This window comes from Streptomyces sp. NPDC102462 (assembly GCF_044765425.1).
Taxonomy (GTDB): Bacteria; Actinomycetota; Actinomycetes; order Streptomycetales; family Streptomycetaceae; genus Streptomyces.
This window is the reverse complement of record NZ_JBIWKB010000011.1, coordinates 1-56,700: the sequence shown is the minus strand read 5'-3', so window position 1 is coordinate 56,700 and position 56,700 is coordinate 1. Positions and strand designations below refer to the sequence as shown.

Annotated in this window: 48 protein-coding genes, 1 tRNA gene, 2 pseudogenes and 1 riboswitch (1 of these 52 only partly in view); of the genes and pseudogenes, 30 read left to right on the top strand and 21 right to left on the bottom strand. The window is 72.4% G+C overall.

The features are described 5' to 3' along the window. The 11 genes from ACIRFL_RS12550 to ACIRFL_RS12500 form a co-directional block, all read left to right on the top strand. On the top strand, window positions 1-387 hold the final stretch of the coding sequence (locus ACIRFL_RS12550) for a glycoside hydrolase domain-containing protein (protein ID WP_404027096.1). 441 nt of this gene lie to the left of the window's left edge; the window shows 387 of its 828 coding nt (coding positions 442-828); the start codon falls outside the window, past its left edge; the stop codon is at window positions 385-387. A gap of 141 nt (window positions 388-528) precedes the next feature. After that, window positions 529-1,179, top strand: a complete 651-nt coding sequence (locus ACIRFL_RS12545; protein ID WP_404027094.1) for a SurA N-terminal domain-containing protein — start codon at window positions 529-531, stop codon at window positions 1,177-1,179. 348 nt (window positions 1,180-1,527) lie between these two features. Beyond that, window positions 1,528-2,532 carry a nucleoside triphosphate pyrophosphohydrolase gene (locus ACIRFL_RS12540; protein WP_404027092.1) on the top strand — a complete coding sequence of 335 codons (1,005 nt, stop codon included), beginning with the start codon at window positions 1,528-1,530 and terminating at the stop codon, window positions 2,530-2,532. Between the two features lie 215 nt (window positions 2,533-2,747). Beyond that, window positions 2,748-4,802, top strand: a complete 2,055-nt coding sequence (locus ACIRFL_RS12535) for a hypothetical protein (RefSeq protein WP_404027090.1) — start codon at window positions 2,748-2,750, stop codon at window positions 4,800-4,802. Further along, window positions 4,799-6,127: a cytochrome P450 gene (locus ACIRFL_RS12530; protein WP_404027088.1), complete on the top strand. Its 1,329-nt coding sequence runs from the start codon at window positions 4,799-4,801 to the stop codon at window positions 6,125-6,127. The genes ACIRFL_RS12535 and ACIRFL_RS12530 overlap by 4 nt, the downstream gene beginning before the upstream one ends. Window positions 6,128-6,272: 145 nt before the next feature. Then, the gene (locus ACIRFL_RS12525; RefSeq protein WP_404027086.1) at window positions 6,273-7,307 is read left to right on the top strand and encodes a transglycosylase family protein; all 1,035 of its coding nucleotides are present in this window, start codon (window positions 6,273-6,275) and stop codon (window positions 7,305-7,307) included. Between the two features lie 182 nt (window positions 7,308-7,489). Continuing rightward, window positions 7,490-7,657: riboswitch (cyclic di-AMP (ydaO/yuaA leader) on the top strand. A gap of 3 nt (window positions 7,658-7,660) precedes the next feature. Further along, the gene (locus ACIRFL_RS12520) at window positions 7,661-8,416 is read left to right on the top strand and encodes a transglycosylase family protein (protein ID WP_404027085.1); all 756 of its coding nucleotides are present in this window, start codon (window positions 7,661-7,663) and stop codon (window positions 8,414-8,416) included. Between the two features lie 818 nt (window positions 8,417-9,234). After that, on the top strand, window positions 9,235-10,521 hold the full coding sequence (gene eno / locus ACIRFL_RS12515; protein WP_388707772.1) for a phosphopyruvate hydratase: 1,287 nt from the start codon (window positions 9,235-9,237) through the stop codon (window positions 10,519-10,521). A gap of 111 nt (window positions 10,522-10,632) precedes the next feature. Next, window positions 10,633-11,109 carry a septum formation initiator family protein gene (locus ACIRFL_RS12510; protein WP_404027081.1) on the top strand — a complete coding sequence of 159 codons (477 nt, stop codon included), beginning with the start codon at window positions 10,633-10,635 and terminating at the stop codon, window positions 11,107-11,109. Between the two features lie 29 nt (window positions 11,110-11,138). Next, the gene (locus ACIRFL_RS12505; RefSeq protein WP_404027079.1) at window positions 11,139-11,693 is read left to right on the top strand and encodes a DUF501 domain-containing protein; all 555 of its coding nucleotides are present in this window, start codon (window positions 11,139-11,141) and stop codon (window positions 11,691-11,693) included. Then, window positions 11,690-12,655 carry an exopolyphosphatase gene (locus tag ACIRFL_RS12500; RefSeq protein WP_404027076.1) on the top strand — a complete coding sequence of 322 codons (966 nt, stop codon included), beginning with the start codon at window positions 11,690-11,692 and terminating at the stop codon, window positions 12,653-12,655. The genes ACIRFL_RS12505 and ACIRFL_RS12500 overlap by 4 nt, the downstream gene beginning before the upstream one ends. Window positions 12,656-12,659: 4 nt before the next feature. On the opposite strand, the gene ACIRFL_RS12495 is transcribed toward ACIRFL_RS12500, so the two are convergent. Further along, window positions 12,660-12,929: a type II toxin-antitoxin system RelE/ParE family toxin gene (locus ACIRFL_RS12495; protein WP_404027072.1), complete on the bottom strand. Its 270-nt coding sequence runs from the start codon at window positions 12,927-12,929 to the stop codon at window positions 12,660-12,662. Further along, window positions 12,926-13,198 (bottom strand): type II toxin-antitoxin system Phd/YefM family antitoxin, encoded by a 273-nt coding sequence (locus tag ACIRFL_RS12490; protein WP_404027069.1) that lies wholly within the window; start codon window positions 13,196-13,198, stop codon window positions 12,926-12,928. Before ACIRFL_RS12490 ends, ACIRFL_RS12495 begins: the two co-directional genes overlap by 4 nt. A 472-nt stretch (window positions 13,199-13,670) precedes the next feature. On the opposite strand from ACIRFL_RS12490, the gene ACIRFL_RS12485 reads away from it, so the two are divergent. From ACIRFL_RS12485 to fxsT, 4 genes are all read left to right on the top strand, one after another. Continuing rightward, window positions 13,671-15,062 carry an NAD(P)/FAD-dependent oxidoreductase gene (locus ACIRFL_RS12485; RefSeq protein WP_404027067.1) on the top strand — a complete coding sequence of 464 codons (1,392 nt, stop codon included), beginning with the start codon at window positions 13,671-13,673 and terminating at the stop codon, window positions 15,060-15,062. A gap of 205 nt (window positions 15,063-15,267) precedes the next feature. Further along, on the top strand, window positions 15,268-16,896 hold the full coding sequence (locus tag ACIRFL_RS12480; RefSeq protein ID WP_404027065.1) for a hypothetical protein: 1,629 nt from the start codon (window positions 15,268-15,270) through the stop codon (window positions 16,894-16,896). Window positions 16,897-16,943: 47 nt separating this feature from the next. Next, entirely contained in the window at window positions 16,944-17,903 is a 960-nt protein-coding gene (locus tag ACIRFL_RS12475) for an AAA family ATPase (RefSeq protein ID WP_404027063.1), read from the top strand. A 448-nt stretch (window positions 17,904-18,351) separates the two neighbouring features. Further along, entirely contained in the window at window positions 18,352-22,233 is a 3,882-nt protein-coding gene (fxsT, locus tag ACIRFL_RS12470) for an FxSxx-COOH system tetratricopeptide repeat protein (protein WP_404027061.1), read from the top strand. A 634-nt stretch (window positions 22,234-22,867) separates the two neighbouring features. Here fxsT and ACIRFL_RS12465 read toward each other — a convergent pair. Both ACIRFL_RS12465 and ACIRFL_RS12460 read right to left on the bottom strand, forming a co-directional pair. Further along, window positions 22,868-24,799 carry an aKG-HExxH-type peptide beta-hydroxylase gene (locus ACIRFL_RS12465; RefSeq protein ID WP_404027059.1) on the bottom strand — a complete coding sequence of 644 codons (1,932 nt, stop codon included), beginning with the start codon at window positions 24,797-24,799 and terminating at the stop codon, window positions 22,868-22,870. 7 nt (window positions 24,800-24,806) lie between these two features. Continuing rightward, complete coding sequence (locus tag ACIRFL_RS12460; RefSeq protein ID WP_404027058.1) at window positions 24,807-24,992, bottom strand: hypothetical protein; 186 nt, start codon at window positions 24,990-24,992, stop codon at window positions 24,807-24,809. Between the two features lie 282 nt (window positions 24,993-25,274). On the opposite strand from ACIRFL_RS12460, the gene ACIRFL_RS12455 reads away from it, so the two are divergent. After that, entirely contained in the window at window positions 25,275-26,564 is a 1,290-nt protein-coding gene (locus ACIRFL_RS12455) for a class I SAM-dependent methyltransferase (protein ID WP_404027055.1), read from the top strand. Window positions 26,565-26,842: 278 nt separating this feature from the next. On the opposite strand, the gene ACIRFL_RS12450 is transcribed toward ACIRFL_RS12455, so the two are convergent. Next, window positions 26,843-29,368, bottom strand: coding sequence for an ABC transporter permease (locus ACIRFL_RS12450; RefSeq protein ID WP_404027052.1), 2,526 nt, complete (start codon window positions 29,366-29,368; stop codon window positions 26,843-26,845). Between the two features lie 33 nt (window positions 29,369-29,401). Continuing rightward, window positions 29,402-30,175: an ABC transporter ATP-binding protein gene (locus ACIRFL_RS12445; protein WP_404027050.1), complete on the bottom strand. Its 774-nt coding sequence runs from the start codon at window positions 30,173-30,175 to the stop codon at window positions 29,402-29,404. A gap of 520 nt (window positions 30,176-30,695) precedes the next feature. Here ACIRFL_RS12445 and ACIRFL_RS12440 point away from each other — a divergent pair. Further along, window positions 30,696-30,778 (top strand) — tRNA-Leu (locus ACIRFL_RS12440). 865 nt (window positions 30,779-31,643) lie between these two features. Here the strand turns inward: ACIRFL_RS12440 and ACIRFL_RS12435 are convergent. Next, window positions 31,644-32,654 (bottom strand): NAD(P)-dependent alcohol dehydrogenase, encoded by a 1,011-nt coding sequence (locus ACIRFL_RS12435; RefSeq protein ID WP_404027047.1) that lies wholly within the window; start codon window positions 32,652-32,654, stop codon window positions 31,644-31,646. Between the two features lie 98 nt (window positions 32,655-32,752). Here ACIRFL_RS12435 and ACIRFL_RS12430 point away from each other — a divergent pair, with 98 nt between their 5' ends. After that, window positions 32,753-33,337, top strand: a complete 585-nt coding sequence (locus ACIRFL_RS12430) for a TetR family transcriptional regulator (protein ID WP_404027045.1) — start codon at window positions 32,753-32,755, stop codon at window positions 33,335-33,337. Between the two features lie 279 nt (window positions 33,338-33,616). Here ACIRFL_RS12430 and ACIRFL_RS12425 read toward each other — a convergent pair whose 3' ends face one another. Beyond that, a complete protein-coding gene (locus ACIRFL_RS12425) occupies window positions 33,617-33,979 on the bottom strand; it encodes a DUF1304 domain-containing protein (RefSeq protein ID WP_404027043.1) in 363 nt (120 codons plus the stop codon). Between the two features lie 540 nt (window positions 33,980-34,519). Here ACIRFL_RS12425 and ACIRFL_RS12420 point away from each other — a divergent pair. The 4 genes and pseudogenes from ACIRFL_RS12420 to ACIRFL_RS12405 form a co-directional block, all read left to right on the top strand. Continuing rightward, window positions 34,520-35,764 (top strand): helix-turn-helix domain-containing protein, encoded by a 1,245-nt coding sequence (locus ACIRFL_RS12420; RefSeq protein ID WP_404027040.1) that lies wholly within the window; start codon window positions 34,520-34,522, stop codon window positions 35,762-35,764. 1,559 nt (window positions 35,765-37,323) lie between these two features. Beyond that, window positions 37,324-37,497 (top strand): hypothetical protein, encoded by a 174-nt coding sequence (locus ACIRFL_RS12415; protein WP_404027037.1) that lies wholly within the window; start codon window positions 37,324-37,326, stop codon window positions 37,495-37,497. A gap of 162 nt (window positions 37,498-37,659) precedes the next feature. Next, window positions 37,660-37,971: a putative ATP-grasp-modified RiPP gene (gene tgmA, locus ACIRFL_RS12410; RefSeq protein WP_404027330.1), complete on the top strand. Its 312-nt coding sequence runs from the start codon at window positions 37,660-37,662 to the stop codon at window positions 37,969-37,971. Next, window positions 37,968-38,459 (top strand): annotated as a pseudogene (locus tag ACIRFL_RS12405) (MvdC/MvdD family ATP grasp protein); the annotation flags it as partial. The gene tgmA and the pseudogene ACIRFL_RS12405, both read left to right, overlap by 4 nt. Here ACIRFL_RS12405 and ACIRFL_RS12400 read toward each other — a convergent pair. The 6 genes from ACIRFL_RS12400 to ACIRFL_RS12375 form a co-directional block, all read right to left on the bottom strand. Continuing rightward, window positions 38,443-39,069, bottom strand: a complete 627-nt coding sequence (locus ACIRFL_RS12400; RefSeq protein WP_404027035.1) for an SCO6880 family protein — start codon at window positions 39,067-39,069, stop codon at window positions 38,443-38,445. The pseudogene ACIRFL_RS12405 and the gene ACIRFL_RS12400 overlap by 17 nt on opposite strands. 151 nt (window positions 39,070-39,220) lie before the next feature. Continuing rightward, a complete protein-coding gene (locus ACIRFL_RS12395) occupies window positions 39,221-40,483 on the bottom strand; it encodes a hypothetical protein (RefSeq protein ID WP_404027033.1) in 1,263 nt (420 codons plus the stop codon). 1 nt (window position 40,484) lies between these two features. Next, window positions 40,485-41,231 carry a hypothetical protein gene (locus ACIRFL_RS12390; protein ID WP_404027031.1) on the bottom strand — a complete coding sequence of 249 codons (747 nt, stop codon included), beginning with the start codon at window positions 41,229-41,231 and terminating at the stop codon, window positions 40,485-40,487. A gap of 16 nt (window positions 41,232-41,247) precedes the next feature. After that, complete coding sequence (locus tag ACIRFL_RS12385) at window positions 41,248-41,538, bottom strand: hypothetical protein (RefSeq protein ID WP_404027030.1); 291 nt, start codon at window positions 41,536-41,538, stop codon at window positions 41,248-41,250. Window positions 41,539-41,644: 106 nt separating this feature from the next. Then, window positions 41,645-41,929, bottom strand: a complete 285-nt coding sequence (locus ACIRFL_RS12380) for a hypothetical protein (RefSeq protein ID WP_404027028.1) — start codon at window positions 41,927-41,929, stop codon at window positions 41,645-41,647. Continuing rightward, window positions 41,926-42,282: a hypothetical protein gene (locus tag ACIRFL_RS12375; RefSeq protein WP_404027025.1), complete on the bottom strand. Its 357-nt coding sequence runs from the start codon at window positions 42,280-42,282 to the stop codon at window positions 41,926-41,928. The genes ACIRFL_RS12380 and ACIRFL_RS12375 overlap by 4 nt, the downstream gene beginning before the upstream one ends. A gap of 967 nt (window positions 42,283-43,249) precedes the next feature. Here ACIRFL_RS12375 and ACIRFL_RS12370 point away from each other — a divergent pair. The 3 genes from ACIRFL_RS12370 to ACIRFL_RS12360 all read left to right on the top strand — a co-directional run bounded on the left by ACIRFL_RS12370 (window position 43,250) and on the right by ACIRFL_RS12360 (window position 45,415). Continuing rightward, the gene (locus tag ACIRFL_RS12370) at window positions 43,250-43,738 is read left to right on the top strand and encodes a hypothetical protein (protein WP_404027023.1); all 489 of its coding nucleotides are present in this window, start codon (window positions 43,250-43,252) and stop codon (window positions 43,736-43,738) included. Next, window positions 43,717-44,682 carry a hypothetical protein gene (locus ACIRFL_RS12365; RefSeq protein WP_404027021.1) on the top strand — a complete coding sequence of 322 codons (966 nt, stop codon included), beginning with the start codon at window positions 43,717-43,719 and terminating at the stop codon, window positions 44,680-44,682. Before ACIRFL_RS12370 ends, ACIRFL_RS12365 begins: the two co-directional genes overlap by 22 nt. A 187-nt stretch (window positions 44,683-44,869) precedes the next feature. Beyond that, window positions 44,870-45,415, top strand: coding sequence for a sigma-70 family RNA polymerase sigma factor (locus ACIRFL_RS12360; RefSeq protein WP_404027018.1), 546 nt, complete (start codon window positions 44,870-44,872; stop codon window positions 45,413-45,415). 20 nt (window positions 45,416-45,435) lie between these two features. Here ACIRFL_RS12360 and ACIRFL_RS12355 read toward each other — a convergent pair whose 3' ends face one another. Both ACIRFL_RS12355 and ACIRFL_RS12350 read right to left on the bottom strand, forming a co-directional pair. Further along, window positions 45,436-45,948 (bottom strand): DUF3592 domain-containing protein, encoded by a 513-nt coding sequence (locus tag ACIRFL_RS12355; protein ID WP_404027017.1) that lies wholly within the window; start codon window positions 45,946-45,948, stop codon window positions 45,436-45,438. A gap of 173 nt (window positions 45,949-46,121) precedes the next feature. Continuing rightward, window positions 46,122-47,291: an MFS transporter gene (locus ACIRFL_RS12350; protein ID WP_404027327.1), complete on the bottom strand. Its 1,170-nt coding sequence runs from the start codon at window positions 47,289-47,291 to the stop codon at window positions 46,122-46,124. A gap of 176 nt (window positions 47,292-47,467) precedes the next feature. Between ACIRFL_RS12350 and ACIRFL_RS12345 the strand changes: the two genes are divergently transcribed. Together ACIRFL_RS12345 and ACIRFL_RS12340 are read left to right on the top strand one after the other, a co-directional pair. After that, window positions 47,468-48,067, top strand: a complete 600-nt coding sequence (locus tag ACIRFL_RS12345; protein ID WP_404027014.1) for a CGNR zinc finger domain-containing protein — start codon at window positions 47,468-47,470, stop codon at window positions 48,065-48,067. Between the two features lie 223 nt (window positions 48,068-48,290). Continuing rightward, window positions 48,291-49,157 carry a Bax inhibitor-1/YccA family protein gene (locus ACIRFL_RS12340; protein ID WP_404027011.1) on the top strand — a complete coding sequence of 289 codons (867 nt, stop codon included), beginning with the start codon at window positions 48,291-48,293 and terminating at the stop codon, window positions 49,155-49,157. A gap of 67 nt (window positions 49,158-49,224) precedes the next feature. Here the strand turns inward: ACIRFL_RS12340 and ACIRFL_RS12335 are convergent, their stop codons facing one another. After that, a complete protein-coding gene (locus ACIRFL_RS12335) occupies window positions 49,225-49,455 on the bottom strand; it encodes a DUF4287 domain-containing protein (RefSeq protein WP_121890605.1) in 231 nt (76 codons plus the stop codon). Window positions 49,456-49,554: 99 nt separating this feature from the next. On the opposite strand from ACIRFL_RS12335, the gene ACIRFL_RS12330 reads away from it, so the two are divergent. Beyond that, entirely contained in the window at window positions 49,555-49,866 is a 312-nt protein-coding gene (locus ACIRFL_RS12330; protein WP_404027008.1) for a hypothetical protein, read from the top strand. 66 nt (window positions 49,867-49,932) lie between these two features. On the opposite strand, the gene ACIRFL_RS12325 is transcribed toward ACIRFL_RS12330, so the two are convergent. Further along, window positions 49,933-50,727, bottom strand: coding sequence for a hypothetical protein (locus ACIRFL_RS12325; RefSeq protein ID WP_404027006.1), 795 nt, complete (start codon window positions 50,725-50,727; stop codon window positions 49,933-49,935). A 285-nt stretch (window positions 50,728-51,012) separates the two neighbouring features. Then, the gene (locus ACIRFL_RS12320) at window positions 51,013-52,233 is read right to left on the bottom strand and encodes an acetyl-CoA C-acetyltransferase (RefSeq protein ID WP_404027005.1); all 1,221 of its coding nucleotides are present in this window, start codon (window positions 52,231-52,233) and stop codon (window positions 51,013-51,015) included. A gap of 202 nt (window positions 52,234-52,435) precedes the next feature. On the opposite strand from ACIRFL_RS12320, the pseudogene ACIRFL_RS12315 reads away from it, so the two are divergent. Continuing rightward, a pseudogene (locus ACIRFL_RS12315) lies at window positions 52,436-52,627 on the top strand (cysteine--tRNA ligase); the annotation flags it as partial. A 391-nt stretch (window positions 52,628-53,018) separates the two neighbouring features. Here the strand turns inward: ACIRFL_RS12315 and ACIRFL_RS12310 are convergent. After that, window positions 53,019-54,044, bottom strand: coding sequence for an SGNH/GDSL hydrolase family protein (locus tag ACIRFL_RS12310; protein WP_404027002.1), 1,026 nt, complete (start codon window positions 54,042-54,044; stop codon window positions 53,019-53,021). 161 nt (window positions 54,045-54,205) lie between these two features. Here ACIRFL_RS12310 and ACIRFL_RS12305 point away from each other — a divergent pair, with 161 nt between their 5' ends. Further along, window positions 54,206-55,597, top strand: coding sequence for a cystathionine beta-synthase (locus tag ACIRFL_RS12305; RefSeq protein WP_404027000.1), 1,392 nt, complete (start codon window positions 54,206-54,208; stop codon window positions 55,595-55,597). A gap of 514 nt (window positions 55,598-56,111) precedes the next feature. Here ACIRFL_RS12305 and ACIRFL_RS12300 read toward each other — a convergent pair. Further along, window positions 56,112-56,558, bottom strand: coding sequence for a hypothetical protein (locus ACIRFL_RS12300; RefSeq protein WP_404026998.1), 447 nt, complete (start codon window positions 56,556-56,558; stop codon window positions 56,112-56,114). Window positions 56,559-56,700: the final 142 nt, after the last annotated feature.

Genomic DNA, 56,700 nt, shown 5'->3' with positions numbered 1-56,700 from the left:
ATGAAGGCCGGCAGCCCGATCTACCTGGACATGGAGGCGTACGACGTCACGAACAAGGCGTGCAACAACGCCGTCCTGACGTATGTGCGCTCCTTCACGAAGACGCTGCGCGGCAAGACGTACCGCGGCGGCATGTACGGCTTCACCAGTTCCAGCGCCAAGGCGATCGCCACCGCGACCGACAAGACGGACCTGCCGGGCAACCTCTGGTACGCGCTGTGGGACAAGAAGAACACCACGACCACGGACTGGCCGTGGGGCGCGACGCAGTTCACCAACCACAGCCGTGGCCACCAGTACATGGTGAACAGCAAGGAGACGCGGAACGGTTACACGATCACCGTGGACCGGGACGCCTGGGACGCACCGGTGGCCATCGTCGGCTGACATCGCCGCGGCGGGGACGGGCCGGTGCCCGAAGAGCAGGTGAATCGTTGGTCCGATGGGTTGGCCAGAGGCTGCCCACTGCCTACCATCGATCACCGCAAGACCTTGTGCACCGTCGCACAATCTCCTCGGGAGGTTTCCTTGCACCGCCGCCGTCGCACCGCGCTCGTCCTGTCCGCCGTGATCGCCGCCGCGGCACCCCTGCTCACCGCCTGCGGAGGCGAGGCGCATCCGGGCGCGGCGGCCGTCGTGGGCGGTCAGCGGATCACGGTCGCCCAGCTGGAGAACCGGGTGAACGAGGTGCGCCGGGCGCAGCGGGCGGTGGTGCCGGACGAGAGCCAGTACCAGCAGGTACTCGCCTCCACCAGCAGCCTCACCCGCGACACCCTGCACAACATGGTCCTCGACCGGGTGCTGCACCGGGCCGCGCGGGACGCGGGCGTCACCGTGAGCCCCAAGGAGCTCCAGCAGATGCGCACCGGCCTGGAGCAGCAGGCGGGCGGCGCGAAGGTGCTGGAGACGACGTGGCTCCAGCGGTACGGGGTCGCGCCGAACCGGCTCGACGACAACCTCCGGGTCCAGCTGGAGGCCCAGAAGCTCGCCCAGAAGCTCGGCACCGACACCTCGGCGCCCGCCTTCTGGAAGGCCATGTCCGCCGCCTCCGCGGACCTCCAGATCGACCTCAACCCGCGCTACGGCACCTGGGACGTGGAGAAGAGCAGCCGCGTCGACGCGAAGACGCCCTGGGTACGGGAGATCACGGCGACCGGCACCCCCCAGCAGACGACCTGATGCCGTAGACGCGGGCCGGCGGTCGGTGGTGGGTCGGGCGATGGTCTGATGCCGCGGGTGCGGGCCGGCCGCTGGTGGTGGCTTGGGCGTGGTCTGATGCCGCAAGTGCGGGATGACCGCTGATGATGGGCCCGGCGTGGCCTGATCGTGGATGCGGGCCGGCCGCCAGTGGTGGGTCGGTGTGGTCTGATGCCGCTGGTCAGGGGCCGGGGCCGCGGCGCGGGCGGGCCGGGACACCGGTGCCGGGCCGGGCCGCGATCCGCCCATGGTGGTCATACGATCGCATCGGCCGACCCTGCCTGTGGACAACTCGCGGGGCGGTCGGCGGGTGTGCGTTACGTTCGATGCGTGAACACCACCAGCCTCGAAGCCGCCGCACCGGAACCGGGCCCTGACGCCGCCCCGGGCCGCGTCGTCCTGCTCACCACCAGCCACCGCGTCGCGCCCGGCCTGCTGTCCTGGCCCGCCTGGCAGGCGCTGCGCGCCGCCGACCAGGTGCTGTGCGCGGACGGCGCGCACCCGCAGCTGCCCTATCTGCGGGAGGCCGGCATATCCGTCCAGGAGGCGTCCCCGAGCGCCCCGGAGCTGGTCGACGCCTGCGCCGGCGGGCACACGGTGGTGGTCGTGGCGACCGGTGAGGGCGAACCGGCCCTCACCGACGGACTGGCCCGCCTCGCCGGCTCCGGCCGCGTCCGGATGCCCGCGCTGGAACTGCTCCCCGCGTCCTACGACCTGCCGGGCGCCCGGCTCCTCGACCTCGTCCAGGTCATGGACCGCATCCGCGCCGAGTGCCCCTGGTCGTCCCGCCAGACCCACCAGGGCCTGGCGAAGTACGGCATCGAGGAGGCGTACGAACTGGTCGAGGCGATCGAGGCCGGCGACCGCGACGAACTCCGGGAGGAGTTGGGTGACGTCCTGCTCCAGGTCGTCTTCCACTCCCGCATCGCCGAGGAGGACACCGACGCACCGTTCTCCATCGACGACGTGGCCGGCGGCATCGTCGCCAAACTGATCCACCGGCACCCGCATGTCTTCGGCGACGAGACGGCCGAGACCCCGGAGGACGTCAAGGAGCACTGGCTGCGCACGAAGGCGGAGGAGAAGCGGCGCGCCTCCGTGACCGACGGCGTCCCGCTCGGCCAGCCCGGGCTCGCCCTCGCCGCCAAGCTCGCCTCCCGTGTGCGTACGGCCGGGCTGGAGGTGCCGCTGCCGCGGGGCGAGGGCATCGGATACGAACTGCTGGCGCTGGCGGCGCGGGCCGAGGCGGAGGGCGTCGACCCCGAGGCGGCGCTGCGGGCGGCGGCCCGGGCCTTCCGGGACGCGGTGCGCACGGCGGAGGGGGTGGACGCCTAGGTATCCCCGGCATCGCTCGGGTCAACGGGGCACCGCCCGGGACCGGTTCGGGGGCCGCCCGGCGGATCGATCGCTGAGAAGGCCCGGTGAAGTACGCTGCGGGGCGCGATCAGCCACCACGGTGCCGCGGACGACCGACGGCACATCGCGGCGCATCCAGCGGAGCGCTTAGTACCGTGGGTCACACGGGTGGCCGCTATGCGTGGGAGCGTTGCATGGAGCGGGAGTTGGAATGGCTCGTGGGCAAGCTCCAGGAGATGCCCGACGCACAGCGGGAGTTACGGTTCCCGGGGTATGCGAGTCCGGAGTCGATGCGCAGCTATCTGCTCGCACTGCGGGAGCAGAGTCCGGAGGCGTACCGGCAGTTCGTCGACCGGATGAGGACCACCGGCCGCCCCACGGACGCCCCTGAACGGTGGTTCCCGCCCTACCCCGACTCCCCGCACCCCGCCCCCTCGCACCCCGATTCCCCGTACGCCGACTTCGACAGCCCCGACTTCGACAGCCCCGGGTCCGACAGCCCGGCCGATGCCGCCGCCCAAGGCACCGACCCGTACGGCTCCGACACCGACACCCGACACAACTCCCTTGTCAGCGAGGCCCTTTCCAGTTCCCTTCCCAGCGCTCCAGAGTCCGTCGACGGCCGCGCCGCCGACCTCCGCGCCGCCGACCCCCTCGCTGTCGACGCCCGCGCCGCCGACCCCCTCGCTGACCCTGGTCCCGCCGACACCCGCTCCGGCCGTGCCGGCCAGGCCCCCGCCCCCTCCGACGCCCTCCGCCACGACCACCCCCGCCCGCCGGCTCCCGCGGCCTCGGCGCCCGCCGGAGTCGACGTTCCCGCTCCCGCCCCGCTCGCCGACCACGTCGACTTCCGTGACGCCACCTTCCACGCGGATGTCATCGGCGTGCAGCACCACCACTATCCGGCCGTGCCGATGCCCACGCCGGTGCAGTGGAGCCCCGTGGACGAGGTGGACCCCCTGGAGTTCGGGGTGCAGCCGACCCGGCTCGTCCCCGGGCTGCCGGAAGTACCGCCGTACGTCCCCCGGGACTGCGACGGACAGCTGCGGGACCTGCTGCTGGAGGGCGGCGGGCTGGTCGTGGTCCTGGGCGAGCGGTCCGTCGGCAAGTCGTACACCGCGTGGAACGCCGTGCGGTCGCTGGCGGAACAGGGGTATCTGCTCTACGCCCCCGATCCGCAGGAGGATCTGCGCGCGCTGCCCACCGGGCCGAAGGGCGACGCGGGCAAGCGGGTCCTGTGGCTCGACGAACTCAGCGACCACCTCGGCGGCAGAAGCGGACTGGACCGGCGGCTGCTGGGACGCTTCGCCCACCGGGGCGTGGTGGTGCTGGGCACGATGGAGCCGGAGGAGTACTACCGGCGCCGGTCCGGGACCGGGCCGGGCGAGGGCGTGCTGACGCGGGCGCGCACCGTCGCGCTGGCCCGCGAGTGGAGCGAGTCGGAGCTGGCGCGGCTGGCCGGGCACACCGACGACCCGCGCGCCTACCCGGCCTATATGTGGAGCGGGCGGGAGGGCGCCGCCTCCTACTTCGCGATCGGGCACCTGCTGTTCGACGAGTGGCAGCGCGCCGGCACACAGGCCGAGCATCCGCGCGGGCGGCTGCTGGTGCGGGTGGCCGTCGACCTGGCGCGCTGCGGTGTCACGGAGGCCGTGTCGGTGGAGCTGCTGCTGCGGGCGGCGGGCTGCTATCCGGCCGAGGGGGTCGAACGGGAACCCTTGGAGGCCGCGCTGGCCTGGGCCACGGCACCGATGTTCGGGATATCGGGGCTGCTCGTGGAGGGGGAGACCGGCGGCACCTGGCGGGCGTACGGGGCGCTCGTCGCGGAGGCGCTGCGGACGGGGGACCTGCCGCCCGTTCCGGACGGGGTGTGGTGGACCCTGCTGGGCGACCGGGAGGTCGACCGGGCGGCCGTCCTGGACGCGGCGAAGGCAGCGCTGCGTGCGCGGGTCGAGGGCGGCGACGTCCCGGTGATGGTGCGGTTCGCGGCGCTGACCGAGGGCGAGGAGCAGGAGGGCTGGTACCGGAGGGCCGCGGACCTCGGTGACGACCGCGCGGCCCTGCTGCTGGCGACGCTGCTGCTGCGCCGCGGCGAGGACGGCCGGGCGATCCCGTACCTGGAGATGGCGGCGCGGCGGGGCGTGGCGGAGGCGGCCCGGCAGCTCGCCGTGATCTACGAGGTCCGCGCCCGGTACTGGCGGGACCGGAGCCTGGTCCGCCCCGCGCCGCCCGATACGGTCGGGGAGTGACCGACCAGCCCCACCCGCCGAAGCACGCCCCCGCCGCGCCCGACCTCTTCACCTGGGAGTTCGCCGCGGACCCCTACCCGGCCTACGCCTGGCTGCGCGAGCACGCCCCGGTGCGCCGGACGGAGTTGCCGAGCGGGGTCGAGGCCTGGCTGGTCACCCGTTACGCCGACGCCAAGCAGGCCCTGGCCGATCCGCGGCTGTCGAAGAACCCGGCGCATCACGACGAGCCCGAGCACGCCCGTGGCAGGACCGGCATCCCGGGGGAGCGCAAGGCCGAGCTGATGACGCATCTGCTGAACATCGACCCGCCGGACCACACCCGGTTGCGCCGGCTGGTCAGCAAGGCGTTCACGCCACGGCGGGTCGCCGAGTTCGCCCCGCGCGTGCAGCAGCTCACCGACCGGCTCATCGACGGGTTCGCGGACCGGGGCAGTGCCGACCTCATCCACGAGTTCGCCTTCCCGCTGCCCATCTACGCGATCTGTGACCTGCTCGGCGTACCGCGCGAGGACCAGGACGACTTCCGGGACTGGGCGGGGATGATGATCCGGCACGGCGGCGGGCCGAGGGGCGGCGTGGCCCGGTCGGTGAAGAAGATGCGCGGCTATCTGGCCGAGCTGATCCACCGTAAGCGCGCGGCGCTGCCCGCCGAGCCCGCCCCCGGCGAGGACCTCATCTCCGGGCTCATCCGCGCCTCCGACCAGGGCGAGCACCTGACCGAGAACGAGGCCGCCGCGATGGCCTTCATCCTGCTGTTCGCCGGGTTCGAGACGACCGTCAACCTGATCGGCAACGGCACGTACGCGCTGCTCACCCACCCCGAGCAGCGTCACCGTCTGCAACGCTCCCTCGCGGCCGGGGAACGGGACCTGCTGGCGAGTGGCGTGGAGGAGCTGCTGCGCTACGACGGCCCGGTCGAGCTGGCCACCTGGCGGTTCGCCACCGAGCCGGTCGGCATCGGCGGGCAGCGGATCGCGGCCGGCGACCCCGTTCTCGTCGTCCTCGCGGCGGCGGACCGGGATCCGGAGCGGTTCGCCGACCCGGACGTGCTCGATCTCGGCCGGCGTGACAATCAGCACCTCGGCTACGGCCACGGCATCCACTACTGCCTGGGCGCGCCGCTCGCCCGGCTGGAGGGCCGGTCCGCCCTCGCCACCCTCCTCACCCGCCTGCCCGACCTGCGACTTGCGGTGGATCCTGCCGATCTGCGGTGGCGCGGCGGGCTCATCATGCGTGGACTGCGTACTTTGCCCGTTGAGTTCACGCCCGTCCGGGAAGAGAACGGAATGGGGGATTCCGAAGCCCCTTGCCCCGACGGAAGATGACAGACCCTCAAGTTTGTGATCTTCACGTGATCTGCGCGGCATGAACTTGTGACAGGCGATCGTGTGCCGATACGTTCACCCATCGGTGCGGCATTCCGGCGTGGCCTGCCGCGCCGGTCAGTGCTGTCGCGCGAAAGGCTTCCGCATGCTCTCCGGGAACGGTCGTCACCGTCGCCCCCGTCAGGCTCCGGCCTTCGTCGTCGCGGCCGGAGTGACCGGCTCCGCGATCGCCATTCCGCTGCTCGGCGCCACCGGCGCGAGCGCCGCCGACGGCACCACATGGGACCGGGTCGCCGAGTGCGAGAGCGGCGGCTCGTGGAGCGCCAGCACCGGCAACGGGTACTTCGGCGGGCTGCAGATCTCGCAGCAGGACTGGGACAGTCACGGCGGTCTTGAGTATGCGACGACCCCCGACCAGGCCAGCCGTTCACAGCAGATAGCCGTCGCCGAGAAGATCCTCGCCGACCGGGGCACCACCCCGTGGGCGACCTGCGCCCTGCTGTCCGGGCTCACCTCGACATCGGGTTCCGTCGGCGTCGACACCGGCGTGACGGACGGCGGTTCCTCCGGCTCGAAGGGCTCCACCAAGTCCTCCGGGCCGTCAGATGCACAGAAATCGCTGGATTCCACCGATTCGCCGGGAGAATCCGGCTCCTCCGACTCGTCTGACTCGTCCTCATCCTCCGGCCCGGCGGCTTCCGGCGCGGAGACCTCGCCGTCCGCCTCGCCCTCGCCGAGCGAAAGCGCCGGCCGCGATGCGGGGGACGGCCGTACGGCCCCCGCCGAGCCCGGCGGGTCGGGCCCGTCCGAGCCCGGCGCCTCGCCCGAGGGCGGCTCACCCACGGAGGAACCCGAGTCCGCGGCCTCGGACAATTCCTGGCGCAGCGGAGGCTCCTGGAGCCTCGTCGACACCGGATCCCTCGGCGGCGGTCGCCACCGGGGCGACAGCGCGGACGAGAACGGGGCGAGCGGTACGGCTGACCAGGGGTCAGGCCCGTCCGGGCGGCACGCCTACACCGTCCGCGTCGGCGACACCCTCGCCTCCATCGCCGACTCCCTTGACGTGGACGGCGGCTGGCGCGCGCTCTACGCCGCCAACGAGAAGGCCATCGGTGCCGACCCGAACCACATCGCCGCCGGTCAGACCCTGGACGTCGGGGGCGAAACGGGCGAAAAGTAGCGGGAGCTGACGTCCTGTTTCGTGGGCGATATCCGGTTTGCTCAAAGTGTGGGATGAGTCTCAGAAGCCCTGATCGTCTTTGAAATTCCGGCGATCGCGTGCCTACGGTCATGACCGCTCGCCACCGCGAGCCCCGGCTGCCGCAACGCCGAGTCCTGCCAGCGGCCGTACGGGAACAGTCGTCGCGTCAAGCGCCGTAGGCAGGAGCGGGGGACCCAAGGTAAGTGCCGCGCCGGTCGGTTGACCGAAGCGGCTCGGGGTGAAGCCACGCCTCCACACGGAGACGTGGCCGGGCAACTCAACCGGCCCGAACCCGACAGCTCACCTCGCAGGCGTCGGTGAGGGGAACCTCCATGCTGTTCTTCGGCAAGGGCAAGCACCGTCGTCCGTCCATCACCCGAGTCGTGGCGCTCGCCGGTGTCACCGGCGCGGCCGTCGCCGCGCCGCTGATGGCGGCCGGCAACGCCTCCGCGGCCACCGCCTCCGAGTGGGACACCGTCGCCCAGTGCGAGTCCGGCGGCAACTGGTCCATCAACACCGGCAACGGCTACTACGGCGGCCTGCAGTTCTCGGCCTCCACCTGGGCCGCGTACGGCGGCACGCAGTACGCGGGCACCGCCGACAGGGCCAGCAAGTCGCAGCAGATAGCGATCGCCGAGAAGGTCCTCGCGGGCCAGGGCAAGGGCGCCTGGCCGGTCTGCGGCAAGGGCCTGTCCGGTGCCGTCTACGGCGGTGGCTCCGCGTCCGGCGGCAACACCGGCTCCTCGAACACCACCACGGGCAGCGGCACCTCGAACTCCGGCAGCGGCACCGGCTCCTCGAACGCCGGCACCGGCTCCTCGAACAGTGGCGCCGACCGCTCCACCGAGCGGCAGTCCGCCTCCCGTTCCGCCGACCGTCCGGCCGCCGGCAAGACGGTCACCACCCCGACCGGCAAGACGGTCAAGAAGGGTGACGGCGAGTACAAGGTCGTCACGGGCGACACCCTCAGCTCGATCGCCGAGCGGCACGGGGTGAAGGGCGGCTGGCAGAAGCTGTTCCAGCTGAACCAGGACATCGTCGCGAACGCCGACCTCATCTACCCGGGCCAGCTGCTGCACCTGAAGTGACAGCAGGCCGGCAGCCCGGCCACAGCCCCGGCACAGCGGCGCCCCCACCCTGGGGGCGCCCCGTGCCCGCCCCGTCCCCACGGAACCCCCGCCCCGACGCGTCTTCCCCCGTACGCGCCGGGGCGGGCCCTTTCCCCAAGCTCCCCTGACTCCGCCGCCCCGCTGCCAGGCCCCCTCGCGGCCCCGCCCCGGTTTCCCGGCCCGCGTCTACGGCAGCTGCGCGCCAGCCTCCGCTCCCCGGCCCCCTTCCCCACCTCTGCGGCCCCGCCCCGCCTGTTTCCCCGGCCGCCCACCTCTTCGGCCCGCCCCGCCAAGACCGCTCCAGCGCCGCCCGCCCGGCGCTGCCCCAGGGGCCGCTTGCAGCGCCGTGTTCAGTGCCGCCCCCCCCATGGCTGTTCAGCGCCGTCCCTCCGGTGCCGCCCGGCCGTCCTTGTCCAGCGCTTCCCGCCGAGAGGCCGACTCTCGCGGTTCCCCTGGAGCCCGCGAGGCTGTTCGAGGCAGCCGCCCCTCCGCAGGGCCCTCGGGCGCCCACAGTCCCGCGCGCCTCACTTCCCCCTGCCTTCCCCTCGCCTTCTCCCCGTCTTCTCCCGGCCGCCCCCTCCCCGCCGCTTCCCGTCCCCCGTCGCGTCCGTCTCCTCCCGTGACGCGCCCGCGATTTCCGCACCGCCCTTTGTTCCGGTTGGAAACAATGTGTACCGTCAGCCTGTCGTCACCCTGTCCACGGGGCGGTCGGCGACCGGCCGGGGGCCCCGGGCCGGTTAGGCTCTAGTCGCAAGGCGCACAGCCCCGCACTTCCAGCGTCACATCCCAAGAAGGAGATGCTCGTGCCGTCCATCGACGTCGTCGTAGCCCGGGAAATCCTGGACTCCCGAGGCAATCCCACGGTCGAGGTCGAGGTCGGCCTCGACGACGGCAGCACGGGTCGTGCCGCCGTCCCGTCCGGCGCCTCCACCGGCGCCTTCGAGGCCATCGAGCTGCGCGACGGTGACCCCAACCGCTACCAGGGCAAGGGCGTCGAGAAGGCCGTCCTCGCCGTCATCGAGCAGATCGGCCCGGAGCTGGTCGGCTACGACGCCACCGAGCAGCGCCTGATCGACCAGGCCATGTTCGACCTGGACGCCACCGACAACAAGGGCTCGCTCGGCGCCAACGCCATCCTGGGCGTCTCCCTCGCCGTCGCCCACGCCGCCTCCGAGGCCAGCGACCTCCCCCTCTTCCGCTACCTGGGCGGCCCGAACGCGCACCTGCTGCCGGTGCCGATGATGAACATCCTGAACGGCGGCTCGCACGCCGACTCCAACGTGGACATCCAGGAGTTCATGATCGCCCCGATCGGCGCGGAGTCCTTCTCCGAGGCGCTGCGCTGGGGCGCCGAGGTCTACCACACCCTCAAGTCCGTCCTGAAGTCCAAGGGCCTGTCCACCGGCCTCGGCGACGAGGGCGGCTTCGCCCCGAACCTGGGCTCCAACCGCGAGGCCCTCGACCTCATCCTCGAAGCGATCAAGCAGGCCGGCTACGTGCCCGGCGAGCAGATCGCCCTGGCGCTCGACGTCGCCGCCTCCGAGTTCTACAAGGAGGGCAAGTACGTCTTCGAGGGCAAGGAGCGCTCCGCCGCCGAGATGACGGAGTACTACGAGGAACTGGTCGCGGCCTACCCGCTCGTCTCCATCGAGGACCCGCTGTTCGAGGACGACTGGGCCGGCTGGAAGGTCATCACCGACAAGCTCGGCGACAAGGTCCAGCTCGTCGGCGACGACCTGTTCGTCACCAACCCCGAGCGGCTGGCCCGCGGCATCGAGGAGGGCAGCGCCAACGCCCTGCTGGTCAAGGTCAACCAGATCGGCTCCCTGACCGAGACCCTGGACGCCGTCGAGCTGGCCCAGCGCAACGGCTTCAAGTGCATGATGTCCCACCGCTCCGGCGAGACCGAGGATGTCACCATCGCCGACCTGGCCGTCGCCACCAACTGCGGCCAGATCAAGACCGGCGCCCCGGCCCGCTCCGAGCGCGTCGCCAAGTACAACCAGCTGCTGCGCATCGAGGAGATCCTCGACGACGCCGCGGTGTACGCGGGCCGCAGCGCGTTCCCGCGTTTCAAGGGCTGATCCGGTAAGGGCCAGGGCTCAGCCAGTCGTACGTACGTCCCCGTACCCGGTCCCGTACCGTGTCCGGGGACGTACGCGCGTATGACGCACGCAGGCAAGGGGAGGCGGGAGATGGCCGCGAAGGACCGGGACCGGTTCTCCACCGCGACCAGGCTGCGGCTGCTCGGGGAGCAGACGGCGGCCCGGGTCTACCGCTCCCAGACCCGCCGCCAGGCCCGCCGCTCCCGGCTCACCGGCCGGGCCGCGCTGCTCGCCCTGGTCCTGTGCACGATGGTGGTGGCGCTCGCCTACCCGATGCGCCAGTACGTCTCCCAGCGGGCCGAGATCTCCGACCTGGAGCGGCAGCAGCGGCAGGCCAGGGAGCGGGTCGAGCAACTGCGCGACCTCAAGGCGCGCTGGCAGGACGACGCGTACGCGCAAGCGCAGATCCGGCAGCGGCTGCACTATGTGCTGCCCGGCGAGACCGGCTACGTCGTGATCGACCCGGACGCGGCCAAGCAGGCCCGCGCCGACCAGGGGGCCGCCCACCGTCCCTGGTACGCCAACGTCTGGGACGGGGTCGACCGGTCCGACGCCGCCGACCAGTGAACCGACAGAAAGACACCCTGAACACAGTCATGGAAACGCCTCCGCCGCGCACTGCGCGCACCGAGCCCACCGACGCGGACGTCGCGGCCTTCGAGCAGCAGCTCGGCCGGCCGCCCCGGGGGCTGCGCGCGATCGCCCACCGCTGCCCGTGCGGGCAGCCGGACGTCGTGGAGACGGCCCCACGGCTGCCGGACGGCACCCCCTTCCCGACGCTGTACTACCTGACGTGCCCGCGCGCCTCCTCGGCGATCGGCACCCTGGAGGCGAACGGCGTCATGAAGGAGATGACGGGCCGTCTGGCCACCGACCCCGAGCTGGCCGCCGCCTACCGTGCCGCGCACGAGGACTACATCCGGCGCCGGGACGCGATCGAGGAGCTGACCGGCTTCCCGAGCGCGGGCGGCATGCCGGACCGGGTGAAGTGCCTGCACGTCCTGGTCGCCCACGCGCTGGCCGCGGGGCCCGGGGTGAACCCGCTGGGCGACGAGGCGATCGCCCTGCTGCCCGAGTGGTGGCGCAAGGGGCCGTGCGTGACGGTCCCCGCGAAGGACACCGACCACATCCCGGAGGGGGACGACCAGTGACCCGCGTGGCCGCCGTCGACTGCGGTACGAACTCGATCCGGCTGCTCGTCGCCGACGTCGAAGTCTCCGAGGGTGCCCCGGGCGCGGGGACGGCGGGCCGGCTCGTCGACCTGGACCGGCGGATGACCATCGTGCGGCTCGGCCAGGGCGTCGACCGCACGGGCCGGCTCGCCCCCGAGGCCCTGGAGCGGACGTTCGCCGCCTGCCGGGAGTACGCGGCGGCCATCAAGGAGCACGGCGCCGAGCGGCTGCGGTTCGTGGCCACGTCCGCCTCCCGGGACGCGGAGAACCGGGACGAGTTCGTGCGGGGTGTGCTGGACATCCTGGGCGTGGAGCCCGAGGTGATCACCGGGGACCAGGAGGCGGAGTTCTCCTTCACGGGGGCCACCGCGGAACTGACGGGCCGCACCGACCTCGCCCGGCCCTACCTGGTGGTGGACATCGGCGGCGGCTCGACGGAGTTCGTGGTCGGCGACGAGCGGGTGCGTGCCGCGCGCTCCGTCGACGTGGGCTGTGTGCGGATGACCGAGCGGCACCTGGTGCGCGACGGCGTGGTGAGCGACCCGCCCACCGAGGCGCAGATCGCCGCCATGCGGGCCGACATCGAGGCGGCGCTCGACCTCGCCGAGGAGACGGTCCCGCTGCGCGAGGCGCGCACGCTCGTGGGGCTCGCGGGGTCCGTGACCACCGTGGCGGCGATCGCGCAGGACCTGCCCGCCTACGACTCCGCCCGCATCCACCACTCCCGGATCTCCCGCGACAGGGTCGCCGAGATCACCGGGTGGCTGCTGCGCTCCACGCACGCGGAGCGGGCCGCGATCCCGTCCATGCACCCCGGACGCGTCGACGTCATCGGCGCGGGCGCCCTGATCCTCCTGACCCTCATGGACCGCACCGACACCCCCGAGATCATCGTGAGCGAACACGACATCCTCGACGGCATCGCCTGGTCCTTGGCCTGACCGCCTACAGGTTGCGGTACACGTCCCGCCGGTCGCCCACCTTGACGACGAGGATGACGAGTTCACCGTCGTTGATCTGGTAGGCGACCCGGTAGCTTCCGACCCGCAGCCGGTAAAGCCCCGATGGGCCGGTCAGTTTCTTGACGTCGGCGTTCTCGCGGTACGGGTCGTCGCCGAGCGCGGTCAGCGCGGTCAGGATGCGCATGGCGTCGGGTCGGCTGATGGCCCGGAGTTGTCGCTGCGCCGCCGTGGTGAACCGGAAGGCGTACTTCACGCCGCCTCGCCGCCGTGCTCGGTGAACAGATCCGCCAGCAGTTCCGCCATCGTCATGGTGGGGCCGCCCTCGGCCAGGACCGCTTCCGCTTCGCGCGCCAACATCACGTCGGCCGCCTCCTCCAGCGCTTCGAAGTCCGTGATCGGAACCACGGCCGCCACCGGCGTGCCGTTGCGCGTGATGACCGTCGGGATGCCTTCCTCGGCCCGGTTGATGTGGTCCGCGAGATGCGCGCGGGCCTCTCGTATGGTCACGGTGTTCTCAGCCATGACGCCAGTGTACGCATTCGCGTGTACACGGGGCTTGGTGGCCCACTTTTCGTTCGTCGGGTGTACTCCGGTGAGCGGTGTGGGTGGCGTTTGAGCGGGTCGGGGGTGGGGTGGTGGGGGCGTGGGCGACACGCCGCCGGGAAAGTTCGTGAAGTTCTTCACAAGGAATTGCCGCCCGGTGGCGGGCCGAATGGGGCCGGTCGGCCCTGTGCGGGGCTCAACAAGCCTGGGAGCATGCCCGGGAGAGCGATCCGAAGGGGTCGCGCGGCGGTGCCGAAAGGGGGTCGGCCATGCCCTCCGCGGGCCCGGACGGGCAGCTCACGCGGCATTGACAACGGTCGGTATCGGACACGGGGTCCCCCGTGCCGTCATGACCTGGCTCACGCGGGCCGCGCAGTTTAGCACAGGGGCCGTCGGAGCTTGTGAAGGGGCGCACGAGCCACCCCCCAGGGGCGGGTGGATACTCGATGCCATGAGCACCACGGAGCGTCCCAGGATCCTCGTAGTAGGCGGTGGGTACGTAGGCCTGTACGCGGCTCGGCGCATCCTCAAGAAGATGCGCTACGGCGAAGCGACCGTCACGGTCGTCGACCCCCGGTCGTACATGACCTACCAGCCCTTCCTTCCCGAAGCCGCCGCCGGCAGCATCTCCCCTCGCCATGTCGTCGTCCCCCTGCGACGCGTGCTGCCGAAGGCGGAGGTGCTCACCGGCCGGGTCACCACCATCGACCAGGACCGCAAGGTCGCCACCGTCGCCCCGCTGGTCGGCGAGGCGTACGAGCTGCCCTTCGACTACCTGGTGGTCGCGCTCGGCGCGGTCTCCCGCACCTTCCCGATCCCCGGCCTCGCCGAGCAGGGCATCGGCATGAAGGGCATCGAGGAGTCCATCGGCCTGCGCAACCACGTCCTCGAACAGCTCGACAAGGCCGACTCCACGACCGACGAGGACATCCGCCGCAAGGCGCTCACCTTCGTCTTCGTCGGCGGCGGCTTCGCGGGCGCGGAGACCATCGGCGAGGTCGAGGACATGGCCCGGGACGCGGCCAAGTACTACACCAACGTCTCCCGCGAGGACATGCGGTTCATCCTCGTCGACGCCGCCGACAAGATCCTCCCCGAGGTCGGCCCCAAGCTCGGCCAGTACGGCAAGGAGCACCTGGAGAGCCGCGGCGTGGAGATCTACCTCTCCACCTCCATGGACTCCTGCGTCGACGGCCACGTGGTGCTCAAGAACGGCCTGGAGGTCGACTCCAACACCGTCGTGTGGACCGCCGGCGTCAAGCCGAACCCGGCCCTGGCCCGCTTCGGCCTGCCCCTCGGCCCGCGCGGCCACGTGGACACCGCGCCCACGCTCCAGGTGCAGGGCACCGACTACATCTGGGCCGCCGGCGACAACGCCCAGGTGCCCGACCTGGTCGGCCGCAAGGCCGGCAACCCGAACGCCTGGTGCCCGCCCAACGCCCAGCACGCGCTGCGCCAGGCCAAGGTGCTCGGCGACAACGTCGTCTCCGCCATGCGGGGCTTCAAGCAGAAGGACTACGCGCACGCCAACAAGGGCGCGGTGGCCGGCCTCGGCCTCCACAAGGGCGTCGCGATGATCGTCGTCGGCAAGATGAAGATCAAGCTCAAGGGCCGGCTCGCCTGGTACATGCACCGTGGCTACCACGGTCTGGCCATGCCGACCTGGAACCGCAAGATCCGCGTCTTCGCCGACTGGACCCTCGGCATGTTCCTCAAGCGCGAGGTCGTCTCCCTCGGCGCCATGCAGAACCCCCGCGAGGAGTTCTACGAGGCCGCCAAGCCGGCGCCGGTCGCCGCCGCTGCCCCGGCCGACAAGGCCGAGGCGAAGGCCAAGGCCTCCTGACCGGGGCTCCGTCCAGCCGCCCGAAGGGGCCGCCCGCCATCCGTGGTGCGGGCGGCCCCTTCGGCATGCGGGCCGCGCAGCGCCGGTTCGGCGGTTGAACCGGCGAACCGGCGGAAACAAGCCGTACACCCACGCGTCGTGGATTGGCTACGCTCAGGGCGTGCGGCGCGCGGCCCAACGGGGGGTCGGGGGAGGGGGCGGCACGGTGACCGAGGAGCCGGACGGGACCCACGAGCGGGCCCGGGACACGGACGGCGACACCCTGCCGGCCATCCAGCGCAGGATACGCGGCGAGGTCGTCGACGCCCTGCAGAGCGTCCGGTCGATGCCCTACGACTCCTTCCGCGCCCTGCTCCAGGACGAGTTGGCCGACGAGATCGGACGTCCCTTCGCCCTGGGCGACCTGCCGGACTGGCGCATGTGGTGCCGAGCCCTGACCCGGGCCTGCACCCGCGACGGCGAAGCCTGTCTGCTGCCCGGCCTCGCCAGGGTCGTCCAGGACCTCGACCAGAACGGCCCGCCGGCCCCGGCCCTGCACCGGGCGGCCGACGAATGGACCGCCGCGAGCGCCCTCGGCCGGTTCGTGCCCCACTGGACCTGGCTCAGGCTGGAGTTGAACGGCCGCCCCGACGACGACCTCGGCGAGCTGCTGCGCGCCGCCACCGACGGACGGATGACACGGCCGCCGGACCACTGCACGAGCGTGTGGGACCTGTTCCTGTACCTCGTCGGGCAGGCCGCCCGGCCCGGCGGGGTGCCGCCCTGGACCGTGCTGCTGGACCGGGTGGCCCGCGAGCGCGGCCCCCGCACCCGGCGCGACCTGCCCAAGCTGACCCGGCACAGCGTCCTGGACCTCGGCGGCCCGGAGCTGGCCGACCGGCTCGACAAGGACCGCTGGGCCCGCCGGGCACCGGCCGTCCTGCCCCGGTCCGCCGTCGACTACCTGCTCATCGGCATCGCCCCCGACCCGCTCACCACCGACTGGTACACGGTGTCGTACTGGCTGCAGTCCCCCGACGAGCACGGCCGGCTGGTGACCACCCCGGGCCGCGCGGTGCGCCGGGTGCGGCTGACGGCCGCCGCGCTGCTGGCGCCCGGACCCGCCGGGGCACGCGACGAGCGGGCCGCGGCGCTCAGGGAGGAGCAACTGGCCGCCCTGGAGGAGGCCGTCAACGAGATCGTCTCCCTCGTCGAGGTCGAGGAGGGCGCCCGCGGCCGGGGCGCCGATCTGCGCCTTGAGTTCGTACTGCCGCTGGAACTGCTCAACCTTCCGGTGCACTGGTGGTCCGCGGGCCGCGGCGGCGCGCGGGCCAAGCTCGCCGCCCGCTACGAGGTGGTGCTGCGCAGCCTCGACCGGCTGCGCAACCAGGGCTGGTACCGGGAGTGGATCAGACGCTGGCAGCGGCTGCAGAGCGGCTCCGACTGCCGGCCCGTGTTCATGACCGCCGAGAGCTTCCCGTCCGACGCCCGCGATGTGTCCGGGCTGGTCGCGCAGCTCAACGACGAGCGGTACGTGGCCGTGATGCTCAGCGAACCGCCGGACCCCTGGCGACAGCGCGGCCCGCACGAGGCCGCGGCCGCGCTGTCGTCGGGGCTGCCGGTGCTGGTGTGGCACCGCACCGAGGAGACGAACGTCGAGATCAAACAGTCCGTCAACCAGCTGCTGCGCGGGCGCCTGCCCGACCTGCCCGCCCGGGTCGCCGCCGCCCGCCGGCAGGTGCTGGTGGAGCCACCCGAGGCCCACCCGGTGACCGAGCATCTGGCCGTCCTGTGGGACGACCCCGGACGCAACCCGCTCGCTCCCGGCGAGCCGGTGGCACCGGGGGCCCTGTAGACGGCCCTGAGGACAAAACAAAAGGAGACAAAAGGAGAGGGGAGCGCGTGTTGGACACCGAACCGTGGTGGATCTACCGGGGGACCGGACGGCCCCCGGACCCGGGACAACCCGGGCCGCACCTGCCCGCGCCCCCGCCCTGGCGCCGCCTCGACGCCCCGCCCGGCGCCCCGGTCGACCTCGGCCCTGACGGGCTGGCGCTGGTCAACGCCGCCCTGCTGTGGCGCCGTCCGCTGCTCGTCACCGGCCCGCCCGGCGTGGGCAAGAGCACCCTGGCCCGGCAGCTCGCCGGGGAACTGGGCCTCGGGCCCGTGCTGCGCTGGTGGATCACCAGCACCACCACGCTGCGCGACGGCCTGTACGAGCACGACACCGCCGGCCGGCTGTGCGCCGCCGTGGCCCGGCGGGAGGACCCGGGCGCGGGCGCCTTCGTCCGGCTGGGGCCGCTCGGCACCGCGCTGCTGCCGCGCGAACGGCCCCGGGTGCTGCTGGTCGAGAACCTGGACCGCAGCGATGTCGCCCTCTGCGAGGCGGTGCAGGACGTCCTGGAGGAGGGGGCGTTCGACGTCGCCGAGTTACGGGACGTGCCCGAGGCGACGGTCGGCACCGCCGACGGGCCGGGCGGCGCGGCGCAGATCGCCCACGGCCGGGTGGCGTGCGGTGACGGATACCCGGTGGTGGTGATCACGGCCGCGGACGAGGACGTGCTGCCGCGCGCGTTCACCGGCCGCTGCGTGCCGCTGCGGCTGACCGCGCCGGCCGACCCCGACCGGCTCGCGGAGACCTGGCTGCCGCCCGGGAGCGCCGACGCGGGCGCCCGCGCCGCGCTGCGCGTCCTGGAGGGCATGGAACCCGGCCAGGCCCCCGGCGCACGCCCCCTCCTGGACGCGATGTGGCTCGCACAGGCCAGGCACTCGGCGGGTGGACCCCCGCCCGAGGGGGAATACCCCGGACAGACGGCCCTGGACGCCCTGTTGCGCCGGGCCGCATGGGGGGAGACCCAATGACCACGACCACCTCCACCACCCGGTCCCCGGGGCACACAACACCCCCGACACCCTTCACCGGACGGCGCGTCCACAACGGGCCGGGCGGAACCGGTGCGGAGGTGGCCGACGGCGGGCGGTGCGTACCCGGTGGGTCGGGCCGGGCCGGTGGTGAGGTGGCCGACGGCGGACGGGTGCCGACGGGCTTGGCGGGACCGTATCCGGCCGCGGCGGCCCATGGACGGCGGGCCGAGGCGAGCCCCCACGGCGCCCCCGTGACCGGCAGGCCCCCGACCCCACCCGGCCCGTCCGCTACCCCCGAGCCACGCACCCGCCCCGACCTGCTGGTTCCGACTGGGTCACCGACAAACGCCGGGCAGCCGGTTTCGCCTGAGCCGTCGGCAAACGCCGGGCGGTCGGTGTCGTTCCAGCCGTCCCTGACATGGCGAGCGTCGGGGAGGGGGGTGTAGTGGAGGGGGTTGATTCCGCCGGGGTGTTGGGGGTGCTGCGGGGGCTTGCCGGGTTGCCGGGGCGGCGGGACGTCGCCGTCGTGCTGGACGACGGGCCCGCGACGGACGTGTGGTGGCAGACCGCGTGGGAGGTCGGGGCGCTGGCGCGGCGCAGCGGTGCCTTCGAGCGGGTCGCGGTGCGGCGGCCGGGCGACGGGCGTGCCCTGCCGCGCGCGCCGGGCCGGGTCACGCTGCTGCTCACCGACGGCTGGGCGGACGGCTGGACGACGGGCCGTACCGACGGACTGCTGACCCGCTGGGCGGCGGACGGACCGGTGGCCGTCGTACACCTGCTGCCGCGCGCCCTGTGGGACCGCACCCGGCTCACCACCTGGCCCGCCTTCCTGCGGCCCGGCGCGCCCGGCGCCCGCGCCCACCGGCTGCGCTGCCGAGTGCGGGGCATCCGGCCCGGCAGCGCGGGCCGGGCCGCGCCCGGCGCCCCCGTGCCGGTGCCCGTCCTGGAGCTGGCCGCGCCCGAACTCGCCCGCTGGGCGGCCATGCTGACGTCCCGGACGCCCGGCTGGACCGCGCTCCCGGTCACCTTCGCCGGCCGCGCCACGGCGCCCGCCCCGCCCCGCCCGCCGCTGCCCGCCCCGCGCGCGCCCGCCGACCTGGTCGACCGCCTGCGCCGGTGGGCCGCGCCCGAGGTCTTCGACCTGGGCGTGCTGCTGGCCGCCGTACCGCTGACCGGGCCGCTGATCGGCCGGGTGCGGCGGCTGTGCCCGGCCGCCGCCGGACCGCACGCCCTGGCCCAGCTGTTCGCCTACGGCCTGCTGCGGCCGGTCGCGGCACCGCACCGGGCCACCGGCGCCCAGCGGGTGCGCTTCGACTTCGTACCCGGCGTACGCGAGGAACTGCTGGCCTACGTCCGGCAGGAGGACCTGCGGCGCCTGGTGCGCACGGCCACCGCGGCGCTGGGGCCGCGCTCTCGCCCGCTGTGGGACCTGCCCCGGCTGATCGACGATCCCACGGCGCCGCTGCGCGTCCCGGTCGGCACGGACAGCGTGCCCTGGCTGACCGCCCAGAAGGCCGTCCTGGACGCCCTGTCCGGCCCCAGTCTGGAAGCGGCCCGGCGGATCGGCCAGGCGCTGGCCGAGCACGCGCCGGTGCCCTCGGCACCCCTGCCACCGGCACCGGCACCGGCCAGGACGCCGGCCGCGGGGGCGCTCACCCAGCAGGCCCGGGCACCGGGCACGAACGTCATCACTCAGCACGCCACACCGGAACCTCCGGAACGGCAGCGACTCCAGCAACTTCAGCGACCTCAGGAACTCAGGGAAACTCAGCACATTCGGGAAAGGGGCCAGGAGATGGTCGAGGCCAGCCGGCCGCGGAGCGGTACGCGGTCGGGCAGCACCCCGGTGGTGTGGGGCAACGTCCCGCCGCAGAACGCCAACTTCATCGGCCGTGAGGACCTCCTGGAGAACCTCCACCGCCGGCTGCAACGGGAGCGCGCCACCGCCGTGCTGCCCAACGCCCTGCACGGCATGGGGGGCGTCGGGAAGTCCGCGCTCGTCGTCGAGTACCTGTACCGCAGGCTCGGCGAGTACGACGTCATCTGGTGGATCCCCGCCGAACGCAGCACCCAGATCCAGCGCTCCCTGGCCGAACTGGCGGTGCGCCTCGGCCTGAGGACCAGCGGCGAGGCGGGCACGGCCGTACCCGCCGTCCTGGAGGCGCTGCGCCGCGGCGAGCCGTACGAGGACTGGCTGCTGGTCTTCGACAACGCGGAGAGCCCGGAGAGCGTCCGCGGCTACTTCCCGGCCGGCGGCACCGGCAACATCCTCGTCACCTCCCGCAACCCGCAGTGGTCGCATGTCGCCCGCCCGCTGGAGGTCGACGTGTTCGCGCGCACGGAGAGCGTGCAACTGCTGCGCCGCCGCGGACCCGAACTCACCGGCGCCGAGGCCGACCGGCTCGCCGACGCCCTCGGTGACCTGCCGCTCGCGGTGGAGCAGGCCGCCGCCTGGCTCGCCGAGACCGGGATGACCGCGGACGAATACCTGCGGCTGTTCGACGAGAAACGGATCGAACTCCTCGACGAGACCGAGGCACCGGACTACAACGCCCCGGTGATCGCCGCCTGGAACGTCTCCCTCGACCAGCTGGAGTCCAAGAACCCGGCGGCCCTGCAACTGCTCCAGGTGTGCTCCTTCTGCGCTCCGGAACCGATCCCGCGGCGGCTGTTCAACCGGCTGCGGGACCGTTCCATCGCCCCGGAGCTGGACACGGCGCTGCGCGACCCGATCAAGCAGGCCCAGGCCATCCGGGAGATCGGCCGCTACTCGCTGGCCCGCATGGACCACCGCGCCAACTCCGTCCAGATGCACCGGCTGGTGCAGATGGCCCTGCAGGCCCGGATGACCGACGAGGAACAGGAGCGGATGCGGCGCGGCGCCCACCAGATGCTGGTCGCCAACGATCCGGAGGATCCGGAGAACGCCGGCGAGTGGGACCGCTACGGCGAGCTGACCCCGCACGTCATGGCCTCCGACGCGCTGCACTCGGAGGACCCCTGGGTGCGCGCGCTCATCATCAACGAGGTCAAGTACCTGTGCCGGTGGGGCGACTACGAGACGGGCAGCGACCTGGCCGGCCGGGCGTACGGCATCTGGAAGGAACGCTTCGGGGCCGACGACGTGCAGACGCTCGGCGTGGCCAAGTGGCTGAGCGTGCTGAACTTCTCCCGCGGCCGGTACCAGGACGCGGCGCGGCTGAACACCGAGGTGCTGGATGCCTACCGGCGTACCGTCGGCGAGGATCACCAGGACACCCTGGACGCCCTCGGCAACGTCGCCATCGACTACCGGGTGCAGGGCGAGTTCGGCATCGCGCTGGAGCTGTCGGAGTCGGTCCACGAACGGTATCTGCGGCTCAACGGCGAGGACGACCCCGAGACGCTGCGCGCCGCCCACAACGTGGGGGTGAGCCTGCGCCTGGCCGGGCTGTTCGAGCGGGCCCGGCGGCTGGACGAGGAGACCTGGAACCACAAGGTGCGGATGTTCGGCGTCGACCACGCGGTGAGCCTGGTGACCTGGCTCGGGCTGATCGTCGACATCCGCGAACTGGGCGACTACCACCAGGCGTTGACCTACCAGGAGGAGATCACCTCCCAGTGCCGGCGGGTGCTCAGCGTGGACAATCCGCTGACCATGTCCTGCCTGCGCCATCTCGCGGTGACCCGGCGCAAGGCGGGCCGGCACGACGAGGCGCGGCGCGCGGCCGACAGCGCCCGGCGCCGCCTGGTGACCCGGTACGGCGACCACGACCCGGAGACCCTGGCGGCCACCTTGGAGGTGACCGTGAACATGCGGCACTCGGGGGAGCTGGAGGAGGCCGGGGAACTGGGGCTGCGCACCTTCGAGCAGTACCGGGACACGTTCGGCGCGGCCCACCCGCACACCCTGGCCGCCCACGTCAACCTGGCGGTGACGGTCCGGCTGGTGGGCGACCCGGAGGGCGCCCGCGCCATCGACGAGCAGTCGCTCGCCGCACTGCGCGGGAAGCTGGGCGACGACCACCCGCTGACCATGGTGTGCGCGACGAACCTGGCCAGTGACCTCTTCGCGCTGGGCGAGCCGGAGGCCGCCCGTGAACTGGACACCGAGACCCTGCGGCGCAGCACCGAGGTCTTCGACGCGGACCACCCCTCCACGCTGGCGTGCGCCGCCAACCTGGCGATGGACCTGCGCGCGACGGGCCGTACCGCGGACGCCGACGCCCTGTACGCCGACACCGCGGAACGCCTGCGAGCCACCCTGGGCGCCGACCATCCGGCCGTCGTACAGGCCCTGGACACGGTCCTACGAGCCAACTGCGACATCGACCCGATGCCACTGTGAACGGGCACCCCGGGCGACGACCTCGGGCGGTGAGCGCGGACGGCGGTCTGGGGGCGGCGGGCCTGGGTGGCGGTCTGGGCGGTGCCCCGGGCGGTGGTCTCGGGCTGCGATCGCGGGTGGCGACCACGTGTGGCGGCCTTGGGCGGTGGTCTTGGGCCGCGACCGTGGGCGGCGGCCGTGGGTGGTGGTCTGGGGTGGCGACCGCATGCGACGACCTCGGGTGGTGGTCCCGGGTGGCGGCCGTAGGGGGTGGTCTCGGGCCGCGGCCGTGGGTGGTGGTCTGAGGTGCTGACCGCGAGGGGGGCCTCGGGCGGGGTCTGGGGTCGTGACCTCGGGTGGCGGCCTCAGGCCCGCGATCGCAGGCGGTGCCCCGGGCGGTGGTGTCGGGCCGCGACCGCGGGCGGTGACCGCGGGTGGTGGTCTCGGGCGGCGGCCTTGGGGGTGCCCTGGGGCTGCGATCGCGGGTGGCGGCCGTGGGTGGTGGTCTGGGGTTGGCGACCGCGGGCGGGACCTCGGGTGCCGGTCTGGGGCGGCGGCTGTATGCGACGACCGCGGGCGGGCCGCGATCGTGGGTGGTGGTCTCGGGCTGTGGTCGTGGGGGCGGCGGCCGGGCTGTGGGGGCGCCGCCCCGTGGTCAGGGGTTGGTCAGGTTGGCGACGGCGGTTCGGGTGGCCGGGTCGGCGGCCAGTGCGCGCACGAACTCGGGCCGGTCCATGAGCAGCCGACCGGGTGGCGTGCCGCGTTCGCGCAGTGCCAGGGCGAGCCCGGCCCAGTCGGCGGGACGGTCGAGTCCGGCGGCGTAGAGCGCGTGCGCCCGTTCCACGTCCCCGGCCACCAGGGCGAGGTCGGCGGGTGCCGCGCCGGGCAGGGTGTCCTCGCCGTCGTGCAGCCGTGCGAAGGCCGCGGGGTCGGCGAGCCGCAGCCGGGCCAGCAGGGCGAGCACATCGAGCCGGCAGCCCTGCGGATCCGGCTCCACCGTGCCGTCGGGGGCGCCCTCGTCCGGCAGGGCGCCGCCCGCCGCCAGCGTGGCCGCCGCGGCCCGTACCGCTTCCTTGTCCGGCCGTACGTGGTGTGCCCGCCAGGCCCCCCGGTGGTGGGCGGCGGACAGGTCGGCGAGCCGCGCGGCGGGCTGCGGCACGGGCTCGTCACGCCAGGGGGCGAGCGCGGCCCGCAGACCCTCGACGAGATGACGGCCCGCCGCGGTCAGCGCCGGGCGTTCCCCCAGGGCCGCCAGCACGGCCCAGGTCTGCCGGCGCCACAGGGCGAACTCGAAGTGGGCGAGCAGCGCCGCGGGCCCGGTCTCGGCCAGCCGCCGGGCCCGCCAGAACGCCGTCACCCCGGCGAACGCGTACGCCCCGTGCAGCAGCCCGACGAGCGGGCGCGGATCGTCCCGCCAGGGCGCGTGGTAGAGCCCGTCGTCGGTGCCGTCGTGCAGCGGGGCGAGCCGCATCAGCCCGTTGAGCGCCGAGTGCCGGTACTCGTGCAGCAGGGTGACCGCCAGTTCGGTGGCCGCGCCCGGCTCGTCGTCCGGGTGCGGCGCCGACAGCACCACACAGCCGAAGGCGTCCGAGGAGGAGGCGCTGTGCGGGCGCAGCCGCTCCCCGTGCGGCAGCGGGACCAGCGACAGCAGGCCCGCCGACAGGGCCGCCGCGCTGTCCGGGCGGTCCCGCACGAGGATCGCCCACGCCTGCCGGGTGCGGCGCCGCCAGTCCTCGTACTCGGCGTCGGTCAGCCGCTTGGGGCGCTGCGCCTGACCGCCGACCGGGGGCCGCCCCAGGTCGTCCAGGGCGACGTCCAGCAGCTGTCCGTCGCATTCCGCGCGCAGTCGGCGCAGTCCCGACCAGCCGGGCGCGGACGCCGCGGGGTCACGGGGCACGCGGACGTCCCCGACCCGCAGCCCGGCCGGCCCGCCGCGCACCTCGGCCGTGTCGCCGTGGGGTACGTCCGCGCGGCCCAGGCCGGGCAGCAGGACGGTGCCGTCCTCGACGGGCACCTCGATACGGAAGGTGAGCCCCGCGTGGCCGGCCGCCGCGGCGGCCAGCCGATGCAGCCCACCGAACTCGACCCAGAACGGCCCGCGTTCGCCGACGGCCCGCCCGGCTGCCGTGCCCCCGGCGACGGCCTGTCCCGCCGCCGTGCGCCCGGCCGCGGTCTGCTCGGCTGGCTGTCCGGTCGCCGTCGGCCCGGCTGCCGTCGGCCCGGCTGTGGTCCGCTCCGCGGCTGTGTGCCCCGTCGCCGTGTGCCCGGTCGTGTTCGGGCCGGTCGTGGGCAGGGCGCGCAGGGCGTCGGCGACCCAGATCCCGGTCTGCGGGTCGAGGATCACCCGCCGTACCCGGTCGGGATCCGTGCGCTGGGCCAGGGCCAGCAGCTCCCAGGCCGCCCCGGCGGCGGGCAGCCGCCCGGCGGCGTCGGCGGCCGGCCCGCCCCGCTCCAGCAGGATCCGCAGCAGCAGCAGCCGTCTGCTGTACTCGGCCGCCAGCAGTTCCCTGGCCGCCGGCGCGCTGTCCCCGGCCGAACTCAGCGCCGTGGAGCAGGTCGGGGACAGCCGGTGGTGTCTTGGTGCCACGTCCGGTTCAGCTTCCCTGGCTGCCTGCCACGGAGCTGAGGGGGCGTTGGACGTCGTGCAGCAGCGCCGTGACGGCCGGCCGCAGTGTCGGATGATCGAGGGAGGGCAGGTCGTCGATCAGCGTGTCGTTCAGGTCGGGGAGCCAGGGCCTGGCATCGAGGGCGACTTCCCCCGCCGGCGCTTCGGAATTCATGGAGGGATGGTGTCATACACCCTCGCGGGGCGCTTCTCAAACGACCGGCCCGGCCGGTGTGTCGGGGACCGGGCCCCGCACGTCAGGGACCGGCCCGATGCGCCTATCGGGTGTCCTGTGGACGAACGGCGGCGTCGGTATGGCGGCCGTGTGACGGTACGGGCATGGTGACGGCGGTGGCGGCGGCCGGGGAATGACGTCGCCCGGCACGATCGTTGCCTGAGGTGACCGAATCCGTGGCCGATTCCTTCACACACGATTTCCCTCCCGGAGGTGTGCATCATGGCCGACGCCGCGTCGCGGCTGACGAGTCTTGCCGAGCAGTTGCTGGGAACCCCGCTCCCGGTGGGCGTCCGCGCCTGGGACGGTTCGCAGGCCGGTCCGCCGGGCGCGCCCGTCCTGGTCTTCCGCAGCCGGCGCGCCCTGCGCCGGCTGCTGTTCAAGCCGGGCGAACTGGGTCTGGCCCGGGCCTGGGTCGCGGGCGACCTGGGCGTCGACGGCGACCTCTACACGGCGTTGGCGCTGATGTCCCCGCTGGTGTGGGACCGCGGGGAGGGCAACACCCGCGGCCTCGCCCAGGCGCTGCGCGACCCCGGGGTGCGGGCCGCCGCCCGTGACCTGCTGCGGCTTGCGGGGCCGCCGATCCCGCCGGCCCCGCCCCGCGAGGAGGTCCGCAGGCACCGGCACCTGCACACCAAGAGAAGCGACAAGCGGGCCGTCAGCCACCACTACGACGTCGGCAACGACTTCTACGAGATCGTCCTCGGCCCGTCCATGGTGTACTCGTGCGCCTACTGGGAGGAGGCCGGCACCCTGGAGTCCGCCCAGCGCGACAAGCTCGAACTGGTCTGCCGCAAGCTCGGTCTGACCCCCGGGCAGCGGCTCCTCGACGTCGGCTGCGGCTGGGGCTCGATGGCGATCCACGCCGCCCGCGAGCACGGCGTCCACGTCGTCGGCGTCACCCTCTCCCAGGAACAGGCGGCCTACGCCCGTAAACGGGTCGCCGAGGAGGGGCTTGCCAACCGGGTGGAGATCCGGGTGCAGGACTACCGGGACGTCGCCGACGGTCCCTACGACGCGATCTCCTCCATCGGCATGGCCGAGCACGTCGGCGCCGAGCGGTACCTGGAGTACGCGACCGATCTGTACGGCCTGCTCAAGCCCGGCGGACGGCTCCTGAACCACCAGATCGCCCGCCGTCCGCTGCGGGACGAATCGGCGTACCACGTGGACGCGTTCATCGACGCCTACGTCTTCCCCGACGGGGAGCTGGCCCCGCTCGGCAGCACCGTGTCGCTGTTGGAGCGGGCCGGTTTCGAAGTCCGGGACGTGGAGTCGATCCGCGAGCACTACGCGCTCACCCTGCGCCGCTGGGTGGCCCGTCTGGAGGCCGACTGGAACCGCGCGGTGCGCCTCGCGGGGCCCGGCCGCGCCCGCGTGTGGCGCCTGTACATGGCCGCGTCCGCGCTGGCCTTCGAGCGCAACCGCATCGGCGTCAACCAGGTCCTCGCCGTACGCACCCCCGATTCGGGGGAGTCGGGGTTGCCGTTGCGCGCCCGCACCTGGAACTGAGGACGCCCGGCCTCTGCGGGGTCCGGGCGGACCACTGCGACTCCGCAGAGCCGGTGTGCGGGCGTGTTCGGTCGACCATGGACCGCTCCGCGCCCCAAGGGGCGCGGGGAACGGCGCGCCGGGCCACGACGCGCCCGCAGCCGACCACGGACGGGTCCGCGCCCCAAGGGGCGCGGGGAACGGCGCGACCGGCCACGACGCGCCCGCAGCCGACCACGGGCCGCCGCCGACCCTGAACACGGCGCCGGCCCGCACAACCCCCGGCGGGGTCGCGGCGGCTACGCCGACTTGATCGCGGTCAGCATGTTCAGCCGTGCCGCCCGCCGCGCCGGCCACAGCGCGGCCAGCGCGCCGACGACCGCCGACAGCAGCAGGAAGATCGCCATCCGGCCCCACGGCAGGACCAGCTCGTAGGTCGGCATGCTCGCACCGGCCAGCCGGCCGGCCGCCCAGCCGAAGAACACGCCGAGGCCGATGCCGAGTACGCCCCCGAACAGCGAGATGACCAGGGACTCCAGCCGTACCATCCGCTTGACGGACCCGCGGTTCAGGCCGATCGCGCGCAGCATGCCGATCTCCTGGGACCGCTCGAACACCGACATGGCCAGGGTGTTGATGACACCGAGGACGGCGACGAGCACCGCCATGCCGAGCAGGCCGTAGAGCATGTTCAGCAGCAGCGTGAACATCTGCGCGATGGAGTCGGACAGGTCCTTCTTGCTCTGGACCTGGATCCCCGGGTTGGAGTCGAGGGCCTTCTCCAGCTTGTCCTTGGCCGCGTCGGAGGCGCCGCCGGCCATCTTGACCATGACCCGCATGTCACGGGCGTCGGCCGGCTTCGGCAGGGCCGCGGTGTCGACCATGACGCCCCGGAACAGCTCGTTGCCCTCGTAGACGCCGGCCACCGTCAGCTGCTTGCTCCTGCCGCCCTCGAAGTGCGCGGTGAACTGTGTACCGGCCTTCCAGCCGCGGGACTCGGCGGTGCTGTCGTCGACCACGATCTTCGAGCCGGCCACCGTGAACGTGCCCTCGTCGACCTTCAGATTGGTCAGTTTGCCGATCGCCGAGCCGTTGACGCCGGTCAGGTACTCCGAATCGCCGTCGATCCGGGCCATCGTGTCGCGCATCGGGCTGGACGCGGAGACGTCGTCCACGGCGGCGAGCCTGCGATCGACGTCCGAGGACAGGTCGTTGCCGTTGGCCATCTGCACCACGTAGTCCGCGCGCAGCGCCGAGGTGGCCATCTTGTTGATCCCGGTCTGGAGACTGCCCGCCATCACCGTCATGCCGGTGATCAGGGTCAGGCCGATCATCAGCGCGGAGGCCGTGGCGGCGGTGCGGCGCGGGTTGCGGACCGCGTTCTGCCGGGCCAGCTTGCCCGACACCCCGAACACGCGCAGCACCGGGGCCGCCGCCGCGATCAGCGGGCGGGACAGCAGCGGGGTAAGGATGAACACGCCGGTGATCAGCAGGACGGCGCCCAGGCCCATCGGCGCCTGACCGTCGGTGCCCTTCATCGTGGTCGCGGCCAGCACGACGGCGACACCGGCCGCCGAGAACAGGGCGCCGAGCGTGTTGCGCAGCACCAGCGACTTGGTGGTGGCCTGCGCGTGCAGGCTGCTCATCGCGGCGACCGGGGGGATCTTCGCGGCCCGGCGGCCCGGCAGCCACGCCGCCACCATGGTGATGACGACACCGACCGCGAGGGCGGCCACGACCGTGCCCGGCGTGACGACCAGCGGACCGTCGGGGATGGTCTCCCCGAACGAGCCGAGCAGGGCGCGCAGTCCGGCCCCGATGCCGATACCGACGGCCAGACCGGAGACCCCGGCGACCGTGCCGACCACGAACGCCTCGATCAGCACCGACCGGGTGACCTGGCGGCGGGAGGCGCCGACCGCCCGCAGCAGGGCCAGTTCCTTGGTGCGCTGGGCGACCAGCATGGTGAAGGTGTTGGCGATGATGAAGGTGCCCACGAACAGCGCGATCCCGGCGAAGACCAGCAGGCCCTGGCGCATGCCGTTCATGCTGTTGGCGATCTGCCGGGCCTGCTCGTCGGCGCGGGCCTGCCCGGTGGTGGTCTCCGCGAGGTCCTTCGGCAGGGCCTTGTCCAGCTGGGACTTGAGCGCGGCCTGGCTGGTGCCGGGCTTCGCGCGTACGTCGATCTCGTCGTAGCCGCCGGCCTTGCCGAACAGCTCCTGCGCGGTCGGGGTGTCGAACAGGGCGAGGCTGCCGCCCGCGGCGACGTTGCCGTCGTCGGTGGTGAACACGCCGACGATCTTCGGGCTCAGGACCGGCCCGTCGATCGACAGGCGGACGGTGTCACCGACCTTGTAGCCGGCGCGTTCGGCGGTCTTGGCGTCGATGACGACTTCGTTCTCGCCGCGCGGGGCGTGGCCGCTGGTCAGCGGGTAGCGGCTGTCGTCGGTGCCCCAGTAGTTGCCGCCGTTGGTCTGCCAGCCGTTGCCGATCAGTTTGCCGTTCTTGTCGGCCATGGCGGTGAAGCCGCTGACGACACCGACGGCCGAGGCGGCGCCCGGCACCCGGGCGCTCTTGTCGAGCAGCGCCGGGGCCAGGTCGGGGTAGCCGCCGGGCTTGTCGCCCTTGCCTTCCTGGTACTTGGCGGAGACGGCGACGTCGACGCCGTCGAAGCCCTTGGCGGAGCTGTTCTGGTAGGCGTCGGTGATGGTGTTGGTGAAGACCAGGGTCCCCGACACGAAGGCCACGCCGAGCATCACGGCGAGCACGGTCATCAGGAGCCGGGCCTTGTGCGCGAGTACGTTGCGCAAGGCAGTGCGGAACATGGTGTTCTCTTCAGTCCGTGGTGGGGGCGGGGGTCAGCTGGTGCGGCCCTTGGCGTCGAACCGCTTCATGCGGTCGAGCACCGAGTCCGCGGTCGGCCCGTACACCTCGTCGACGATGCGTCCGTCCGCGAGGAACACCACGCGGTCGGAGTAGGCCGCCGCCACCGGGTCGTGGGTGACCATCACCACGGTCTGCCCCAGTTCGCGCACCGAGTTGCGCAGGAAGCCCAGCACCTCGGCGCCGGAACGCGAGTCGAGGTTTCCGGTCGGCTCGTCGCCGAAGATGATCTCCGGCTTGGCGGCGAGCGCGCGGGCGACGGCGACGCGCTGCTGCTGGCCGCCGGAGAGCTGGGAGGGCCGGTGGCCGAGCCGGTCCGACAGGCCCACCATCTGGATCACCGTGTCCAGCCACTGCTTGTCCGGCCTGCGGCCCGCGATGTCCATCGGGAGCGTGATGTTCTCCAGCGCCGTCAGGGTCGGCAGCAGGTTGAACGCCTGGAAGATGAACCCGATCTTGTCCCGGCGCAACTTGGTGAGCTGCTTGTCCTTCAGAGAACCCAGTTCGGTCTCGCCGATCCGCACGGAGCCGGAGGAGAAGGTGTCGAGTCCCGCGACGCAGTGCATCAGCGTGGACTTGCCGGAGCCCGACGGCCCCATGATCGCCGTGAACTCGGCCTGCCGGAAGTCGACGGAGACCCGGTCCAGGGCGACCACCTGGGTCTCGCCCTGCCCGTAGATCTTCGACAACTCCGTGGCGCGCGCGGCCACGGCGGTGGTCCGGTCGGCGGCGATGGGTGTGGTGGTCACGGGAGGGCTCTCCTGTCGGGACGACGACGTTCGTGGGGACTGTCTCCATCGTCCTGGCCGTCGGCGCCCAGGGAGTCAGCCGCTGTTCCGGTTCCGGGGGCCGACTTCGGTCGGAGGGAAGCCGACGGCGTCATACCTGGGGATGACGGCGAGGCGACCCGAAAGCAGGAGGGCTGCCGCCGACGGGGGGCGGCGCCGTGCCCGAAGGCGGGAGGGCTGCGGCTGTTGGGGCGGGGGCGGTGCGGCGCCGTGCCCGAGAGCGGGAGCGCTGTGGCCGCTGGGGGTGGAGCGGTGCCGTGCCGCGAACGGGTGGGGCGCCCTGGTCCGGACGGTGAAATTCCGTCATTTCGCGTACGCGCGTGTCCACCGGCCGTCACGCTATTGGCAAGTGCGGATGGGCCGTACCCCTTGCTGATGCTCCCTCAGACATCAATAAAATCAGACAACATCGGTCCGCTCGTCCGCTGTTCGGGGGAGGTATCCCGATAGGCTCGGGACCTCGTAAGCGGAGCCACGGCCTGCCCGGATGGTGGAATGCAGACACGGCGAGCTTAAACCTCGCTGCCCCTCGCGGGCGTACCGGTTCAAGTCCGGTTCCGGGCACATCCCGCTCGACGGCGTCTGACCAGCGCGAACACCTGTCAGACGCCGCTTCCGTTTCCCGGTTCCGGCGCACAGTTGGCGCACCGCGGGAGCACGACTCGGCACCGCCCCGGCATGGCATAGACGGCAAAGCGGAAGAATGCCGACGCCGGGGCCGCGCGAAGTGCGCTCCGGAAGCCGTCGAGTACCGCTACCGGATCCGGTGCCAGGCGCGGGAACCGATGCCGCGGAAAACCCACAAGCGCTCAACTGCTCCCCCCTCAAAGGAGCTCGCGCGTGGGAGCGCAGGCCGCACCGAAAAGTTTCGGGCGCTACGAGAACGACGCGCCAACCCCCTCTGTGCCGACCCGACTTCGCAGGGGTTGCCGCCAAGCGGGGCCGCAGGGGCGGCAGAAGGGTCAGTACTCCAGTGCGGTTTTGTGATCTATCCATTCGCTTCGTCGCCGGAGCGTCGTCGGTAGTGGCTGCGGCAGGCTGTTTCCTGGTGTTGTCGCCGCCAGTTGGACCAGTGCAGCAGCTTCGCCGCTGACACGGCCGGGGGGTCGAAGACGGCGGCGAGGGCGGTCAGGAAGGCCAGGGCGGCTGCGGCGGATCAGCAGGTGGCGGTGCTCGTCGCTCCCGCCGGCGAGCAGGGTCTACGCCATGGCCCGCGGCCACCGCCGAATCTTCGTTGCCGGCCGGCCTACCGAACCGGGGCCGTTCATTCTCCCGTCCGGGATGGGCCGTCACCGGTTCCGCCGGGTGGCGGCCGACCGTCTGCCCGGCGTCGCGGCGGCACAGAACGGTCAGGCAGGCCTTGACGGCTTGCTCCCACGGATCGCCGGGCGCCGTGTCGGCGAGGAGGCAGGGCAGTGGCCTACGACGCTCACATCTCAAGGACGGCACGGTAGCGCGCTCGACCGCGGCGGACGTGGTCGAGCGCCTCGTTGATGCGGGAGACCGGGTATGTCTCCGTGGCGGGGCGGATCCCGTGGCGCGCGGCGAAGTCAAGCATCTGCCGGGTCTCGGCGGGCGTCCCCGTGAGGCCTCCCGCGAGTTTTCTCTCGCCCGTCAGGAGGCTGAGCGGGTGCACGGTGAAGCTGCTGTCGGGGACGCCGGCCACGCACAGGGTTCCCTGAGGACGCAACGCGTTGAGGTACGTGTCCCACGGCAGATCACCCGAGACAGTGGACAGTACGAAGTGGAACGAGCCGGCCAGGTCCTCGAACCCGTCTTCGGGGGTGACGACCGCGTGGGCGCCGAAACGGCGGGCGTCGTCCGCCTTCTCGGCACTCCTGGAGACGGCGGTGACGTGGCAGCCCCACTTGGCCAGGAACTGGATGGCCAGGTGGCCCAGACCGCCCACACCCACGACGGCGACCCGGTCTGTGGGCCGGACGTCGTGACGCACGATGGCCGAGAAAACGGTCGCACCGGCGCACAGCAGCGGCCCTGCCTGCTCGGAGGTGATGGCGTCCGGGAGCGGGTGCACATGCCGCCAGTCGCTGGCGCGGAGTTGAGTGGCGAACCCGCCGCGGTCGCCGCGGAAGACGGTTGCGTCGCCGGCCGGGCACAGGTGCTGGCGGCCGGTCATGCACCACTCGCAGGCGAAGCACGACCCCGCGTACGCGCCGATTCCCACACGCTGTCCCAGAGCGAGGCGGGAGTGGTCCACGGCGTCACCCAATGCCGTGATCACCCCGACAGCCTCATGCCCCGCCACCACCGGGAACCGTGAGATCCCGTGACTGTTGTCGATCATGCCGATATCGGTGTGGCAGACCCCGCAGTGGGTCACGGAGATGTCCACCTCAAGAGGTCCCAGCGGCTCCGGTTCGTACTGACGCACCTGCACAGGGGCGCCTGCCCGCTCCACCGCATACGCGTGCACAGTCATGCAACGAACCAATCCGATTGCAGAAACTAACTAGTTCGTTTTCACGTATACATCACCAGAGGGCGGGATGAAAACTAACTGGTTTGTATGATGAGGCTGTGCCGTACCCCAAGAGTGAAGACACCCGCCGCCGCCTGCTGGACGCCGCAACCACCGACTTCGCGGCCCACGGCATCGCGGGTGCCCGCGTCGACCGCATCGCGGCGGCCGCGGGTATCAACAAGGCTCGGTTGTACGCCTACTTCGGTGACAAGCTCGGCCTCTTCGACGCCGTCTTCCGCACCCACTCCCAAACCGTCGTCGACTCGGTCCCTTTCACTGCCGACGACCTCGCCCAGTACGCCACGGGGCTCTACGAAGCCGCTCTCGCGCAACCGGAACTGATCAGGCTTGCCGCCTGGGCCCGGCTGGAGGGAGTCACGCCCACGAACACCGCGACCGCAGCACCGGAGACGGGCGGCAAGCTACAGGCCATCACGCAGGCCCAGCGCGACGGGCGAGTCGTGTCATCGCTGCAGGCGGAGGATCTTCTCGCGCTGGTGACGTCCATGGCGCTGACCTGGTCGGATGTGGGCCCTTCCGGCACCGCGCAGGACACCCCGCCACCGGACCACGAGCGCCGAAAGCACGCCCTGGCCGAGACCGTCCGCCGCGCCTTCCATACCCGTGAAGTTTCTCCGTGATCGCGAAGACTCTGCTTCTGCACTGCGGCCATGGGTGTGCTGGGCTGGTCGCCATGAGCGAGCGCGAGCCCTGCAAGACCGACCTGCCCGACGAGTGCCGGGCGCTGGGCGAGCCGGTGCGTGGTGTCGTTACGCCGGGGTGGTCTGGCCTGGTTCGCGGCGGTGTGTCAGCGATCCGCTGCTGAGCTGGTCCATCTAGCGCAGACGCCACCAGGCAACAGCCGAGGCACCACCCATCACTGACGGGCCGTCAGTATCTCCCGCCTCGCCGGGCATCGCTCAGCGGGCGGCCAGCACCAGTCCCAGGCCGATCAGTGCCGGAACGGTCTGCACAAAGAGGATTCTCCGGCTGGCCGTGGCGGCACCGTACGCACCGGCCACGGCCACGCACGTCAGGAAGAACACCTCCACCTGGAAGCCCACCGGGTCGGACGCCACCACACCCCACACCAGCCCGGCGGCGAGGAAACCGTTGTACAGCCCCTGATTGGCCGCGAGTGCCTTCGTCTCGGAGGCGAACTCGACGCTGGTCCCGAAGGCGGCCCGGGCCCGCGGACCGGTCCACAAGAACATCTCCAGGACCAGAACGTAGACGTGGATCGCGGCGATGAGCAGCACCACGACGGTTGCGATGATCGACATGCACACCAGACTCACATACACACCCGCACTCCGCTCGGCCACCAGCGGCCCCTGCCGTACGGGGAGTGCGAGCGGCGCACGCCCGCCTACGCCCCCTGCCTACTGGCGTCGGGTGGGCACAACTCGGCACCCGCTCCGGCATGGCATAAACGGCAAAGCGGAAGAATGCCGACGCCGGGGTGGCACGGGCCGAGCGAAGTGGGGCCGGGAGCATCGAGTTCCGTGCGCGGTGCGGGGAACCGACGGCGCGGAAGACCGTACCTACTCAACCGCTTATGCCCCCTAAGACTTTCGCTGTGCGGGCCGCCGATACTTCACCTTTCAAGCGCACAACGCGGGCCCCAACCGGCGTAATGCGGGACCGAATCCCACCACGCCTCTGCCTTCGGGCGGCGGGGCCCTCTCATCATGCCTGGGCGCCAACAACGGAAGCACCCTTCTGACCAGGCGCCAGGCGCTGAATCAGAGGGCGCTACCGCAACCTCTAGCGGGTCCAGAGGAGTAGCGTTCTGAGTGTCCAGTTCAGGACGGGAGTCCACTATGCCCGAGCTCACAGACACCACGCCCACGCGCCCAGGCGATCGACTCAAAGAACTCCGACTCGCCAGCGGACTCACCCAAGAACGTCTCGCTGAACAGGCCGGACTCAGCCTCGGAGTTGTGAAGAAGCTCGAACGCGGCGGCACCGCCCGCCTCGACACCTATCACGCACTCGCCCGCGCCCTCCATGTCCGCACCTCCGCCCTGTTCGACCCAGGCGGCCCCCACGCCACCACCCGCGGCGACGACGACAACATCGACCTCATGCCCCTGCGGCAGGCCATCGCTCCACCCATCACCTACACCGGGCGCCTTACCCCCACCCTCCAGGTAGAGCCAGACCTCAAAAGGCTGCGTGCCACAGCGGCCGAAGTTGCCACCGCCTACCACCGTGACAACTACGGCCACGTCGCCGCCTTCCTCCCCTTCCTCGTCCACGCCGCCCACTCTGCCGTCAAGCACTTCGACAACGGCCCCGAGCACACCGAAGCGATCGGGATCCGCTCCGACGTACTTCAGATGGCCGGCCGCTACCTCACCCAGGTGCGTGCCTACGACCTCGCACAGACCGCGCTGCGGGACGCCATCGAGGACGCGGCCCGGATCGGCGACATGAGCGGAGTCGCTGCGGCTGTGTATCAGCAGGGCTGGCTGCTGATGCGGCAGGGGCGTCTCGATGAGGCGGAACAGGTGAGCGTCGCGACTGCGGACGCTGTCGAGCCTCGGATCTCCCGAGCAACTCGGCACTCCCTAGGAGCGTGGGGGAAGCTGCTGGTGCACGGAAGCGCCGCGGCGGCCCGCAACAACCGGCCGCAGGAAGCCCGGGAGATTCTGAGGCTTGGCCGTACCGCGGGCACCGCGCTCGGCGGCAGACAGGCAGTTGCGGAGTCGTCCTGGGGACGGTTCGACTGGCGGACGGTGGCCTTCCAGGGCATCGAGAACCAACTGGTGGCGGAGAAGCCGGATCGAGTGCTGAGGCTGTCGGAGCGTATGCCGGCGCCATCGGACCGAAAGGGGCGTCTGTTCATGCGTCGGCATCTGCTGGATGTGGCTCAGGCGCATGCGATGTTGCGGCGTCCTGATGAGGCGACGGACATCTTGTGGTCGTTGCTGGACGAGACGCCGGAGTGGTTGCGGCATCAGCGGATGGCAGCGGATACGTTCCATGACGTGCTGGGGAAGAGCAGGCAGCGTCGGCTGACGTCGAAGCAGCGGGATCTGGCTGCGTTCTTCGGCACTCAGTAGAAGGGCCACGTTCCGTGTCTGTTGTGGGGTGACCGGCTCCACACCGGCCACGGAACGTGCCTGTTCCCTCTGCCGGGCTGCTTCTACGGTCGCGGGTGTGAGACGAATCACCGCGACCGTGGAGGCAGTCCAGCTGTTACCGCTGCAGCCGATCCGCGACCTGACCGAGGATCAGGTCTGCGGTCGGGCGTGCGTCTGGTGCGCTGCCGCCCTGACCGTCGGCGCCATTGTGAGCCTGGGCCCGCGGCGGCGGCCCGGCACTGAGAGTGGCGCCTGCTGGTACCCGCGCGGCTGCACGATGTGCGTGCGTGCTGAAGCCCGCCGGGTCGCTGACCTTCACGCCCGCGCCTGCTCCACCTGCCGTGGCCCCCGCGCCTGCTCGACCCACAGGGAACTGCTGCACCTCGCCGACTGGGGCCAAGGATGACCGTGCAGGCGACTACCAGGCGTGCCCTGCGCTCGTGGTGCAAGCGGTTCGCCGACGGCATCCAACTGATCCAGATAGACGACGCAGGCTCTGGCTCGGCCACGCGTGGCCTGTACGCCTGCGACCCGTGCCGCAAGGCTCACCGCCTGGTCCGCTCGCAGATTGGCCATGACTGCACGCCCCGAGCCGCAGAGGAGGAACCCCGTGAAGACCGACACGGCCGAGCGCAGCCCAGCAGTTGGGCGTCCGAGCCGCGGGCTACTGCTCATCCCGCGCCGCCAGCCGGAGACGGGGGGCCTGGTCTGCACCGAGGTCACGTCTGGTGGCGTGCGCCTGGAGGCCCACCTCGCTTCAGCCGCGACTGCTCGGGAAGAGCGGCGGCGATGCGTATGAGGCCGGACAGTCCGAAGGGCCAGTTCGTCTACGCGCTGGTCCTGGCCGTCCTCATGGGTGCCCTCGTGGCCGGTATCGGCCGCTGACCTCATGACCGGCTCCGGTCGCTCGCGCCCCAGGGAGTGACCGGAGCCCCCCAGGTGCCCGCCGGTTTCCCGCTCCCGACTCTCCCCAGCGGGGGCCGGCGGGCCGCCACCCTCTTCTCCACAAAGAAAGGTTCTCGATCGTGTTGCCTCCGGCACCGCCAGGTGTTGTCCCGTACATCGCCGGATGGAGTGAGGAACGGCTCCTGTCGTGTCCGATCGTCCGCCGCCGCATGGTCCCGGGAATCGCGTACCCGGATGAAACGCCGTACGACCGGGACAGCTTCGGTGTGCTGTGGGCTAGGTACGCCCTGCGGCCGAAGCGGCGCCGGGGCAGCCCGCAGCTGCGGAACGTCCATCCGTACCGGCAGCGTCGGGCGATGCTGAACATGATGTGCCAGGTCTGCTCCCGCATGCCGGCGGACCCGCACGGCCCGCATCTGTTTCTCCTGCGGGACAGCGTCGGCGCGGTCCGGGAGGGGGAGCGTACGACGAGTCCGCCGGTGTGCGTACCGTGCGCCGGGGTCTCCATCCAGCTCTGCCACGCCTTGCGGGGTGGGCGGTTCGTGGCGGCGTGGGCGAGGCGTGTGCCCGCGTGGGGTGTGGTCGGTCCCCTCCACCACCCTGTGACGCTTCAGCCGATCCCGGGGTGTCACATGGAGCAGGTGAAGTACGGGTCGGAGTGGGCTCCCTGGGTCCGGGCCGTCCGCACCATGGTGGAACTCCGCGGAGTGACACCGGCGGACCTGGACCGCGAGTTCGCGGCCCTCGGACGCGACCGCCTGGAGGAGGAGTTCGCCCGGGTCGCGGAGCTGACAGCGGTCGCCTGAGGGCCCGGCCGCACCTCATCGCGTGGCACCCATCCCGCCCGCGTGGCCCCGCCCCGGGTGGGCCCCACGTCCCGGCTGAACGTCCGCTGGGCCGCCTCGTTGCTCCACTTCGCCCTGACCGGGCCTGCAAGTGCCGCACAGCCGACAGACAAGGAGACGATGTTGTTCGCACACTCTGACCGGCTTCCGACGGGGACACCGCTGCCGTCCGGCCGCTACACACCCGTACCGTGGGGCCTGCGCCGCATGGCGCCCTACCCCGCGTTCGCGCCCGGCTATGCCCGTGTCGAACTCGACCCGGTCACCCAGACCGCCCGGTACTTTGACGCGGCCGGACAGCCGGTGATGATGCCTGGCCACGGCACCAGCACCGGCACGAACCCGGCCACCAACACCGGTAACCCGTCCGACGGCTCCGGTCCGGGCGGGGGCGGCGGCGGTGACCAGGACACCGGGAACGACAACGACCAATGACGCCCACAGGTCCGGTCCTGGTCGTGACCAACACGGACGACCCCACGACCGACCTGGTGATTGACGAACTGCACGGCCGGGGTGTCCCGGTCGTGCGGTTCGACTCCGGGGACTTCCCCGCCACCTTGTCGTTCGCGGCCACCATCACCACCGAAGACGGCGTCGCGGGCACTTTGACCACGCCGTCCCGTACGGCCGACCTCTCGCACGCGCGGTCGCTGTACTACCGCCGCCCGTCCGGATTCACGTTCCCCCATCTCGATGAGCAAACGGCCCGCTTCGCGGTCACGCAGGCCCGCTACGGGCTCGGCGGCGTCATGGCCTCCCTGCCCGGCTGCCTGTACGTGAACCATCCGCACCGCATCGGCGACGCCGAGTTCAAACCCTCCGGTCTCGCCGCCGCGGCGGCGGCTGGGTTCCGCCTGCCGCCCACCCTGATCACCTCCAACCCCGACGCGGCCCGCTCGTTCATCAAGCGGTACGGCCCGGCAGCACCTCGTGGGCGAGCCGGGTGCCCGGGTCGGGGGCGGTCTCCACGATCACGGAGGCGCCGCGCAGCCCGGGTTCGTGGGCGAGCCGGGCCAGCCACTCGCCCCACAGCGCCACCCAGACGTCCACCTGGTCCGCGTCGACCAGCGAACCGCCGTCCGGTTCGCAGGCCAGGACGATGGTGTAGAGGTTGCGGTTCGGGTGGTGCAGCACGCCGAACGGCCGGTCGTAGGCGTCCTGGCCCTCGTTCGCGGTCACCTTGTTGAGCAGGCCCGGCGGACGGAACCGGCCACCCGGGCGGGCGGACAACGGGCCGGAGACGTACAGGTGCGAGCCATTGGCCTTGCGGCGCCACCAGCCGATCCGCAGCGCCACCAACTGGTAGACGCTGCGCCCGTCCTGGGTGCGGACGGCGAGCGGGGCCAGGAACAGCGCGATCGGTACGGCGATCACCAGGGCGACGTACAGGGAGATCAGCGAGGCGAGCAGGGTGATGACGAGCCCGCCGAAGACACCGATGGTGCCGACGAGCCCGAGCGGCCCGAGCCCCGGCCGCCGTGGCCGGCGCCAATTGCCGTAGGTGGGATGGGTGACGGCTTCTGCGGACATGAGGGTCCGGGCTCCTTTCGTACCCCTTGTGCGGGGGACCGAGGGTGGGGGTGGTGCGCGGGACCGCCGGGCTCCCTTGGGGGTCGGGAGCCCGGCGGCCGTTCACGGGAGGCGCAAAGGGGCTGCGCGGCGGTCACGGCGCGGACGGACGTCAGGAGTTGTGCCCCCGGTCGCCGTCGGCGCCGTCCAGTGAGCCGGACGCGGCCCGGCCCACGATCTTGGCGGCGGTGGCCGCGGCGGCGACGGCCGCGCCGACGGGGCCGGCCGCGGCTGCCGCCCGGCCCGCGCCCGCTGCCGCACCGCTCGATCCCGCTCCGCCGGCGCCGGCTCCGGCGCCCGCGGGCCCGGAACGGCCCGTGCCGCTCGTACCGTTCGCGCCGGAAGAGCCGGCCGTCCCCGCGGCCCCGGCCGGGCCGCCGCGTCCGGACGTCCCGCCGGAACCGCTGCCGCCGGTCGTCCCGGACGCCCCGGAGGGGCCGGCGCCGCCGGTCCGACCGCTGTTGCCGCCGCCGCTGAGGCCCCCGCCGAGCGAGCGGGCACCGGAGGCGAGGGCGCCGCCGGCCGTCGACATCGCGCCGGAGACGGCACCGGCGCCGCCGAGGGCGGCGGTGGCGGGCACGATGAGCTTGAGCAGCGCGGGCAGCGAGACGGCGGCCAGCAGCATCACGCCGATCCCGGCGATGCGTTCGTTGACGCTGACGGGGTCGTCCGAGTTGAGCATCACCGCGCCGCCGTACATCACGAGGGCCGCGGCGGGCTTGTACAGCAGCCAGGCGATCATCCAGCCGAGGTGCTTGCGCCACCAGCCGCCGCCCCACTCGGTCATCGAGGCGGCGGCGGCCAGCGGCAGGGTGCCCAGCAGCAGGATCATCACACCGAGCCGGATGTAGAGCAGGATGGTGTGGATGATCCCGGAGATCAGCAGCAGGAAGGCGAGGATCATCAGCAGGAACGCCTGGATGCCGCCGCCGTCCGTGCACTGGCCGATGTGGTCGAGCTGTTCCTGCGCCCCCGCCTTGAACAGGTGGTCGGAGTAGCGGTCCGAGAGGCCGGCCGCCGCCGACACGAGGGTGGTGGCGCCGCCGGAGACGAGGACGACCCGGAGGATCCCCTTGAGCGCGGTGCGGCCCGCGTCGCCGCGTCGCTCGACCGCCATCCGGCAGGCGGCGAAGAGCAGTGAGCCCACCGCCATATAGACCACGAGCCATTGCGAGGCTTGATTGATCTTCTGTGACGACTGGACGCTCGACAGGGTCGGTATGGCGGTGGCCAGGGCTCCGAACACGGTGATCGCGGCCGCCAGGACGAAGTCCGCGATGGCGTTCATGATGGTTCCGATGGGGTCGCCCAGGAAGCTGAAGAACCCGACCAGCGCGTCCAGGACGGGCACCCCGGTGCCTTGCGAGCACTGCATGTCAGACCTCCCAGAGCAGATAGCCGCGGGTGTTCTGCACCGACTGCACCTGTGCGTACAGGGACCCGTCGCTGAACGGCACGATCTTCCAGTCGCCCTTGTCCCAGCGGAGGTTGACGGTGGTCGCGGCATAGCCCTGGGTGGTCCGCATGAGCAGGTTCACCCGCGCCGTGCTCCCCGTGTACGAGGGCACGGAGAAGCCGACGTACGTGGAGACGGCCGATGTGTCCGTCGTGTTCGCGGAGACGGAGTCCCCGACGGTGGAGCGACGGAACACGAACATGTCGCGCGGCTGCCCCGGTACCAGCTGCTCCGCGGCCACGGTCCGCCAGCCGGACTCGCCCATCTGGGCCGTGATGACATGGGCGGCCAGCACCGCGCCGGTGGCGGTGTGCGCGAAACACCACCAGGGTGTGCCGTCGTCGTGCGTCGGTCCGGCCGCCGCGGAGACGGGCACCCGTACGACGCCGATCATGCGCCAGTCGATGTCCTTGGGCGCGGCCTTCGGCAGGGTGACACCGGCGCTGTCGTCGGTGTGGCAGCCCTGGGGCCGGCCGTCCTCGGTGAGGGCGCCGGACAGCGGGCCGGGTGAGGCCGCGGCGCCTGCGCGGCCGTCCCCGCCGGAGGCCAGCGCGGCGAACCCGCCCAGCACGACGGCGACGGCGAGGAACCCGGCGGACAACTGCCAGCCGCGCTGCCGCCAGTACGGCTCGGAATCATCGGTCCGCCGCTGCCTGCGTGTGAACATCGCGAAGGCCGCCCGTTCAGTTGAAGACGAACGAGATCAGCGGACCCGCGGTGGCCACCAGCACACAGCCGCCGAGCACCATGCCGAGGCGGCTCATGTGCTCCGAACTCTCGCCGCGCTTCAGGGAGATGGCCATCATCGCGCCGGTGATCAGCACACCGGCGACACCGGCGGCGGTACCCGCCCAGGCGGCGATGCCGAGCACGATGTTGACCTTGTCGGTCAGCTCGCTGGGCGCCTCCCGCGTCGGGTTGGGCACCTCCGAGGCGAGCAGGGTGGAGGTCTTGTACAGCAGTGAGGAGGACATCGGGGATTCTCCGGGTGGGTCGGCGTCCGCCGGGCGGCGGACGCGGGTGGTGAGCGGTAGGGAAGGCGGGCGGTACGCAAGGGAGGCGGGGGCGTCCCGCCGCGGGTCAGTGGAGCGACAGGTCCCCGAGGGCGGCGACGAGCGGTCCCGCGCAGGTGGCGAGGAGGCTGGCCAGGGCGACGAAGAAGACACCGCGGTAGTGCTCGCCGCCCTCTCCCGGATCACCCCGGCGCAGCTGGACGGCCATCTGGATGCCGACGATGATCAGTCCGCCGACCCCGGCGGCCGTGGCGCACCAGGCGAGCATCCCGAGGATGTCGGTGGTCTCCCCGTTCGCGTTGGGGTTGAAGGAGTCGGCCAGCAGATACGCGTGCGGCGGCAGACGGTTCATGACGGGGATTCCTCGCGCTGGATGTCGGCGCCCACCAGTTGGGCGAGGGTGCTGAGCTGCCGGGGCAGGGTCCGCGGCCGGCCGCCCGTGCGCCAGGCCGGGATCCACGGCACCCGGTGCACATGGACGGCGGACCGGATGACCCGGATACGGCGCAGCAGACCGAGCGGCAGCCGCCCCGGGGCGTCGGCGACGAGCACCACGGCCAGCAGGTCGAGCCCCTGCGGGGCGCCGCCGTCGCGCAGCGCGCCCAGCGCCTGGGACACGGCCCGCAGACCGCGCGCACTGGTCCGGCCGACCAGCACGATCCGGCCCGGCTCGCCCCGGGCGGGCTCCGGCCAGCGGGCTCCCACGTCGACCCCGCCGAGCAGTTCGCACAGCGAGGACGCCCCGGCACCGCCGTGCGCCTTGACCCACCCGATCTCGTCCCGCGCCCGCGTCCGCGCGCGTCCCTGCCCCTGCGCCCGTCCGGTGGTCCGGGGCCGCCGGGGCTCACCCCAGCCGGCGTCGCCGGACGCGCGGCGCGCGGGTGGGGACGCAGGAGAGGAGCGGGTCGGGGGAGCGACGGTCCGCGGGGGAGCGGGCGCCGGCGCGGCGGCGGCCGGACGCGGGGCCGCGGCAGGAGCGGGCGCCGTACGAGGCGTCGCGCGCGTCGCGCGAGCCGGAGCCGGTGACGGCGTGGGTGTCGTCGCCGGCGAGGAGGGGGCAGGGGGCGCCGGTGAAGCCGGCGCCGAGCGGCCGGATGTGGGCCCGCGCACCCAGGACTGCGGCCCCGGCGGCGTCATCGAAGGAGTACCCATGCGCGCCCCGCCCCCCTGCTGACTCATCTGTCCGCTGCTCTGACTCATGTGGTTTCCACCGGTTTGAACTTCTTTGCCCCGAGCGCCGTTTGATGTCCCGGGCTCGGTGGACAGCACAACGGGCCGTCCGGGCGCAGCGGTTCAAGGTGAGGGGAAGAAGGCGGGCGCGAATGAGCGCGGACATGGCAGACAAGGGCGGCGACGGCGGTGAGGGCAGCGTCGCGAAGACCGTACGGAACACCTCGGTGGCCGCTCTGGGCTTCGGCTGCATGCTGTTGCCGGTGGTCCTGGTGGGCGGCGCCGTCGTGGTGATCATCTTCGGTGGGCTCGGCGTGCTGCTGGCCCCGCTCATCGCGCTGATCCTGCTCTTCGGCGGGGGCGGCGGAAGCCACAGCGACGCCGACAACGAGGCCATCGCCAACGACGTGGTGCGCATCATGCAGGGCGACGGCAAGGACCCGCTGGAGGAGAGCACCGTCCCCGAGGACCTGGTGCAGCCCATCGAGGACGCCGGCAAGGAGTGCGACACCATCGGCCCGGTCGTCATCGTCTCGCAGATCGAGTTCGCGTCCGGATACGACTCCAAGATGGTCGGCCCGACGGCGAGAAGGGCATCTCCCAGCTGCCGCCCGCCGTCTTCGAGAAGTACGGCAAGGACGACGACGACAACGGCAAGGTCTCCGCCGAGGACGACACGGACTCGATCCGGGCGCAGGGCCGTTACATGTGCGACCTGGCCAAGGAGGCGCAGAACGCGCTCGACACGGCCAAGGCCGACGGCAATGTCCTCGACCTCACCCTGGCGGCGTACAAGGTCGGCATGGACGCGGTGCTGGAGGCCAAGGGCGTACCGCAGACGAACGAGGCCCTGGGCTATGTCGCCGAGGTGCGCGCCCAGTTCGCGAAGTACGCGGGCGTGGCCGCGCCCCCGGCCGGCGCCACCCCCGGCGTGACCCCCACCCCGACGGAGTCCAGGGAGACGACCCCATGGGCGATAGGCCGCCCATGACCCGCTTCGACGTGCACATCTCCGACGAGGGCCGGGCGGAGATCGACGGCCGCCCGGTCGTGGCCGCACCGGGTGACTCGATGCACGAGGCGGTACTGGACGAACTCCAGCGCCACGCGGAGGTCCACGGCACCCCGGTGCAGGCCACGGTGAACGACACCGCAGGGGCCACGTACTTCGTCCTGGAGGTGTCACCGGACGGTTCGAGCAGGGTCCTGATGCCGGAGGACGAACCGCCAGGGACGATCGAGCCGGAGCCGGAGCCGGAGCCGGAGCCGGAGCCGGGGCCGGGGCCGGAGCCGGGGCCGGAGCCGGGGCCGGAGCCGGAGCCGGGGCCGGAGCCGGGGCCTTCCCAGAGGTCGGCGATAGCGCAGGCGGTAGCCCGGGCCAGGGCGACGGCGGCGGCACACGCGGCACCGCCCCCGCCACGGGCAAGGGTGGCAGCGGCCGGGTCAGCGGCGCCGCCACCGGCCGTGGACGTGTCGAAGGACCTGGCCGAACGCATAGCGAAGATCAACGAGTTGGCGCGGACGGGCCGACTGGACGAGGCGTACGCGGACGCGACGGCGCTGAGCGAGAGCGTGACGAGCAGGTCGGGCGCGCGGCACCCGCACGCGCTGGAGGCGCGGTCGGTGGAGGCGTACCTGGCCCACCTGCGCGGCGACCACCGAGCCGCGACGGTCCTGGCGTTGACCGTGGCGAGGATCCGCTGCGGCGCGGGGGACCACCGCGCCCCGGAGGACGTGGCGAGGGCGGCGGCGGCCTGGCAGCGCCTGGAGGACGACAGGGCGGCGGCGGTCCACGGCTACGAACTGCTGCACATGTGGGACAGATTGCACAGCAAGGGCCGACTGCCGCCGGGCCACACGGAACTGGCGGACCGGGTGCGCGGCCACGTGGCCGAGCTGGAGGCGTACGTCCAGAGCGATTTGAGGACGCCTTGAGCTTGGCCTGAGGCGGGCCGAGCACGGCGCGGCAGCCGCCAGGAGCACGGCGACCAGCGGGTCCACGGCGCCGTACAACGACCGTCAACCGAACGTGGAACACGCATCGGAACACTCCCCTGCCCCGAAGGCCCCGGCCCGCGAAACCCCACTGGGGGCCGGTCATCCCAAGGAGCAGGAGCACACGATGAACGTGATGGTCATAGGCTCGGCAGGCGCGATATCCCCCGAGGAGCGCGCGCTGCGTGATCTGTACGTGGAACACGGCCCGGCGCTCTACGCGTATGTGCTGCGCATGCTGGGCGGGGACACGCACCGGACGGAGGACATCGTCCAGGAGACGCTGCTGCGCTGCTGGAGCAAGCAGAACCTGGTCGATGACGAGGGCATGGCGGTACGCCCGTGGATGTTCCGGGTGGCCCGCAACCTCGTCATCGACGCCCACCGCACGAAGATGGCCAGGCCTCAGGAAGTCAGCGGCGCGACCTGGCTGACCGACCTGGGCGCCGAGGCGGACGACATCGACCGCATGCTGTCGTCCATCGTCCTGCACGACGCACTGAACTCCCTGACTCCGGCCCATCGAGAGGCACTTGAGGCCACCTTCTTCGCCGACAGCACCACCCATCAGGCGGCCCAGGACCTGGGCGTCCCCCAGGGCACGGTCAAGTCCCGTGTGTACTACGCCCTGCGCAGCCTGCGGTCGGCCCTGGAGCAACGGGGAGCCCACTGACACCCCGGACCGAGGCGGTGTCAGTACGCTGCCGCCCGTTGGCGCCGCGCCCGTCGGATGCCGCGGAGAGCTTCCCGGCCGAGTCTGAGGGCCGGCAGCGGCATGAAGATCATGAGCGCGAGCCCGAGCAGGACGAGCATGCCGTACCCCACCCGGTTGCCGGTCGCGGAGTGCGTGCTCGCCGTCTCGGGACGCCCCGGCAGGTAGTGGACGCGGATCGTGTCGCCGACGTCCGCGTCGCCGCCCTCCCAGAACTGGTACGGGGTCCCGTCGGCGGTGGTGAAGCGCACTTCGATCCGCTTGGTGCGGCTTCCCTGGGGCCCGGCCACCTCGTCCTTCGCCAGGACGGTCCCGTCGACCGACTGGCCGTGCGCCGCGACCGCGGAGGCCTCGTGCAGCCCGTCCAGTCCGCTGCGTGCGAACCCGTACCCGAGGACGGCGAGCAGCGCCGTCACGGCCGCCAGGGCCACCCCGCCCGCGACCTTCCCGGCGAACCGCGCCCGCGCACCGGCCCGGCGCGGCCGTGCGCTCACCGGCTCCCACCCGACCCTTGAGCCACGGCCCCTCCTGACCCACCTCGCACCGGGCGGCCTCGGCCGCGTGTGCCCCGGGGTTGTCCTCCCCGCCGTGCGGAGCTTTATCCGGGAAATCCCGTGCGTTCTGCGCCGGCCGTCCCCCGGAGCCGGTCCGTCGGCCCGTTCGCCGGTCAGCGGGCGGAGTCCGACGGGGCTTTATGGGCCCGGTCCTGGAGGGCGATGTACGCCAGGGCCGCCGCCGCGGACGTGGCCGCCGCCAGGGTCAGGGTGAGGGCGAGGGAGCGGGGCGGCAGGACGGCGGCGAGGGCCGCGCCCAGGGCGAACGCGGTGATCTTCAGGCTGGCGCCGGTCGTGAAGACCTGGCCGCGCAGATGGCCCGGCGCCTCCTGGTGGCGCACCGCGAACAGCGCGGTCAGCGCCGGACCTTCGGCGAGTCCCGTCACGATCGCCGCCGTCACCAGCAGCGCCGGGCCGCCGGACGCGGTCAGCGAGAGCGCGGCCAGGGCCGGCGCGGACGCCTGGATCAGGGCGGTGGTCCACAGGATCGTATCGGGGGTCACGGCGCGCGGGAAACGGGCGAGCAGGACGTTGGCGGCGAGGGCGCCGGCCGCCGCGCAGGACAGCAGCGCCGTGCCGCGGCCGGCTCCGCCGAGGACGCGTGCGCCGAGCAGCGGGAGACAGGCCGTCAGCATGCCCTGCCCGACGCAGCAGACGACCGAGACGAGAGCGGCCCGGGCCAGCCGGCGGCTGCCCACCACGGCCCGCATGCCGGCCGTGATGCCGACGGACGGGGAGGCGGCCCGCGGGCCGTGTGCCGCACCGGGACGGGCGGGCAGCAGCCACGCCGCCGGCACCGCCGCACCGATCAGCGCCACAGCGACGAGGACGGCCGTCGGCGCACCCAGTGCCGCCGCCGTGCCGCCCGCGAGGGCGGGCCCGGCCAGGCTCGCCGCGCCGAACGTCATGGCGTCGAGCGCGTTCGCCCGGGGCAGCCGGCCGGCCGGTACGACGTGGGGCAGCTGGGCGGTCCAGCCGCCGGACAGCGCCGGGCCGAGCAGCCCGGTGACCACCGCGAGCAGCACGCTGACGGCGAACGGGAGCCGGCCGAGCCCCAGCAGGACCAGGGCCAGACCGGCGGCGTACAGCGCGAGCGCCGCGGCCAGCGGCCGGCCGGGCCGCGCCGCCCGGTCCAGGAGCGCGCCGAGTAGCGGGCCGCCCACCGCCGCCGCGACGGTGATGCCCGCGAGCAGCGCGGCACCGGCGGCGGCCGAACCGGTCAGGGCGAGCCCCGCCAGCATCAGCGCGGGCCCCGACATCTCGTCCCCGGTGCGGGCCGCCAGCGCCCCGGCGTGATGGGACGCCGTTTTCCAAGCCGCTCCCCATGCCGTTCCCCAAACCGCTCCCCAGGCTGTCGCCCAGGTCGTTGTCGCGGCCGTTCCGCGGCGGGCCCGGCCACGCGTCACGTAACGCTTTGTCATTCGTGAGACGTTACGCAGGTAACCCAAAACTTCTCAATATGCGTTACAGTCGGCGGGTGTCCGACACCCCCGACGACTGGTCCACCCGGCACTCCGTGCTGAGCACGGCGCGCCGCACCGCCGCCCTGGTCAACACGCTGACCCCGGACGCCCCCGACCCCGCCGCCGTCGCCCGGGTGCTCCGCGCCCACGGCGAGGACGGCCCCCTCGACCTGACGCCTCGGGACGTCGACCGGATGCGGGTCGCCGCCGCTCGGCTGCGGGAGGTCTTCGCCGCCGCGGACACCGATGCCGCCGCCGCCGCGCTCAACCGCCTCCTGCGCGCGCACACCGGACGGCTCCGGCTCACCTCGCACGGCGGCGGCACGCCCTGGCACCCGCACCTCGACCGCGCCGACGACGGCCCCTGGGACGAGTGGTTCCTCGCCTCGTCCTGCATGGCCCTGACCGTCCTCGTCTGGGACCGCCAGCGGCCGCCCGGCGCCGTCTGCGCGTCGCCCGCCTGCCGCAACGTCTTCATCACGCAGGGCAGCGGCCCCGAACGCCGCTACTGCTCCCGCCGCTGCGCGACCCGCGAACGCGTGGCGGCCCACCGCGCCCGTGCCGCCGCGGCACCGGACGCCACCGACCAGACCTAGGGCGCCTTGCCACGACCGGCCCAGTGCGGTCTGTCTCCGGCCGGTTTCGCCCGAGTAGCGGAACCGTCATGGAACGGAGCCCTCCATGGCCGGGAATGAGGCCGCCCGATAGCGTGTTGCGCAGCACGGCTGGGAAAGATCCTCCCTAGGTACTAGGGTCAATCCTTTGCCAACCTATTACTCTTGCAGCCAAGGCCGCGCAGGGCGGCCATGGAGGAGTGAAATGAGGAGCAGCAACCCGGTCTTCTCGCGACGGGGGTTCAGCCGCGACAACGGCTACGCGGGCTTCAACACCGCGCCGCAGGCCGGGTACGCGCCGGGCAACCCCTACGCCCAGGGCGGCAACCCGTACGCGACGAACCCCTACGCCCAGCAGGACCAGCAGTACGGCGCCCCGCCGCAGGCCCCGGCCACCACCGGCCGGATGACGATGGACGATGTCGTCCTGCGCTCGGCCACCACGCTCGGCGTGGTCGCCGTCGGTGCCGTCCTCGCCTGGACCCTGCTGCCGGTCTCGTCCGGCAGCTTCGGTCTCGCGATCGGCGCCGCGCTGATCGCGATGGTCCTGGCGCTGGTGCAGAGCTTCAAGCGCACCCCGTCCCCCGCGCTGATCCTGGGATACGCCGCCTTCGAGGGCGTCTTCCTCGGCGTGATCAGCGAGATGTACAACAGCCGGTGGAGCGGCGCCCCGTTCCAGGCGGTGCTCGGCACCATGGCGGTCTCGGGCGCGACCCTGCTGGTCTACAAGGCCGGCTGGATCCGGGTCACCGCCCGCTACGCCCGCATCGGCCTCGTGATCGCGATGGCGTTCGTGGCGGTCATGGCGGTCAACCTGCTCCTGGTGGCCTTCGGTGTCGCCGAGGACGGCGGCCTGCGCAGCTTCGGCCCGCTCGGCGCGATCGTGGGCATCATCGCGATCCTGCTCGGCGCGTTCTTCCTGACCCTCGACTTCAAGCAGATCGAGGACGGCATCGCCTATGGCGCCCCGCGCAACGAGGCGTGGCTGGCCGCGTTCGGTCTGACCATGACCCTCGTGTGGATCTACGTGGAGATGCTGCGGCTGGTCGCGATCTTCAGTAGCAACGACTAGCCGCACGGCGGCAGCGAAGGGCCCCGGGTTCGTCCCGGGGCCCTTTCGACGTTCCGGATGTGCGCGCCTAGAGCAGTTTGCGCGCGGCCCTCCTCAAGTCGTACTCATGAACAAGCGCCTTGGCATGGCCGTATGCGAGGTTGTGCTCCTGACGGAGCCAGCTGACCTTCTCCTCGAAGCGGAAGAGCGCGGGGCCTTCCTCGACGGTGCGCAGCCAGTCGGAGACTTCACGACCGGTGCAGTGGGGGATGCGGGCGAGCAGATTGCGATGGGTCTCTTCGGAGAAGACTTGGGACATCGGCGCCTCCGGACGCATTCGAAGCCGGTCCTTCACGTCACCGTGCCTGAGCGTTGGCGTGTTGGCAACACTCCAGGTAGGACGCGTTACGCTCACGGCGTGGTTGATACGACGCCCCTGACCCGTGCAGTGGATCACTTCGCCGACCGTTTGCGGGCGGCTCCGCAGAGCCGGTTGCAGCGCAGCGCCGCCGCCGAGGCGCTGGGTCTGGCAAGGGAGTTGGCGGTGCGCGCCCAGCGGATCGAGGACCCCTCGGCACAGCCGCGGCAGATGCCGGACGCCGGCATGTTCGCCGCCGCGGACCAGATCACCGTGGCCGGGCACGATCTGGCGCTGGTGCTGACGAGCGAGGCGGAGGTGGCGGAGGCGGTACGCCTGGTCGACGAGGCCCGGCAGCGCGCGGGCGTGTGAGCGGCGTACGGCGCCTGCCGGTTGCTACGAGGCGTTCCGCGCTCGGAATACCCGAGGACCAGAGGGCTACAGGGACGCTATGACCCGGTCGGCCAGGATGTACACGGTCTCCTCGCCGCACGCGAAGGTCAGGGTGTAGGCGCCCGAGATGCCCGAGCCGCCCAGCAGGACCGGCGCCACCCCGCAGCGCAGGAACGCCGCCAGACGCTCCGCGGTCTCGCGGTGACCCGGCGTCATGCACAGGGTGGTGCCGTCGGCGAAGACATAGACGTCGAGGGTGCCGAGGGGACCGGGGCGGACATCGGTCAGTTTGACGCCGGACTCGGCCAGCTCCTCCAGCGTGGACGCGGTGCGCTCATGGTCGTTGACGACCGGTGAGTGCACCGGCACGAACTCCGGATGCGAGGGGTGCCGGCGGCGGGCCGCGGCCAGCTCCGGGGACTCACCGGCGAACTCGTCGGTGTCCGTCGTCGGCTCGGTCACCGGCTCGGCGACCGGCTCCAGGCCCGCGAAGTCCGACTGCCGGGGCAGAAACGGTTCGCTGTCGGCCAGGCCGAGCAGCGAGGGCGCGTCGGAGGCGTCCCGTGCCTCCTGCGCGGCCCAGAAGGCACGCGCCTCGGCCAGCTCCCGCTCCCGTTCCTCGGCGAGCGCCTCGGCGACGGCGGCACGTATCTGCTCGGTCTCGGTGGTGGTGCGGGCGCCGGGCAGCAGCGCGCGCGTGGCGGCTGCCTGGCTCTCCGCGAGCTGAGTGTGCAGGGCCGTGACCTGGCGGCGCAGGACGAGCACGGTGCGCAGGACGGCGACGCCCACGGCGCCCGTGGCGGCCGTGGTGAGCAGCAGGGCGATCGGCATGGCGCTCACTGACGTACTCCCGGTTCAAAGTCGACCCCCGACTTCCTACATCAGCTTGAAGGGTGGACTAACCAGCTGTCAGTGCGTAACGTCACGAAACGGACAGGACTTTGGGTCCGGGGTATAGCTCCACAACCGCTCTGACCTGCGGGATATCTCCCGGAAGGGAGATAGGTCACATCCTGGGGGAGATTGGATCACAAATCGACCCGGCGTTCGGAACGTCCTCGAACACCGGGTCCGTGCAGTCACGTTGGGTTTCCGGCCGGTCACCGTGCGGGACCGGCCGCGGGTTCAGCTGAGGCGTTCGATGACCATGGCCATGCCCTGGCCGCCGCCGACACACATCGTCTCCAGACCGAACTGCTTGTCGTGCCACTGGAGCGAGTTGATGAGCGTGCCGGTGATACGGGCGCCGGTCATCCCGAAGGGGTGACCGACCGCGATGGCGCCGCCGTTGACGTTCAGCCTGTCGAGGTCGATGCCGAGTTCCCGGTAGGAGGGGATCACCTGGGCGGCGAAGGCCTCGTTGATCTCGACCAGGTCGATGTCGTCGATGCTCAGGCCGGCGCGGCGCAGCGCCTGCCGGGAGGCCTCCACCGGGCCGAGGCCCATGATCTCGGGGGATAGCCCGGAGACGCCGGTCGACACGATCCGGGCGAGCGGGGTCAGGCCCAGCTCGCGGGCCTTGGTGTCGGACATGATGACGACCGCGGCGGCGCCGTCGTTCAGCGGGCAGCAGTTGCCGGCGGTGACGAGCCCGTCCGGGCGGAAGGCCGGCTTGAGGCCCTGCACGCCCTCCATGGTCACGCCCGCGCGCGGACCGTCGTCCTTGCTGATCACCGCGCCGTCGGGGAGCGTCACCGGGGTGATCTCCCGCTCCCAGAAGCCGTTCTTGATGGCCTCCTCGGCGAGGTTCTGCGAGCGGACGCCGAACTCGTCCATGTCCCGGCGGGTGATGCCCTTCAGGCGGGCCAGGTTCTCGGCGGTCTGGCCCATCGCGATGTAGGCGTCTGGGACGAGGCCGTCCTCGCGCGGGTCGTGCCAGCTCGTGCCCTCCTGCTCGGCGACCGCGGCGGTGCGGGCCTCCGCCTCGGCGAAGACCGGGTTGTGGGTGTCCGGCCAGCTGTCGGAGTTGCCCTTGGCGAACCGCGAGACCATCTCGACGCCGGCCGAGATGAACACGTCGCCCTCGCCGGCCTTGATGGCGTGCAGGGCCATCCGGCTGGTCTGCAGGGACGAGGAGCAGTAGCGGGTGACGGTGCAGCCCGGCAGGTGGTCCATGCCCATCAGTACGGCGACGATCCGGCCGAGGTTGTTGCCCTGCTCGCCGCCGGGCAGGCCGCAGCCGAGCATGAGGTCGTCGATGTCCTTCGGGTCCAGTTCGGGGACCTTCGCCAGGGCGGCCTGGATGATCGTGGCAGTGAGGTCGTCCGGGCGCAGTTCCTTCAGCGAGCCCTTGAAGGCGCGGCCGATGGGGGAGCGGGCGGTCGAGACGATGACGGCTTCGGGCATCACGGCTCCATTGGCGTACGGATGGGCAGGGCTCCTTGCGAAGCTACCTGCCCGTACGGTCACGGTCACCGGCGGCGCCATGTGAAACAGACCGCAATTTTCTAAGCGCTTGCTTTCCGCTCCGCTGGGCCCAGCCGAAAACCCCCCGCACGCGACCGGGGGCTGTCCCGGCCCTCGCGCATCGCTTGCAGCGCGTGACGGAGAGGGCGGGGGAGTGATCGAGTCCGCGGCCGAGGTCCCGCTCGTCTTCACCAAGGCGATGGATGACGACCCAGGCGCCCCGAGTGCCCTCGCGGTCGTGCGCGCCACCGTCCGGCAGGGCACCCCGGCCCTCGCCGCCGCCGACGAGAATGCCGCCGCGGCCCGGCCCGCCAAGGCGGTCCACGCTCTCCTCTGCGCACGAGACCCGGACCACTCACGCCGCCGCGCACGCGGCCGGGGCTGTCCCGGGCCCCCGCGTGCCCGGTGCGGTTACCCCCGAGGCCCCGCGCGCGTGGCGCGGCTACCCCCGGGCCTCTGCGCATGCGGTGCGGCCACCGTGTACGCGGCCGGGGCTGTCCCCGGGATCCTGCGCTCGCCGGGCGGCCACCTCCGGGACCCGCGTACGCGGCGCGGTCACTCTCGGGACCCTGCGCATGCGGGGCGGCCCCGGGATTCTGCGTACGCGGCCCGGGCTACTCGCGACGGCGTGCACGCGACGTGGCCGCCCCGGGGTTCTGCGTACGCGGCCCGGCCACTCCGCGAGCCCCCGCATGCGGCCCGGCCCCCCGCTGGGGGCGTGAGGGTTAGGAGGGCTGGGCTGTGGGGGTGGGGTCCGGTTCTGTGAGTTGGCGACGGCGGCGGCGTTTGAGGAGGGCCCAGGGGCCGCGTGGGCCCGTGGGCATGGCCGCGGTGACCTCGGTGCCCGCCTCGTCCGCGGCCTCCGCCGCCGCACGGGCCACCGGCAGGAAGCCCTCGCGCCGCGACACGTCCGGGCGCTCCTCGTCCGCCGGCCACAGGCCGAGGGCCGCGCACACCGTCGGCAGCACCGCCATCGCGGCCGTGGCGTAGCCCTCCGCGGACGGGTGGTAGTTGTCCGGGCCGAACAGCTCGCGCGGGTTCGCCGCGAACTCGGGGCCGAGCAGATCGCCGAGCGACACCGCGCGGCCCCCCTGCTCCACCACCCCGATCGTCTGGGCCGCCGCCAGCTGCCGCGAGGCACGCCGCGCCAGCCAGCGCAGCGGCTGCTGAACCGGCTCGATGGTGCCCAGGTCGGGGCAGGTGCCCACGACGACCTCGGCACCGGCCGTACGCAGCCGCCGTACCGCCCCCGACAGATGCCTGACCGAACGCGTCGGCGGCATCCGGTGGGTCACATCGTTCGCGCCGATCATGATCACGCACACGTCAGGTACCGGCGCCCCCACGGCCACCACCAGGCTCACCTGACGGTCCAGGTCGTCCGACTGGGCCCCCGGCAGGGCGACGTTCCGCAGCTCCACCGGACGCTCGGCCACGGCCGCAAGACCCGCCGCCAGCAGCGCGCCCGGCGTCTGGCCCGCCCGGTGCACGCCCTGGCCCGCCGCCGTGGAGTCCCCGAGCATGGCCAGCCGGAGGGGCGGCTCGCCGGGCACCCCGTAGCCCCGGCCGTACAAGCCCTCCGCCGACGGGACCCGGTCGGCGGTGCCGTTGCCCACGTGCCGCTTGGCCAGCTGCACCTCGGCCAGCAGCAGGCCCACGGCGGCCGCGCCGACCAGCCCGACCCCGCCGCCGCCGTACGCCGCGCCGGCCGCGATCCGCCGGGCCACCCTCGCCCTCGACATGCTCGTCATGCGTCGCCGCCACCTCCTCGTAGCCCTACATCCACTCCTTGCCCCGTACTGCCTGTCCGCCAATCTCAACAGCGAGTGAACGCCAGCCCGGGCAGGTCCGCCGGCCTTAGGCTGACGGCACCACTACGACCACTTCTTTGTGCAAGCAACCGGAGACAACGGTGCAATTCCACGACTCGATGATCAGCCTCGTCGGCAACACCCCGCTGCTGAGGCTCAACAGCGTGACCAAGGGCATTCGGGCCACCGTCCTGGCCAAGGTGGAGTACTTCAATCCGGGCGGCAGCGTGAAGGACCGCATCGCCCTGCGCATGATCGAGGCCGCCGAGCAGAGCGGTGAGCTGAAGCCGGGCGGCACCATCGTCGAGCCGACCAGCGGCAACACCGGCGTGGGCCTGGCGATCGTGGCCCAGCAGAAGGGCTACCGGTGCATCTTCGTGTGCCCGGACAAGGTGAGCACCGACAAGATCAATGTGCTGCGGGCGTACGGGGCCGAAGTGGTCGTCTGCCCGACCGCCGTGGCGCCCGAGCACCCGGACTCCTACTACAACGTCTCCGACCGGCTGGTGCGCGAGACCCCCGGGGCCTGGAAGCCGGACCAGTACTCCAACCCCAACAACCCGCTCTCCCACTACCACTCGACCGGGCCCGAGCTGTGGCAGCAGACCGACGGCCGGATCACCCACTTCGTGGCGGGCGTCGGCACCGGCGGCACCATCTCCGGCACCGGCCGCTATCTGAAGGACGTCAGCGACGGCCGGGTCAAGGTGATCGGCGCCGACCCGGAGGGCTCCGTCTACTCCGGCGGCTCCGGACGCCCGTACCTGGTCGAGGGCGTCGGTGAGGACTTCTGGCCGACCGCCTACGACCGGACCGTCGCCGACGAGATCGTCGCCGTGTCCGACAAGGACTCCTTCCAGATGACCCGCCGGCTGGCGAAGGAGGAGGGCCTGCTGGTCGGCGGCTCCTGCGGCATGGCGGTGGTGGCCGCGCTGCGGGTGGCCGAGCGGCTGGGCCCGGACGACGTCGTGGTCGTCCTGCTGCCCGACAGCGGCCGCGGCTACCTCAGCAAGATCTTCAACGACGAGTGGATGGCCGACTACGGCTTCCTGGAGGACGAGGGCCCGAGCGCCCGGGTCGGCGACGTCCTCAACGACAAGGTGGGCGGTCACATCCCCTCCCTCGTCCATATGCACCCGGACGAGACCGTCGGCCAGGCCATCGAGGTGCTGCGCGAGTACGGCGTCTCCCAGATGCCGGTCGTCAAGCCGGGCGCCGGTCATCCCGACGTGATGGCCGCGGAGGTCGTGGGCTCGGTGGTGGAGCGGGAACTGCTCGACGCCCTGTTCAGCAAGCGGGCCTCGCTGGAGGACCCGCTGGAGAAGCACATGTGCGCCCCGCTGCCCCAGGTGGGGTCCGGCGAGCCGGTCGCCGATCTGATGTCGGTGCTCGGCGCGGCGGACGCGGCGATCGTCCTCGTGGAGGGCAAGCCGACCGGTGTGGTCAGCCGGCAGGACCTGCTGGCCTTTCTCGCCAAGAGCGGAAAGCAGTAGCGAATCTCCGGTGAACCGCCGGTGTCGGCGGCGAACGTGCGGTGACCGGCGGCTTCGCAGCCGTTTCGGAAGTGGTACGAGCGCGTCACGTGCGCGCAGCACCCGCTTAACACGCGTCCGGCACATTGGTGGGTGTCGGCAGGGCGGGAGCGGCTCCCCGCCCCGGCCGGCGCCGTACGGCGCCAAGGACCTCCGGAGCGGCTCCCGGACCTCCATGGACGCCACGGACGCGCAAGCCCGGCCCTGACCCGGCCCGCGTCCTTCGCGGGGACCGCCGTCGTCCCGCCCCCCGGCAACGGGGGTGCGGCGGTCCCCGCGCACACCTCTCTCCCGGCGTACCCGGTGCGCGTCCTTCTTACGGCGTACTTGGTCCGCCTCTGTCCTCCGGGTGCCCGGTGCGCTTCTTTCCTTCGGTGTGCCCGGTGCGCCTGTTTCCCCCGGGGTGCCGGTCCGCGGCCTGCTTCGCGCGTGCCCCGGCGCGTCGTCGTGACCCGGGGCGTGGCCCGGCCGGCCGTCACTCCTCCCAGGCGTCGTCTCCGGAGGACGAGCCCGAGCGGTGGCGCAGCCGGCCGAACAGGCCCGGGGTGGTGCGGGCCGCCTGGACCGCGTTGACGCCGACGATGCCCACCCAGGTGGCGATCAGACCGGGCAGATGGCCGACGCCGCCGCCGATCGCGGACAGCGGGATCGCCAGCACCAGCGAGACGATGCCGAACCCGAACCGCTCCCCCCAGGAGTCGGTCGGCGTAGGCGACCGGGAGCCCCGCGCGATCTGCATCTGCTGCTCGGCGAACTGTCTGCGCATCCGGCGTTCCACCGCGCCGTCGATGCGCTGGTCGACCTTCTCCAGGAACGAGTCGACCAGCGCGGACTCGTACTCCTCACCGAGTTCCCGACGCGCCTGGAGGGTGGCGTCGAGTTCCTTCTTCAGGTCGGCGTCCCGCGCCTCGATTCCGGTCATACGGGCACCGTAGGGTGCCCGGTCGCCCGCCGCACTGGGGCTAGCCCCAATGCCGGTGACTTAAGTGGCTGTGGCTCGTTGTCCTTCGTATGGCGAGGGTGGGGCAGGTCAAGGCGCCTGCGGGTGAGCGGTTGTCGGACCG

Excerpts from the sequence above, each read along its gene's own strand:
- ACIRFL_RS12535 (WP_404027090.1), top strand. The coding sequence starts at position 2,748 with ATGGAGCGGGAGTTGGAATGGCTCGTGGGCAAGCTCCAGGAGATGCCC.
- ACIRFL_RS12525 (WP_404027086.1), top strand. The coding sequence starts at position 6,273 with ATGCTCTCCGGGAACGGTCGTCACCGTCGCCCCCGTCAGGCTCCGGCC.
- ACIRFL_RS12520 (WP_404027085.1), top strand. The coding sequence starts at position 7,661 with ATGCTGTTCTTCGGCAAGGGCAAGCACCGTCGTCCGTCCATCACCCGA.
- eno (WP_388707772.1), top strand. The coding sequence starts at position 9,235 with ATGCTCGTGCCGTCCATCGACGTCGTCGTAGCCCGGGAAATCCTGGAC.
- ACIRFL_RS12510 (WP_404027081.1), top strand. The coding sequence starts at position 10,633 with ATGGCCGCGAAGGACCGGGACCGGTTCTCCACCGCGACCAGGCTGCGG.
- ACIRFL_RS12505 (WP_404027079.1), top strand. The coding sequence starts at position 11,139 with ATGGAAACGCCTCCGCCGCGCACTGCGCGCACCGAGCCCACCGACGCG.
- ACIRFL_RS12490 (WP_404027069.1), bottom strand. The coding sequence starts at position 13,198 with ATGGCTGAGAACACCGTGACCATACGAGAGGCCCGCGCGCATCTCGCG.
- ACIRFL_RS12485 (WP_404027067.1), top strand. The coding sequence starts at position 13,671 with ATGAGCACCACGGAGCGTCCCAGGATCCTCGTAGTAGGCGGTGGGTAC.
- ACIRFL_RS12460 (WP_404027058.1), bottom strand. The coding sequence starts at position 24,992 with ATGAATTCCGAAGCGCCGGCGGGGGAAGTCGCCCTCGATGCCAGGCCC.
- ACIRFL_RS12455 (WP_404027055.1), top strand. The coding sequence starts at position 25,275 with ATGGCCGACGCCGCGTCGCGGCTGACGAGTCTTGCCGAGCAGTTGCTG.
- ACIRFL_RS12450 (WP_404027052.1), bottom strand. The coding sequence starts at position 29,368 with ATGTTCCGCACTGCCTTGCGCAACGTACTCGCGCACAAGGCCCGGCTC.
- ACIRFL_RS12435 (WP_404027047.1), bottom strand. The coding sequence starts at position 32,654 with ATGACTGTGCACGCGTATGCGGTGGAGCGGGCAGGCGCCCCTGTGCAG.
- ACIRFL_RS12425 (WP_404027043.1), bottom strand. The coding sequence starts at position 33,979 with ATGTCGATCATCGCAACCGTCGTGGTGCTGCTCATCGCCGCGATCCAC.
- ACIRFL_RS12420 (WP_404027040.1), top strand. The coding sequence starts at position 34,520 with ATGCCCGAGCTCACAGACACCACGCCCACGCGCCCAGGCGATCGACTC.
- ACIRFL_RS12415 (WP_404027037.1), top strand. The coding sequence starts at position 37,324 with ATGGAGCAGGTGAAGTACGGGTCGGAGTGGGCTCCCTGGGTCCGGGCC.
- ACIRFL_RS12400 (WP_404027035.1), bottom strand. The coding sequence starts at position 39,069 with ATGTCCGCAGAAGCCGTCACCCATCCCACCTACGGCAATTGGCGCCGG.
- ACIRFL_RS12395 (WP_404027033.1), bottom strand. The coding sequence starts at position 40,483 with ATGCAGTGCTCGCAAGGCACCGGGGTGCCCGTCCTGGACGCGCTGGTC.
- ACIRFL_RS12390 (WP_404027031.1), bottom strand. The coding sequence starts at position 41,231 with ATGTTCACACGCAGGCAGCGGCGGACCGATGATTCCGAGCCGTACTGG.
- ACIRFL_RS12385 (WP_404027030.1), bottom strand. The coding sequence starts at position 41,538 with ATGTCCTCCTCACTGCTGTACAAGACCTCCACCCTGCTCGCCTCGGAG.
- ACIRFL_RS12380 (WP_404027028.1), bottom strand. The coding sequence starts at position 41,929 with ATGAACCGTCTGCCGCCGCACGCGTATCTGCTGGCCGACTCCTTCAAC.
- ACIRFL_RS12365 (WP_404027021.1), top strand. The coding sequence starts at position 43,717 with ATGGGCGATAGGCCGCCCATGACCCGCTTCGACGTGCACATCTCCGAC.
- ACIRFL_RS12360 (WP_404027018.1), top strand. The coding sequence starts at position 44,870 with ATGAACGTGATGGTCATAGGCTCGGCAGGCGCGATATCCCCCGAGGAG.
- ACIRFL_RS12345 (WP_404027014.1), top strand. The coding sequence starts at position 47,468 with ATGCGTTACAGTCGGCGGGTGTCCGACACCCCCGACGACTGGTCCACC.
- ACIRFL_RS12340 (WP_404027011.1), top strand. The coding sequence starts at position 48,291 with ATGAGGAGCAGCAACCCGGTCTTCTCGCGACGGGGGTTCAGCCGCGAC.
- ACIRFL_RS12335 (WP_121890605.1), bottom strand. The coding sequence starts at position 49,455 with ATGTCCCAAGTCTTCTCCGAAGAGACCCATCGCAATCTGCTCGCCCGC.
- ACIRFL_RS12320 (WP_404027005.1), bottom strand. The coding sequence starts at position 52,233 with ATGCCCGAAGCCGTCATCGTCTCGACCGCCCGCTCCCCCATCGGCCGC.
- ACIRFL_RS12310 (WP_404027002.1), bottom strand. The coding sequence starts at position 54,044 with ATGACGAGCATGTCGAGGGCGAGGGTGGCCCGGCGGATCGCGGCCGGC.
- ACIRFL_RS12300 (WP_404026998.1), bottom strand. The coding sequence starts at position 56,558 with ATGACCGGAATCGAGGCGCGGGACGCCGACCTGAAGAAGGAACTCGAC.